54 protein-coding genes and 1 pseudogene (1 of these 55 running past the window's edge) are annotated in these 56,558 nt (G+C 59.9%); 29 read left to right on the top strand and 26 right to left on the bottom strand.

Features of this window, described 5'->3' with window-relative positions; translation table 11 throughout:
* The 4 genes and pseudogenes from ctaD to EJA72_RS03040 form a co-directional block, all read left to right on the top strand.
* Positions 1-342, top strand: the final stretch of a protein-coding gene (gene ctaD, locus EJA72_RS03050; RefSeq protein ID WP_027926130.1) for a cytochrome c oxidase subunit I. 1,245 nt of this gene lie to the left of the window's left edge; 342 of the gene's 1,587 nt are visible here — the last part of the coding sequence; the start codon falls outside the window, past its left edge; it ends in the stop codon at positions 340-342.
* A pseudogene (locus EJA72_RS29465) lies at positions 339-455 on the top strand (outer membrane lipoprotein carrier protein LolA); the annotation flags it as partial. The gene ctaD and the pseudogene EJA72_RS29465, both read left to right, overlap by 4 nt.
* Positions 456-468: 13 nt before the next feature.
* Positions 469-1,020 (top strand): cytochrome c oxidase assembly protein, encoded by a 552-nt coding sequence (locus tag EJA72_RS03045; RefSeq protein ID WP_157710063.1) that lies wholly within the window; start codon positions 469-471, stop codon positions 1,018-1,020.
* 25 nt (positions 1,021-1,045) lie between these two features.
* On the top strand, positions 1,046-1,933 hold the full coding sequence (locus tag EJA72_RS03040) for a cytochrome c oxidase subunit 3 (protein WP_157710062.1): 888 nt from the start codon (positions 1,046-1,048) through the stop codon (positions 1,931-1,933).
* Positions 1,934-1,953: 20 nt separating this feature from the next.
* Here the strand turns inward: EJA72_RS03040 and EJA72_RS03035 are convergent, their stop codons facing one another.
* Positions 1,954-2,157 (bottom strand): twin transmembrane helix small protein, encoded by a 204-nt coding sequence (locus EJA72_RS03035; protein ID WP_157710061.1) that lies wholly within the window; start codon positions 2,155-2,157, stop codon positions 1,954-1,956.
* A gap of 70 nt (positions 2,158-2,227) precedes the next feature.
* Here EJA72_RS03035 and EJA72_RS03030 point away from each other — a divergent pair, with 70 nt between their 5' ends.
* From EJA72_RS03030 to EJA72_RS03010, 5 genes are read left to right on the top strand one after another with little or no spacing between them, the layout of a single operon-like run.
* Positions 2,228-2,968, top strand: coding sequence for an SURF1 family protein (locus EJA72_RS03030; RefSeq protein ID WP_157710060.1), 741 nt, complete (start codon positions 2,228-2,230; stop codon positions 2,966-2,968).
* Entirely contained in the window at positions 2,934-3,527 is a 594-nt protein-coding gene (locus tag EJA72_RS03025; RefSeq protein WP_157710059.1) for a hypothetical protein, read from the top strand. The genes EJA72_RS03030 and EJA72_RS03025 overlap by 35 nt, the downstream gene beginning before the upstream one ends.
* Positions 3,528-3,537: 10 nt before the next feature.
* Complete coding sequence (locus EJA72_RS03020) at positions 3,538-4,611, top strand: heme A synthase (protein WP_157710058.1); 1,074 nt, start codon at positions 3,538-3,540, stop codon at positions 4,609-4,611.
* Positions 4,599-5,498, top strand: a complete 900-nt coding sequence (gene cyoE, locus EJA72_RS03015) for a heme o synthase (protein ID WP_157710057.1) — start codon at positions 4,599-4,601, stop codon at positions 5,496-5,498. Before EJA72_RS03020 ends, cyoE begins: the two co-directional genes overlap by 13 nt.
* Positions 5,495-6,130 (top strand): SCO family protein, encoded by a 636-nt coding sequence (locus EJA72_RS03010; protein WP_157710056.1) that lies wholly within the window; start codon positions 5,495-5,497, stop codon positions 6,128-6,130. The genes cyoE and EJA72_RS03010 overlap by 4 nt, the downstream gene beginning before the upstream one ends.
* 183 nt (positions 6,131-6,313) lie before the next feature.
* Here the strand turns inward: EJA72_RS03010 and EJA72_RS03005 are convergent, their stop codons facing one another.
* From EJA72_RS03005 to EJA72_RS02995, 3 genes are all read right to left on the bottom strand, one after another.
* Entirely contained in the window at positions 6,314-7,084 is a 771-nt protein-coding gene (locus EJA72_RS03005) for a MetQ/NlpA family ABC transporter substrate-binding protein (protein ID WP_157710055.1), read from the bottom strand.
* 73 nt (positions 7,085-7,157) lie between these two features.
* Positions 7,158-7,832, bottom strand: a complete 675-nt coding sequence (locus EJA72_RS03000; protein WP_157710054.1) for a methionine ABC transporter permease — start codon at positions 7,830-7,832, stop codon at positions 7,158-7,160.
* Positions 7,832-8,839, bottom strand: a complete 1,008-nt coding sequence (locus tag EJA72_RS02995) for a methionine ABC transporter ATP-binding protein (protein ID WP_178129004.1) — start codon at positions 8,837-8,839, stop codon at positions 7,832-7,834. Before EJA72_RS02995 ends, EJA72_RS03000 begins: the two co-directional genes overlap by 1 nt.
* Before the next feature lie 212 nt (positions 8,840-9,051).
* Between EJA72_RS02995 and katE the strand changes: the two genes are divergently transcribed.
* Positions 9,052-11,241, top strand: a complete 2,190-nt coding sequence (katE, locus tag EJA72_RS02990) for a catalase HPII (RefSeq protein WP_372240668.1) — start codon at positions 9,052-9,054, stop codon at positions 11,239-11,241.
* A gap of 123 nt (positions 11,242-11,364) precedes the next feature.
* Here katE and EJA72_RS02985 read toward each other — a convergent pair whose 3' ends face one another.
* Genes EJA72_RS02985 through zur form a run of 4 tightly spaced genes read right to left on the bottom strand, consistent with a single transcriptional unit; the run spans position 11,365 to position 14,167 of the window.
* Positions 11,365-12,081, bottom strand: coding sequence for a PA5502 family lipoprotein (locus tag EJA72_RS02985; RefSeq protein ID WP_157710052.1), 717 nt, complete (start codon positions 12,079-12,081; stop codon positions 11,365-11,367).
* A 37-nt stretch (positions 12,082-12,118) separates the two neighbouring features.
* Entirely contained in the window at positions 12,119-12,907 is a 789-nt protein-coding gene (gene znuB, locus EJA72_RS02980; protein ID WP_157710051.1) for a zinc ABC transporter permease subunit ZnuB, read from the bottom strand.
* Positions 12,900-13,685, bottom strand: coding sequence for a zinc ABC transporter ATP-binding protein ZnuC (gene znuC / locus EJA72_RS02975; protein ID WP_157710050.1), 786 nt, complete (start codon positions 13,683-13,685; stop codon positions 12,900-12,902). The genes znuB and znuC overlap by 8 nt, the downstream gene beginning before the upstream one ends.
* Positions 13,685-14,167, bottom strand: coding sequence for a zinc uptake transcriptional repressor Zur (gene zur, locus EJA72_RS02970; RefSeq protein ID WP_157710049.1), 483 nt, complete (start codon positions 14,165-14,167; stop codon positions 13,685-13,687). Before zur ends, znuC begins: the two co-directional genes overlap by 1 nt.
* Before the next feature lie 66 nt (positions 14,168-14,233).
* Between zur and EJA72_RS02965 the strand changes: the two genes are divergently transcribed.
* Entirely contained in the window at positions 14,234-15,154 is a 921-nt protein-coding gene (locus tag EJA72_RS02965; protein ID WP_178129002.1) for a metal ABC transporter solute-binding protein, Zn/Mn family, read from the top strand.
* Positions 15,155-15,269: 115 nt separating this feature from the next.
* Here EJA72_RS02965 and EJA72_RS02960 read toward each other — a convergent pair whose 3' ends face one another.
* Positions 15,270-16,220 carry a homoserine kinase gene (locus EJA72_RS02960; protein WP_157710048.1) on the bottom strand — a complete coding sequence of 317 codons (951 nt, stop codon included), beginning with the start codon at positions 16,218-16,220 and terminating at the stop codon, positions 15,270-15,272.
* A 57-nt stretch (positions 16,221-16,277) separates the two neighbouring features.
* On the bottom strand, positions 16,278-16,568 hold the full coding sequence (locus EJA72_RS02955; RefSeq protein WP_157710047.1) for a DUF2782 domain-containing protein: 291 nt from the start codon (positions 16,566-16,568) through the stop codon (positions 16,278-16,280).
* A 74-nt stretch (positions 16,569-16,642) separates the two neighbouring features.
* Between EJA72_RS02955 and polA the strand changes: the two genes are divergently transcribed.
* Positions 16,643-19,414 (top strand): DNA polymerase I, encoded by a 2,772-nt coding sequence (polA, locus tag EJA72_RS02950; protein WP_157710046.1) that lies wholly within the window; start codon positions 16,643-16,645, stop codon positions 19,412-19,414.
* Between the two features lie 287 nt (positions 19,415-19,701).
* Here polA and yihA read toward each other — a convergent pair whose 3' ends face one another.
* Positions 19,702-20,358: a ribosome biogenesis GTP-binding protein YihA/YsxC gene (gene yihA, locus EJA72_RS02945; protein WP_157710045.1), complete on the bottom strand. Its 657-nt coding sequence runs from the start codon at positions 20,356-20,358 to the stop codon at positions 19,702-19,704.
* Between the two features lie 191 nt (positions 20,359-20,549).
* On the opposite strand from yihA, the gene EJA72_RS02940 reads away from it, so the two are divergent.
* The 7 genes from EJA72_RS02940 to EJA72_RS02910 all read left to right on the top strand — a co-directional run bounded on the left by EJA72_RS02940 (position 20,550) and on the right by EJA72_RS02910 (position 27,846).
* Positions 20,550-20,840 carry a cytochrome c5 family protein gene (locus EJA72_RS02940; RefSeq protein ID WP_027926152.1) on the top strand — a complete coding sequence of 97 codons (291 nt, stop codon included), beginning with the start codon at positions 20,550-20,552 and terminating at the stop codon, positions 20,838-20,840.
* Between the two features lie 46 nt (positions 20,841-20,886).
* Positions 20,887-21,498 carry a cytochrome c4 gene (locus tag EJA72_RS02935; protein WP_054617181.1) on the top strand — a complete coding sequence of 204 codons (612 nt, stop codon included), beginning with the start codon at positions 20,887-20,889 and terminating at the stop codon, positions 21,496-21,498.
* Between the two features lie 200 nt (positions 21,499-21,698).
* The gene (locus EJA72_RS02930) at positions 21,699-22,340 is read left to right on the top strand and encodes a thiol:disulfide interchange protein DsbA/DsbL (RefSeq protein ID WP_157710044.1); all 642 of its coding nucleotides are present in this window, start codon (positions 21,699-21,701) and stop codon (positions 22,338-22,340) included.
* Positions 22,341-22,354: 14 nt separating this feature from the next.
* Complete coding sequence (locus tag EJA72_RS02925; protein ID WP_157710043.1) at positions 22,355-23,233, top strand: endonuclease/exonuclease/phosphatase family protein; 879 nt, start codon at positions 22,355-22,357, stop codon at positions 23,231-23,233.
* Complete coding sequence (locus EJA72_RS02920; RefSeq protein WP_157710042.1) at positions 23,230-25,275, top strand: GGDEF domain-containing protein; 2,046 nt, start codon at positions 23,230-23,232, stop codon at positions 25,273-25,275. The genes EJA72_RS02925 and EJA72_RS02920 overlap by 4 nt, the downstream gene beginning before the upstream one ends.
* A 102-nt stretch (positions 25,276-25,377) precedes the next feature.
* On the top strand, positions 25,378-26,157 hold the full coding sequence (locus EJA72_RS02915; RefSeq protein WP_157710041.1) for an N-acetylmuramoyl-L-alanine amidase: 780 nt from the start codon (positions 25,378-25,380) through the stop codon (positions 26,155-26,157).
* Between the two features lie 75 nt (positions 26,158-26,232).
* Entirely contained in the window at positions 26,233-27,846 is a 1,614-nt protein-coding gene (locus EJA72_RS02910; RefSeq protein ID WP_157710040.1) for an EAL domain-containing protein, read from the top strand.
* Positions 27,847-27,853: 7 nt separating this feature from the next.
* On the opposite strand, the gene EJA72_RS02905 is transcribed toward EJA72_RS02910, so the two are convergent.
* Entirely contained in the window at positions 27,854-29,644 is a 1,791-nt protein-coding gene (locus tag EJA72_RS02905; protein ID WP_157710039.1) for a KinB sensor domain-containing domain, read from the bottom strand.
* 10 nt (positions 29,645-29,654) lie between these two features.
* Positions 29,655-31,001: a sigma-54-dependent response regulator transcription factor AlgB gene (gene algB, locus EJA72_RS02900; protein WP_157710038.1), complete on the bottom strand. Its 1,347-nt coding sequence runs from the start codon at positions 30,999-31,001 to the stop codon at positions 29,655-29,657.
* A 436-nt stretch (positions 31,002-31,437) separates the two neighbouring features.
* On the opposite strand from algB, the gene EJA72_RS02895 reads away from it, so the two are divergent.
* From EJA72_RS02895 to EJA72_RS02880, 4 genes are all read left to right on the top strand, one after another.
* Positions 31,438-31,725, top strand: coding sequence for a hypothetical protein (locus tag EJA72_RS02895; protein ID WP_157710037.1), 288 nt, complete (start codon positions 31,438-31,440; stop codon positions 31,723-31,725).
* A gap of 81 nt (positions 31,726-31,806) precedes the next feature.
* Positions 31,807-31,971: a DUF1328 domain-containing protein gene (locus tag EJA72_RS02890; RefSeq protein ID WP_003170804.1), complete on the top strand. Its 165-nt coding sequence runs from the start codon at positions 31,807-31,809 to the stop codon at positions 31,969-31,971.
* 813 nt (positions 31,972-32,784) lie between these two features.
* Positions 32,785-34,116: a glutamate/aspartate:proton symporter GltP gene (gene gltP, locus EJA72_RS02885; protein WP_157710036.1), complete on the top strand. Its 1,332-nt coding sequence runs from the start codon at positions 32,785-32,787 to the stop codon at positions 34,114-34,116.
* 216 nt (positions 34,117-34,332) lie between these two features.
* The gene (locus tag EJA72_RS02880; RefSeq protein ID WP_157710035.1) at positions 34,333-35,562 is read left to right on the top strand and encodes a nucleoside recognition domain-containing protein; all 1,230 of its coding nucleotides are present in this window, start codon (positions 34,333-34,335) and stop codon (positions 35,560-35,562) included.
* A gap of 128 nt (positions 35,563-35,690) precedes the next feature.
* Here EJA72_RS02880 and EJA72_RS02875 read toward each other — a convergent pair whose 3' ends face one another.
* The 9 genes from EJA72_RS02875 to EJA72_RS02835 form a co-directional block, all read right to left on the bottom strand.
* Complete coding sequence (locus EJA72_RS02875; RefSeq protein WP_157710034.1) at positions 35,691-36,317, bottom strand: ABC-type transport auxiliary lipoprotein family protein; 627 nt, start codon at positions 36,315-36,317, stop codon at positions 35,691-35,693.
* The gene (locus tag EJA72_RS02870) at positions 36,314-37,252 is read right to left on the bottom strand and encodes an MlaD family protein (protein ID WP_157710033.1); all 939 of its coding nucleotides are present in this window, start codon (positions 37,250-37,252) and stop codon (positions 36,314-36,316) included. The genes EJA72_RS02875 and EJA72_RS02870 overlap by 4 nt, the downstream gene beginning before the upstream one ends.
* Before the next feature lies 1 nt (position 37,253).
* Positions 37,254-38,057, bottom strand: coding sequence for an ATP-binding cassette domain-containing protein (locus EJA72_RS02865; RefSeq protein ID WP_178129000.1), 804 nt, complete (start codon positions 38,055-38,057; stop codon positions 37,254-37,256).
* Positions 38,054-39,202: an ABC transporter permease gene (locus EJA72_RS02860; protein WP_157710032.1), complete on the bottom strand. Its 1,149-nt coding sequence runs from the start codon at positions 39,200-39,202 to the stop codon at positions 38,054-38,056. The genes EJA72_RS02865 and EJA72_RS02860 overlap by 4 nt, the downstream gene beginning before the upstream one ends.
* Before the next feature lie 54 nt (positions 39,203-39,256).
* Complete coding sequence (locus EJA72_RS02855) at positions 39,257-40,285, bottom strand: DUF5924 family protein (RefSeq protein WP_157710096.1); 1,029 nt, start codon at positions 40,283-40,285, stop codon at positions 39,257-39,259.
* 210 nt (positions 40,286-40,495) lie between these two features.
* Positions 40,496-41,884 (bottom strand): pitrilysin family protein, encoded by a 1,389-nt coding sequence (locus EJA72_RS02850; RefSeq protein WP_157710031.1) that lies wholly within the window; start codon positions 41,882-41,884, stop codon positions 40,496-40,498.
* A 193-nt stretch (positions 41,885-42,077) separates the two neighbouring features.
* Positions 42,078-43,736: a Na/Pi cotransporter family protein gene (locus EJA72_RS02845; RefSeq protein ID WP_157710030.1), complete on the bottom strand. Its 1,659-nt coding sequence runs from the start codon at positions 43,734-43,736 to the stop codon at positions 42,078-42,080.
* Positions 43,737-44,116: 380 nt separating this feature from the next.
* Positions 44,117-44,884 (bottom strand): TerC family protein, encoded by a 768-nt coding sequence (locus tag EJA72_RS02840; protein WP_157710029.1) that lies wholly within the window; start codon positions 44,882-44,884, stop codon positions 44,117-44,119.
* 85 nt (positions 44,885-44,969) lie between these two features.
* Complete coding sequence (locus EJA72_RS02835) at positions 44,970-46,277, bottom strand: CitMHS family transporter (protein WP_157710028.1); 1,308 nt, start codon at positions 46,275-46,277, stop codon at positions 44,970-44,972.
* A 409-nt stretch (positions 46,278-46,686) separates the two neighbouring features.
* Between EJA72_RS02835 and EJA72_RS02830 the strand changes: the two genes are divergently transcribed.
* The gene (locus EJA72_RS02830; RefSeq protein WP_157710027.1) at positions 46,687-47,088 is read left to right on the top strand and encodes a GFA family protein; all 402 of its coding nucleotides are present in this window, start codon (positions 46,687-46,689) and stop codon (positions 47,086-47,088) included.
* Here EJA72_RS02830 and EJA72_RS02825 read toward each other — a convergent pair whose 3' ends face one another.
* Positions 47,089-47,415 (bottom strand): DOPA 4,5-dioxygenase family protein, encoded by a 327-nt coding sequence (locus EJA72_RS02825; protein WP_157710026.1) that lies wholly within the window; start codon positions 47,413-47,415, stop codon positions 47,089-47,091.
* Between the two features lie 84 nt (positions 47,416-47,499).
* Here EJA72_RS02825 and EJA72_RS02820 point away from each other — a divergent pair, with 84 nt between their 5' ends.
* Positions 47,500-48,171, top strand: coding sequence for an NAD(P)-dependent oxidoreductase (locus EJA72_RS02820; protein WP_157710025.1), 672 nt, complete (start codon positions 47,500-47,502; stop codon positions 48,169-48,171).
* Here the strand turns inward: EJA72_RS02820 and EJA72_RS02815 are convergent.
* A complete protein-coding gene (locus EJA72_RS02815) occupies positions 48,158-49,108 on the bottom strand; it encodes a LysR family transcriptional regulator (RefSeq protein WP_157710024.1) in 951 nt (316 codons plus the stop codon). The genes EJA72_RS02820 and EJA72_RS02815 overlap by 14 nt on opposite strands.
* Positions 49,109-49,222: 114 nt before the next feature.
* Between EJA72_RS02815 and betC the strand changes: the two genes are divergently transcribed.
* From betC to EJA72_RS02800, 3 genes are all read left to right on the top strand, one after another.
* Entirely contained in the window at positions 49,223-50,737 is a 1,515-nt protein-coding gene (gene betC / locus EJA72_RS02810; RefSeq protein ID WP_157710023.1) for a choline-sulfatase, read from the top strand.
* Between the two features lie 16 nt (positions 50,738-50,753).
* Positions 50,754-51,674: a choline ABC transporter substrate-binding protein gene (choX, locus tag EJA72_RS02805; protein WP_157710022.1), complete on the top strand. Its 921-nt coding sequence runs from the start codon at positions 50,754-50,756 to the stop codon at positions 51,672-51,674.
* A 253-nt stretch (positions 51,675-51,927) separates the two neighbouring features.
* Positions 51,928-53,496 (top strand): SulP family inorganic anion transporter, encoded by a 1,569-nt coding sequence (locus EJA72_RS02800; RefSeq protein ID WP_157710021.1) that lies wholly within the window; start codon positions 51,928-51,930, stop codon positions 53,494-53,496.
* Positions 53,497-53,600: 104 nt separating this feature from the next.
* Here the strand turns inward: EJA72_RS02800 and aroE are convergent, their stop codons facing one another.
* Both aroE and hemF read right to left on the bottom strand, forming a co-directional pair.
* Complete coding sequence (gene aroE / locus EJA72_RS02795; protein ID WP_157710020.1) at positions 53,601-54,422, bottom strand: shikimate dehydrogenase; 822 nt, start codon at positions 54,420-54,422, stop codon at positions 53,601-53,603.
* Positions 54,423-54,435: 13 nt separating this feature from the next.
* Positions 54,436-55,350, bottom strand: coding sequence for an oxygen-dependent coproporphyrinogen oxidase (gene hemF, locus EJA72_RS02790; protein ID WP_157710019.1), 915 nt, complete (start codon positions 55,348-55,350; stop codon positions 54,436-54,438).
* 178 nt (positions 55,351-55,528) lie between these two features.
* Between hemF and EJA72_RS02785 the strand changes: the two genes are divergently transcribed.
* Entirely contained in the window at positions 55,529-56,506 is a 978-nt protein-coding gene (locus EJA72_RS02785) for an NADPH:quinone reductase (protein WP_157710018.1), read from the top strand.
* Positions 56,507-56,558 lie beyond the last annotated feature (52 nt).

Raw genomic sequence — 56,558 nt, 5'->3', positions numbered from 1 at the left:
ACCGGCCACATGTATGACGAAACCCTCGGCAAGCTGCACTTCTGGCTCTCGTTCATCGGCATGAACATGGCGTTCTTCCCGATGCACTTCGTAGGGCTGGCGGGCATGCCGCGGCGGATTCCGGACTACAACCTGCAATTCGCCGACTTCAACATGGTGTCGTCGATCGGCGCGTTCATGTTCGGCGCCACGCAGATCTTCTTCCTGTTCATCGTGATCAAAACCATCCGCGGCGGCCCGCCAGCACCGGCCAAACCGTGGGATGGGGCCGAAGGCCTGGAGTGGAGCATCCCGTCGCCGGCGCCGTATCACACGTTCACGACGCCTCCGGAAGTGAAATGAATACCCGGCCCCCTGTAGGAGCGAGCTCGCTCGCGATGGTCGTCAACGATAACGCTGGAAGCCTGGCACCCCGCGGTGGTCTCAGGTTTTTCGCGAGCGTGCTCGCTCCTACAGGGATTCGTAGCCATGGCTGACTCGATTTCGATGAAGAAGCTGGTCACGCGCCTGTTAATAGTGGTGGTGGCGATGTTTGTGTTCGGGTTTGCCCTGGTGCCGATCTACGACGTGATGTGCAAGGCCTTTGGCATCAATGGCAAAACCGCCGGGCAGTACGAAGGCGAGCAAACCGTCGACACGTCGCGACAAGTTCGCGTGCAATTCCTGTCAACGAACACTGCCGACATGCCTTGGGATTTCTACCCCAAGAGCGAAGAACTCACGGCCAACCCGGGGGCGGTCAACGAGATGATTTTCATCGCGCACAACCCGACCGATCGCCCGATGAGTGCGCAGGCCGTGCCGAGCATCGCACCGAGCACGGCCGCGGCGTATTTCCACAAGACCGAATGTTTCTGCTTTACCCAGCAAGTGCTGCAGCCCGGTCAACGGATCGAGATGCCGGTACGTTTCATCGTTGACCGTGACATGCCCAAGGATGTGAAGCACCTGACGCTGTCCTACACGCTGTTCGATATCACCGCCCGACATCCACCGGTTGCTGTAAACACTGGCGGCTGAGCGTGCCCGATAAGGAGAACAATAAATGGCAACTCATGAACATTATTACGTTCCGGCCCAGAGCAAATGGCCGATCATCGCCACGCTCGGCATGCTCACCACTGTGTTCGGCCTGGCCACCTGGTTCAACGACCTGAAGGCCGCGCGACCTGAATCCCACGGCCCGCTGATCTTTTTCGTCGGCGGCCTGTTGCTGGCGTACATGCTGTTCGGCTGGTTCGGTACGGTGGTCAAGGAAGGCCGCGCCGGGTTGTACAGCGCGCAGATGGATCGCTCGTTTCGCTGGGGCATGAGCTGGTTCATATTCTCAGAAGTGATGTTCTTCATCGCCTTCTTCGGCGCGCTGTTTTATGTGCGGCATATCTCGGGGCCGGCACTCGGTGGCGAAGGCCCGAAAGGCATCGCGCACATGCTCTGGCCGAACTTCCAGTTTGCCTGGCCATTGCTGCACACGCCGGACCCGAAACTGTTCCCGCCCCCTAAAGAAGTCATCAGCCCCTGGGGCCTGCCGCTGCTCAACACCGTGTTGCTGGTGAGCTCGAGCGTCACCGTGACCATCGCCCACCACGCCTTGAAAAAAGGCCATCGCGGCGCGCTGAAAATCTGGCTGGCCATCACGGTATTGCTGGGCTGCGGGTTTCTCGGCTTCCAGGCCGAAGAGTACATGCACGCCTATCACGAACTGGGCCTGACCCTGGGTTCGGGCATCTACGGCGCGACGTTCTTCATGCTCACCGGTTTCCACGGTGCCCACGTGACCATCGGCACCATCATTTTGTTTGTGATGCTGATGCGGATCATGCGCGGGCACTTCGACGCCGACCACCAGTTCGGTTTCGAGGCGGCGAGTTGGTATTGGCACTTCGTGGACGTGGTGTGGATCGGGTTGTTCGTTTTCGTCTACGTACTGTAGGAGCAAGCTCGCTCCTACAGTTACCAAGGCGCAGTAGAGACTAACTGGCCGCTGAAAAAACCCCAGGCGATCAAGCCGACGGTGATGGCGGCCAGGGCCACACGAACACTCAAGGCAATGACGAGGCGGTGCGAGCTGCTGTCGTCCTTGACCAGAAAAAACAGGCCGCTGAACAGGCTGACAACCGTGGCAATCAGCATCAGGACGATGGCTGCTTTGAGCATGGTGAAACTCCGGGGGTAAGGCGATGCACTTGAGTATAGCTATCGCGATGACCGACTTTCTGGCGATGCCATGAAGGGCTTCCGGCCGGGCATCGTGCCGACACTGGTGGTTGCACTCTTGCTGCCGCTGCTGGTGTCGCTAGGGTTCTGGCAACTGAGCCGGGGTGCCGAGAAAAGTGCCTTGCTGCACAGCTATGCCGAGCGCCGCGCCGCTGAACCGATGGCCAGCACTGAGTTGCAACACACCCAAGACCCTGCCTTCCGCCGCGTTCGCCTGCACGGCCAGTTCGATGCCGCCCATAGCCTGTTGCTGGACAACCGCCAGCGCGACGGCAAGGTTGGCGTCGAGCTGCTGCAACCGTTCCAGGATCAGGCGACCGGGCTCTGGCTGCTGGTCAATCGCGGCTGGCTGCCATGGCCAGACCGGCGCACCTCGCCGCAATTCACCACACCGACCCAGCCTTTGAGTCTCGATGCCTGGGTCTACGTGTCCCCCGGCGCGACCTTTCAATTGCACGCCGATCCTGCCGCCACGACCTGGCCTGAGTTAGTGACAGCGGTTGAGCCGGCCAAGCTGTGGACGGCGCTGGATCGCGAAGGGTTTGCCTACGAATTACGTGAAGAAGCCGGCCCCGCGTCCTACCAGGCCGACTGGCCGGTGGTGGCCATGGGACCGGAAAAACACATCGCTTATGCCGTGCAGTGGTTCGCCATGGCGATCGCCCTGCTCGGCCTTTTTATCTACCTCGGCTGGCACAACGCAAAGGAGAAACACCATGGGAGCGGCCATGAATCCACCCAGCATGTCTGAGGCGAAGACGCCGGCAAACCGGCGCAAGGGTCGCTTGCAGTTGCTGTTGATTTTGCTTGGGGTGATCGGTCCGATGATCCTCGCCACCGGCATGTACAAATTGCAGTTCTGGGTGCCGGAAGGTCGCAGCTATCACGGTGAACTGATCGGCAACGGCCAGACCCGCGCCGACCTTGGCGTGCAGGCGCAGGAGGACCGTTGGCAGATGCTGGTGACCGCGCCGAAGGATTGCTCGGTGGATTGTCAGCAACTGGTGTACCTGGCTCGGCAAATCCAGATCGGCCTCGGTCGCGATGCGTCTCGCGCCAGCCATGCGTTGGCCGCCGCGCAACCGCTATCAGCGGACTACGAAGCAAAACTGACCCGCGAATACCCGCAATTGCAACGCTATCCCATGGACCTGACGACCTTCAGCAAGACGACCGGCGACAAGACGGTGCCGCAGCTGTGGATCATCGATCCTCACGGCAATCTGGTGCTGCGCTACGACCCGACGGTGAAGGGTAAGGACCTGCTCAACGACCTGCGTCACCTGTTGAAACTGTCGAACATCGGATAAGGGCATCGTCATGGCCAAACCTGGATTTCGCCTCGCGCTGTTTGCCACCTTGCTGGCACTGATTGTGGTGTTGCTCGGCGCCTACACTCGCCTGACTCACGCCGGCCTCGGCTGTCCGGACTGGCCCGGCTGCTATGGCTTTATCAGCGTGCCGAAAAGCGAAGCCCAGCTGGCCCATGCCGAACTGCATTTTCCCGACGCCCCCGTCGAAGCCCACAAAGGCTGGAACGAGATGATCCACCGTTATTTCGCCGGCACGCTGGGGTTGTTGATTTCGGTGCTGGCCGGGCGCGCGTGGGTGAATCGTCGTCATCCCGGGCAACCGCTGAAGCTGCCGCTGTTCATGCTGGCCGTGGTGTTCGCCCAAGCAGCGTTCGGCATGTGGACGGTGACGCTCAAGCTCTGGCCGCAGGTGGTGACCGGACACTTGTTGGGCGGTTTTGCGACCTTGAGCCTGTTGTTTCTGCTGACGCTGCGCCTGTCTGGCGTGCTGCCCGCGCTGACCGTTCCAAAACGTTTGCAATACTGGGCGACGGCCGGGTTGCTGCTGGTGATCCTGCAAATCGCCCTCGGTGGCTGGGTCAGCTCCAACTACGCCGCCGTGGCGTGTATCGATTTCCCGACCTGCCACGGGCAATGGCTGCCAGCGGCTGATTTCGCCAACGGCTTTCACCTGACCCAACACATCGGTCCCAATTACCTCGGCGGGCAACTGGACAGCGATGCCCGCACCGCCATTCACCTGACTCACCGAATCGGTGCGCTGCTGGTGACGCTGGTGTTGCTCGGCCTGGCATGGCAACTGAAAGCGGTCGGCATGACGCGACTGGCCGGGCTGGTGCTCATCGCCCTCGGCGCACAAATCACCCTCGGTATCAGCAACGTGTTGTTCCACTTGCCGCTGCCGGTGGCCGTCGCCCACAACGCCGGCGGCGCGGCACTGCTGTTGACGATGGTGCTGGTCAATTACCACGCCCGGACGAGTCTGGTCCGGGTCAAGCAGCCGACACGCTGGCGTTTCAGCCCGCGTAAACACTCAGCCGGGCCTATAACAATAAAAGGAGAAATGCCATGGCGATTCTGATCGGCGAACGTCCCAGTCAGGCGATCTGGCGCGACTACCTCGAGCTGACCAAACCGAAAGTGGTGGTGCTGATGCTCATCACCTCGCTGGTGGGCATGTTCCTCGCGACCCGCGCGGGGGTGCCGTGGACGGTGCTGGTGTTCGGCAATCTGGGGATCGCCTTGTGTGCTGGCGGCGCGGCGGCGGTCAATCACGTGGTGGACCGGCGCATCGATGCGGTCATGGCTCGAACCCACAAACGGCCCTTGGCCGAAGGTCGGGTTTCACCGGCCGCCGCGCTGACGTTTGCCATGGTGCTGGCACTGCTGGGCCAGGCGCTGCTGCTGGCCTTCACCAACCCGCTGACGGCCTGGCTGACCCTCGCTTCGCTGCTTGGTTACGCGGTGGTCTACACCGGATTCCTGAAACGCGCGACGCCGCAAAACATCGTCATCGGCGGCCTGGCCGGTGCGGCTCCGCCACTGCTCGGTTGGGTCGCGGCCACCGGCCACGTCAGCGCCGAACCACTGCTGCTGGTGCTAATCATCTTCGCCTGGACCCCGCCACACTTCTGGGCACTGGCGATCCACCGTAAAGAGGAATACGCCAAGGCCGACATTCCGATGCTGCCGGTTACCCACGGCGAGCATTACACCAAGGTCCACATCCTGCTTTATACCTTCGCGCTGCTGGCCGTGAGCCTGATGCCCTACGTGATCCACATGAGCGGCATGCTCTACCTGATTTGCGCCCTCGGCCTGGGCGCGAGGTTTCTGCATTGGGCGGTGGTGCTGTACCGTGGCACTCGGCCGCACGCGGCGATCAACACGTTCAAGTACTCTATCTACTACTTGTTCCTGCTGTTTATCGCCCTGCTCGTAGACCACTACTTACTGTTGAACCTATGACTCGAACCCAGAAAACCGTCTTCATCCTCGTTGCCCTGATCGCACTGGTTCTGGGCCTGACCATCAACAAAGTGTTGTCCGGCAAAGGCCAGGGCGACCCGACCGCGTTGATCGACGCCGGGATCATCCTGCTGCCGCAAAGCCGTAACCTGCCGGACGTGACGATGACCGATCAGGACGGCAAGCCGGTGGCCGTCAACGAATTGAAGGACAAGTGGAGTTTGCTGTTCTTCGGCTACACCTTCTGCCCGGACATCTGCCCGACCACCCTCGCCCAACTGCGCCAGATCAAGAGTGAACTGCCGCCGGAGGCTGTGGATAAATTGCAGATCATCCTGGTCAGCGTCGACCCGAATCGCGATACGCCGAAACAGCTCAAACAGTACCTGGGCTATTTTGACCCGCAGTTCCGAGGCCTGACCGCATCCTCGGTGGACGACATTCAGAAGCTGGCGAATGCGGTGAGCATTCCGTTTATTCCGGCGGATACCAGCAAGCCGAATTACACGGTGGATCACAGCGGCAACCTGGCGGTGATCGGGCCGGACGGGACACAGCGCGGGTTTATTCGGGCGCCGTTGAACAACGTAAAGTTGGTGGCGCAGTTGCCGGTGATGCTGAAACGTAAATAAGCACCATCCTCCCTCCCTGTAGGAGCGAGCTTGCTCGCAATGGACGTCAACGATAACGCGTGTCGCCTGAATGAACGTGTTGTCCAGAGTTTTTCGCGAGCAAGCTCGCTCCTACAAGGGGCGGTGTTTCGGGCAAAAAAATGGGGCGCATTCAATGCGCCCCATTTTTGTTTCAGCTTCAGATCAGAACGCCGGCACGACCGCGCCTTTGTACTTCTCGAGGATGAAGGCTTTCACTTCCGGGCTGTGCAGCGCGGCGACCAGTTTCTTCATGTCTTCGCTGTCCTTGTTGTCCGGGCGGGCAACGAGGATGTTCACGTACGGCGAGTCGCTGCCTTCGATGACCAGTGCATCTTTGGCCGGGTCAAGCTTGGCTTCCAGCGCGTAGTTGGTGTTGATCAGCGCCAGGTCGACCTGGGTCAGCACGCGCGGGATGGTCGCGGCTTCCAGTTCGCGGATTTTCAGGTCCTTGGTGTTTTCGGTGATGTCCTTGACGGTCGACAGGATGTTGTTCGAATCCTTCAACTTGATCAGGCCGGCCTTGGCTAGCAGTAACAGTGCACGACCGCCGTTGGTGGCGTCGTTCGGGATCACCACGTTGGCGCCACCTGGCAGCTCGGCCAGGGTTTTGTACTTGCTGGAGTAAGCGCCCAGCGGCTCAAGGTGCACGCCGGCAACGGAAACCAGGTTAGTGCCCTTGGCCTTGTTGAACTCATCGAGGTACGGCTGGTGCTGGAAGAAGTTGGCGTCCAGGCGCTTTTCCGATACCTGCACGTTCGGCTGGATGTAGTCGGTGAAGACTTTGACCTTCAGGTCCACGCCTTCTTTGGCCAGGGCCGGTTTCACGAATTCGAGGATTTCTGCGTGCGGGACCGGGGTGGCCGCGACGGTCAGGGTGTCGGCGTGGGCGGAAAAGGCTGCAACGGCAGCGAACGCGACGAGTAGTTTTTTCATTCAGCTAACTCCTTGTGAATATCCGCCAGCGGCGCCTCTTTGCGGCGCCTGCCAGCGAATGACCTGCTCTAAATTATTTGCGCGAGAAGTGCACGACCAGCTTATCGCCAACGGTTTGCAACACTTGAACCAGGATCAGCAGCAACACCACGGTAACGATCATGACATCGGTCTGGAAACGCTGGTAACCGAAACGGATCGCCAGGTCGCCCAAACCACCGGCGCCCACCACACCAGCCATTGCCGTGTAGGAAACCAGTGTAATCGCTGTCACCGTAATCGCCGCGAAGATGCCCGGGCGGGCTTCCGGCAGCAAGGCGTTGGTGATGATCTGCCGGGTTGTCGCGCCCATGGCCTGGGTCGCTTCGATGATGCCGCGATCCACTTCACGCAGGGCCGTCTCCACCAGTCGCGCGAAGAACGGCGTCGCGCCCACTACCAGCGGTGGAATCGCGCCAGCGACACCGAGGGAAGTGCCGGTGATCAACACCGTGAACGGAATCATCACGATCAGCAAAATGATGAACGGCAGCGAACGCAAAATGTTCACCACCAGCGACAACATTGCATAAACGCCTTTGGCTTCCAGCAACTGGCGCGGGCTGCACAAAAACAACAGCACGCCCAGCGGCAAACCGAGCAGCACGGTGAACAACAGCGAACCGCCGAGCATCAGCATCGTGTCGCCGGTGGCCAGCCAGATTTCGAACCAGTCGATATTGGCGAAGAAACTCGTCAGGGCTTCCATCAGCGCAGCACCTCCATGTGGACGTCCGCTGCGGTGAAGCGGGCGAACGCTGCGTCCATGTCGCCACCGGTGACGGCCAGGGTCAGTTGCCCGTAGGGAATGTCTTTGATGCGATCAATACGACCGGCCAGGATGCTGTAGTCCACACCCGTTTCCCGAGCGACTGTACCCAGCAACGGCGCGTAGGTCGCTTCGCCCTGGAAGGTCAGACGCACGATACGCCCCGGCACGTGAGCAAAGTCGTCACGCTGTTCGCTTTCGTCGATCTGCTCGTCTTCCTGCACGAAACGCTTGGTGGTCGGGTGCTTGGGATGCAGGAACACCTGCGCCACCGAACCTTGCTCGACGATCACACCCGCGTCCATCACCGCCACCTGGTCGCAGACCCGACGGATCACGTCCATCTCGTGGGTGATCAGGACGATGGTCAGCTTCAGCTCGCGATTGATCTCGGCCAGCAGTTGCAGGACCGACGCGGTGGTCTGTGGGTCCAGGGCGCTGGTGGCTTCGTCGCACAGCAGGATTTTTGGCTTGGTCGCCAGGGCGCGGGCGATGCCGACACGCTGCTTCTGGCCACCGGACAACTGCGCCGGGTACTTTTTGGCGTGATCGGACAGGCCGACCCGCGCCAGCAGTTCCGCTACCCGCAGGTCGATTTCACTGGCAGACAATTCACCGGCCAGGGTCAACGGCAGCGCAACGTTGTCAGCCACAGTCTTGGAGGCCAGCAGGTTGAAGTGCTGGAAGATCATCCCGACCTGCTGACGGAAGCGTCGCAAGCTGTTGGCGTCGAGCGCGGTGACTTCCTCGCCGTCGACAAAGATCTTGCCGCCGCTGGAGTTCTCCAGGCGATTGATCAGACGCAGCAGGGTACTTTTTCCCGCACCGGAATGGCCGATCAGGCCGAAGACCTGACCGTTCTCAATCGTCAGACTGGTCGGGTGCAGGGCGGGAATGTCTTTACCGGCGACGCGGTAAGTTTTATGGACGTTTTGAAACTCGATCACGTAGCGAACCTTGTGGGGCGCGTTAGAAAGGGATCAGCGGTTAGCCGGGCGCGCATTTTAGCCTGTCCGTATAGAGGTTATTAGCATTTATTCCGCATTCAACCTTCGATTTGGCAATAACGCGATCAAAGGTAAGAAAAAAGGAACGGCTAAAAGTGTCATCAGTCACTAATTAGGCAACTCGATAACGTCCCAGGTGCCGTGCCAGGGACATTTCCAAGCGTCCTGGTTACCACGGGAATCGCAACGAGGAGTTTAGACTGATGAGCACCAAGAAGCCTGCCGCCCCTAAAAGCGCACTGGCCGGGACCGATAACCTGGACCGCAACAACACGAATACCAAGCTCGATAGCCTGGAAAAATTCCGCTCCGACGCCACCGAACAGGCCTTGCGCACCAATCAGGGCGTGAAGGTGTCGGACAACCAGAACACCTTGAAGGCCGGTGCCCGAGGGCCCTCGCTGCTGGAAGACTTCATCATGCGTGAAAAGATCACGCACTTTGACCATGAGCGAATTCCGGAGCGCATCGTGCACGCGCGCGGCACCGGCGCCCATGGTTACTTCCAGACTTATGAGAACCACTCTGTCCTGACAAAAGCCGGCTTCCTACAGGACCCGGGCAAGAAAACCCCGGTCTTTACGCGTTTTTCAACGGTGCAAGGCCCTCGCGGGTCAGGCGATACGGTGCGGGACGTACGAGGTTTCGCCGTGAAATTTTTCACCGACGAAGGCAACTTCGATCTGGTGGGCAACAACATGCCGGTGTTTTTCATTCAGGACGCGATCAAGTTTCCTGACTTCGTGCATGCGGTGAAACCCGAGCCCCACAACGAGATGCCTACCGGAGGCTCGGCGCACGACACCTTTTGGGATTTTGTCTCGCTGGTGCCGGAATCGGCGCACATGGTGATCTGGGCCATGTCCGACCGGGCGATCCCGAAAAGCCTGCGCAGCATGCAGGGCTTTGGCGTACATACCTTCCGGCTGATTAACGCCGAAGGTAAATCGCGCTTCGTCAAATTCCACTGGCGCCCCACCGCCGGCACCTGTTCGCTGGTCTGGGATGAAGCGCAAAAGCTCGCCGGTAAAGACGCTGACTTCCACCGACGCGATCTCTGGGAAGCCATCGAGATGGGCGACTATCCCGAGTGGGAACTGGGCGTTCAAGTCATCGAAGAGGAAAACGAGCACTCGTTTGACTTCGACATCCTCGACCCGACCAAACTGATTCCCGAAGAGCTGGTGCCGATTACGCCGCTGGGCAAAATGGTGCTCAACCGCAACCCGGACAACTTCTTCGCCGAAACCGAGCAGGTCGCTTTCTGCCCGGGGCATATCGTGCCGGGGATCGATTTTTCCAACGACCCGCTGCTGCAAGGCCGTTTGTTTTCCTACACCGATACGCAAATCAGCCGACTCGGTGGGCCGAACTTTCACGAGATCCCGATCAACCGTCCGGTGGCGCCGTTCCACAATGGCCAGCGGGATGCATTGCATCGCACCACCATCGACAAGGGTCGAGCATCTTACGAGCCAAACTCCATCGACGGTGGCTGGCCGAAGGAAACAGCGCCGGCGGCTCAGGATGGTGGCTTCGAGAGTTATCCGGAGCGCATTGACGCCAACAAGATTCGCCAGCGCAGCGAGTCGTTCAGCGATCACTTCTCCCAGGCGCGCCTGTTTTTCCACAGCATGAGCAAGCACGAGCAGGAGCACATCATCGCGGCCTATAGCTTTGAGCTGGGCAAGGTTGAACGGGACTTCATCCGCGCGCGCGAAGTGAATGAAATCCTCGCCAACATCGACCTGGAACTGGCCAAGCGTGTGGCCGCCAACCTCGGTTTGCCAGCGCCGAAAGCCGGGACTGTCGAGGTGCGGAAAACGTCCTTGGACCGCTCGCCAGCCCTGAGCCAGGCGAACTTGCTGCCCGGCGACATCAAAACCCGCAAGGTGGCGATTCTGGCAGCTAATGGTGTCGACGGCGCAGCAATTGATGCGATGAAGAAGGCATTGCAAGCGGAGGGTGCCCACGCCAAATTGCTGGGGCCGACGTCGGCGCCCGTGACAACGGCGGACGGCAAAACGCTGCCCGTGGATGCGTCGATGGAAGGCCTGCCTTCAGTCGCGTTCGACGCTGTGTTCGTGCCTGGTGGCGCGGCATCGATCAAGGCGTTGAGCGGTGATGGCGTGGCGTTGCATTACCTGCTGGAGGCGTACAAGCATTTGAAGGCGATTGCATTGCAGGGCGAGGCGAAGCAGTTGTTGGATGTGTTGAAGCTGGAGGCTGATGCGGGGTTGATCGTGGGGGCGGATGCGAAGGTGAGCAAAGCGTTTATTGCGGCGATCGGGCAGCATCGGGTTTGGGATCGGGAGCCGAAGGCCAAGGCGATTCCCGCTTAAGGATTTGTATCAATAGGTAGGACGCTATCGCGAGCAGGCTCGCTCCCACATTTGATCTCGGTCGATCACAGAATCTGTGTTCACTGGAGAGCCAATGTGGGAGCGAGCCTGCTCGCGATGCTTTTACGGTTTACGCGGACTCAACACCATCTGCGCCGGAATGTTGCGCAAGATCTGCTTTTCCAGTTTCAGGTCGAAATCCGAATCGAGTTTCTTCACCCGCTTGGTCAGCAATGTCGCCAACCAAGGGTAATCCTGGGTACGCGGCGCCTGAATGCTCACGTCACACTGATAATTCACCACATCGGCAGCGATCGCATCCAGCTGCCGGCGAAGTTTGCCCATATCGGTGAGGTTCAATGCCACGGTGGTGCTTTCAGCCGTCGGATCAATCACCTTCGCCTGTGGCTTGGCTTCAGCCGCCATCAAGGCCGCTTCGGCTTTATCCAGTTCAGCCTTGCGCGCATTGACGATGGCGTTGTTGACCCCACCCGTGAGCGCCGGCGCCTTGGGCATCAACGCACGGGCGCGGCTCAAGGCCGTTGCGGCGGCATTCACATCACCTTTCTGCAGCACGATCTGGCTGCGCAGCAGATAGGCTTCGGCCAATTGCCGCTGATATTGCAAAAGCGATTGATCGTTCGGCGACTCGGCTTGCAAGGCAGCCAATTGATCTTCCGCGGTGGCCAGCTCGTTGCTGGCCAGGCTTTGTTCCAGTTGCGTGATAGCCGCGGCCCGCGCATTGGAAGCCTCTCTGGCCGCCGGCGGCGTGCTTTGGCATGCGCCCAGTAGCAGCGAAAATGCGACAAGGAGCAGATAACGGGAGGCGAACAGCTTCATTCCTGCGACTCTCTATTTGCGCAAAAAACGAGCAAGTCTACACCCCTCGACGGGGCAGGACAAAACTCAGCAAAAACAGTGCGGCGGCCGTCACAACAATCGATGGGCCTGCCGGGGTGTCCTTGAACCAGGACAGCGCCAGTCCGCCACACACCGCGAGCATACCCAGCAGGCTTGCGCCCAGTGCCATCTGCTCCGGCGAACGGGCGTGACGTTGTGCCGCAGCCGCCGGAATGATCAACAACGAAGTAATCAGCAACACGCCGACGATTTTCATCGCCACAGCGATCACGATGGCAATCAGCAACATCAAGGTCAGGCGCAACGCCGGCACGGGCAAACCTTCTACCCTGGCCAGTTCTTCATGCACCGTGATCGCCAGCAATGGCCGCCACAACGTGACCAGCAAGGCCAGAACCGCCGCGCTGCCACCCAGTATCCAGGCCAGATCGGTCGGACTGATCGCCAGCAAATCGCCGAACAGGTACGCCATCAGGTCGATCCGCACTTCGTGCATGAAGCTTAGTACGACCAGGCCCAAAGAGAGCGTGCTCGGTGCGAGAATTCCCAAAAGCGTGTCGGACGCCAGCGGTTGACGCTGTTGCAAGGTCACCAGCAACACCGCCAGAAGCAAACAGCCTACGGTGACGGCCACGGTCGGGCTGACATCCAGCAAAAAGCCCAACGCCACGCCGAGCAAGGCCGCGTGTGACAGCGTGTCGCCAAAATACGCCATGCGCCGCCAGACGACGAAAGACCCCAATGGGCCCGCAACCAGCGCCAGGGCCAGGCCTGCAAGCAGGGCGTAAAGCAGAAAATCAGCCATGCTTGCAGCTATCTCCATGAACGTGAGGTTGGCCCGTCGGGGCCGCGGTGACCACCGAGCCATGCAGGTCATGGGCGTGATCATGATGGTGGTGATAAATCGCCAGGCTCTGTGCGTTCTTGCCAAACAGCTCAACGAAAGCCGGATCACCGCTGACTTGTTCCGGATGCCCGGAACAGCACACATGCCGATTCAGGCAAACGACCTGGTCGGTGGTGCTCATCACCAGGTGCAGGTCGTGGGAAACCATTAGCACGCCGCAACCGTGACGGTCGCGCAACCGCGTGATCAGGCTGTACAACTCGGCCTGACCCGCGACATCGACGCCTTGTACCGGCTCATCCAGTACCAGCAACTCCGGCTCGCGCAGCAATGCCCGGGCCAGCAGCACCCGCTGCATTTCACCGCCCGACACACTTTGCACCGGGCTGTCGATCACTTGCTCGGCCCCGACTTCCTTGAGTGCCGCCAAGGCGCGAGCACGGTCCACGCCGGGTACCAGGCGCAGGAAGCGCAGCACTGACAACGGCAGGGTCGGATCGACGTGAAGTTTTTGCGGCATGTAACCGACCCGCAGTTTCGGCTTGCGCCAGACGCTGCCGCTGTCCGGTTTCAACAGACCGAGCACGGCGCGCACCAGCGTGGTCTTGCCGGCACCGTTGGGGCCGATCAGAGTAACGATCTGCCCGGGCTCGACACTCAGCTCGATGTTATCCAGCACGTTTTGCCCGGCAAAGGTGACGGCAACCTGCTCAAGGCGGATCAGCGCATTACTCATCAAGCCCCCTGGCAACCCGAACAGAGACCGACCACTTCAACGGTCTGGCCCTCGACGATAAAGCCGACATCCTTGGCGCTGCCGACGATCGCGTCGCTGATGGATTTTTGTTCGAGCTCGATGGCTGCGTGGCATTCGCGGCAGATCAGGAACTGGCCCTGATGCGCGTGCCCTGGGTGATTGCAACCAACGAAGGCGTTGAGTGAGGAGATACGGTGCACGAAGCCGTTTTCCAACAGGAAATCCAGCGCCCGGTACACGGTCGGCGGCGCGGCGCGGCGGCCATCCTGTTCGCTGAGCACCGCCAGGATGTCGTAGGCCCCCAGCGGTTTGTGGCTCTGCCAGACCAATTCCAGCACCCGTCGGCGCAAGGCTGTCAGGCGCAAACCTTGACCGGCGCACAAGGCATCGGCCTCAGTCAAAGCGCTATGGACGCAATGAGAGTGGTCGTGGGGGCGGCTGGCAATCGGTGTTTTAGGCATGAGCGGCGACGAGTTTTGTGAGAGACGTTATTATGTTACCCGTTCTCGCCTCTTCGAGTGGTCATCGTGTCCCGACTTTTTTCTATTTTTATCGCATTTTTCACTGGTTTCCTGCTGATTGGCTCGGCGCAAGCCGAGGTCAAAGTCCTTACCAGCATCAAGCCGCTACAGTTGATTGCCGCTGCGGTGCAGGACGGCGTCGCGATTCCGGAAGTGTTGCTGCCGCCGGGTGCATCGCCGCATAACTATGCCTTGCGCCCATCCGACGTACGGAAGGTGCAGTCTGTGGATCTGGTCTACTGGATTGGCCCTGACATGGAAGGTTTCCTGCCTCGCGTGCTGAATGGTCGTACGCTGCCCAGCGTCGCCGTACAGGATTTGCCAGGCCTGAAATTGCGGCGTTTTGCCGAAGACAGCCACTCCCACGCAGAAGAAGCTGACGAGCATGACCACGATCACCGTCCCGGCAGCCTGGACGCGCATTTGTGGCTGTCGCCGGTCAACGCTCGGGTGATTGCCGAGAAAATGGCCGCCGACCTGAGCGCGGCCGATCCAGAGAATGCCGCGCGGTATCAAAGCAACCTGAAAGCATTCGATCAGCGTCTCGACGCGCTGGACCTGCGTTTGAAGGCCCGTCTGGCTGGCATTGCAGGCAAGCCGTACTTTGTTTTCCATGAAGCCTTCGACTATTTCGAAGATGCCTACGGCCTCAAGCACACCGGCGTGTTCAGTGTCGCTGCAGAAGTCCAGCCTGGTGCCCAGCACGTAGCGGCGATGCGAGCCCGCTTGCAGGAAGTCGGCAAGACTTGCGTCTTCAGCGAACCGCCGCTGCGGCCGCGCCTGGCAGAAACGTTAGTGGCGGGTTTGCCGGTGAAACTGGCCGAGCTGGATGCGCTGGGCGGGTACACGCCGGCGACTGCTCAGGGGTACGAGCAGGTACTGGAGAAGTTGGGGAATGATTTGGCCGGGTGTCTGGAGTCGCTCTAATTACCCTGTGGCGAGGGAGCTTGCTCCCGCTGGACTGCGCAGCAGTCCCCACTCTTTTTAGGCAGAGAGTGGGGCCGCTTCGCGACCCAACGGGAGCAAGCTCCCTCGCCACAATTCAGAGGGCAAACGGTAACGGTGTGTTGATCTTCTGCCGCTGCGCCAAGCGCAACTGAAACTCCATCGGATCGTGAATCAACACATCCTGCCCCGCGAACGATTCCGCCGCGATCAACCGCGACAGCCAGAAACGCACGCACGCTACCCGCAGCATCGTCGGCCACAACTCAGCCTCGGCCGCCGTGAACGGTCGTAGCGCCGCATAAGCCCCGAGCAATGCCCGCGCCCGGGGCCCATCGATCAGCCCCTCCTCGTCCGAGCACCAATCGTTCAAGGCAATCGCCACGTCGTAGAGCATCGGCCCCGAGCAGGCGTTGTAGAAGTCGATCAACCCGGTCAGGTGCGTGCCTTCGAACATCGCGTTATCGCGGAACAGATCGGCGTGGATGTTGGCACGCGGCAACGCCAGAATTTTCGTCTTCTGCTGTGTGATTTCGTCCAGGGCCCGCTTGAGCAGATCGCTTTGCTCGGCATTCAGGTGCGACAGAAACTGCGTGCCCTCTTCCAGCATCCAGTCCAGGCCGCGATCGGTTTTGCGCTTGATCATGTTGGCCTGGGTCGCCAGGTGCAGATGACCGAGCAGTTCGCCCACCTGGGCGCAATGCTGCGCGTTGGCTTCCTTGATGTGTTTGCCCGCCAGGCGTGGCTGCAACAGTGCCGGCTTGCCCGCCAGTTCGCGCAAGGCGACGCCATCGGTGGTGCGCAGCGCATAGGGTACTGGCAGATCGGCTTCATGCAGGACGTCGAGCAGTTCGATGAAGAAAGGCATTTCCTGCACCGGACCGCGCTCGACCAGGGTCAGGACAAATTCGCCCTGTTCCAGGCTGATAAAGAAATTGGTGTTTTCGCTACCGGCGGCAATTCCCTGGAAATCAAGCAGGCGGCCGAGCCCGTAAGGGGCGAGAAAGGTTTCCAGCTCGGGCCGAGCCAGCGGGGTGAACACAGACATGTTTTAACTGCCAGTACGGGCGCTGCTGCTGAGCCAGCGCCGATTTAAATTAAGAAACTACTTCCACTCAAATATTTTCCACGACGGAATCAGCATATCCGGCTGATCCGAGCGGATGAAGTTTGCATCGGTACCGTCCGCCCGCACCAGAAAATACGGGGGTGCGCCTTTTGGCGTGACCTTGATCGCATACAGGAACCCGTTTTGGCGGTACTCCTGAATGACCTTGTCGCCCTCCGTGCGGATCGTGACTTCCGGCTCGGGCGTCGGTGCATCGTCCGCCGCCATGACGGCCAGTGGAGTGATTGCAAACATGCCAGCCAGCAACAGGCGATTTAGTGTGCGCATGATAACCTTGTCCCTTTGTCGTCAACGGTCCCGCTATTCTAGCGCCGGACCCGCCGAAAAGGTTGATCCTGCTCATGAGCCAAGCCCCCCTCGTCCTGGTGGACGGTTCTTCTTATCTGTACCGCGCCTTTCACGCCCTGCCACCGCTGACCACTTCCAAAGGTCTGCCGACGGGTGCGGTCAAGGGCGTGCTGAACATGCTCAAGAGTCTGCGCAAGCAGTACCCGGACAGTCCGTTCGCCGTGGTGTTCGACGCCAAGGGTGGGACTTTTCGCGATGACATGTACGCCGAATACAAGGCCAACCGTCCGAGCATGCCCGACGACATGCGCGTGCAAATCGAGCCGCTGCACCAGAGCGTAAAAGCCCTGGGCTTCCCTCTGCTGTGCGTCGAAGGTGTCGAAGCCGACGACGTGATCGGTACCTTGGCCCGCAGCAGCGCCGCCGCAGATCGCCCGGTTATCATTTCCACCGGCGACAAGGACATGGCGCAGTTGGTCGACGGCCACATTACCTTGGTCAACACCATGACCGGTAGCAGCATGGACGTGGAGGGCGTGAAGGAGAAATTCGGTGTCGCTCCCGAGCAGATCATCGATTATCTGGCGCTGATGGGCGATTCGTCCGACAACATTCCGGGCGTTCCGGGCATCGGCCCGAAGACAGCGTCCGGCCTGCTGGTGGGCGTAAACGGCGGTTTGAAAGAGCTTTACGCGCAGCTCGACATCGTCCCGACCCTGCCGATTCGCGGCGCAAAAACCTTGCCGGCCAAGCTCGAAGAGCACAAGGAGATGGCCTTCCTCTCCTATCAGTTGGCGACCATCAAGATCGATGTGCCACTGGACATCGGCCTCGATGACCTGCAAATGGGCAAGCCCGATCACGACAAGCTGGCCGAGCTCTACACACTGCTCGAGTTCAAGAGCTGGTTCGACGAGAATCAGCGCGATGCCAAGCGCTCGGGTCAGGAAGTGGCGGCACCGGTGGCCGAAGAAGCTGTCGTCGACACCGAACTCAAATACACGACCATCCTCACCCAGCCCGATTTCGACCTGTGGCTGAAGAAGCTCAACGACGCCAAGCTCATCGCCTTCGATACCGAGACCACTGGCATCGATGCGCAGCAGGCGCAACTGGTCGGCTTGTCGTTCGCTGTACAAGCCAACGAAGCGGCCTACATCCCGCTGACCCATTCCTACATGGGCGTGCCGGATCAACTGGATCGCGACACGGTGTTGCGCGCGCTGAAACCGATTCTGGAAGACCCGAACAAACTCAAAGTCGGCCAGCACGCCAAGTTCGACATGAACATTTTGGCTAACTGCGCCATCGGCGGTGATCAGAGCTGCGGTATCACGGTGCAAGGCATCGCCTTCGACACCATGCTCGAGTCCTACGTGCTGGATTCCACCGCGACTCGCCACGACATGGACAGCCTGGCGCTCAAGTACCTGAATCACACCACTACCAGCTTCCAGGACATCGCCGGCAAGGGCGCCAAGCAGTTGACCTTCGATCAGATCTCGCTGGAGCTGGCCGGGCCTTATGCCGCCGAAGATGCCGACGTGACGCTGCGCCTGCATCAAACCTTGCAGGAAAAGCTCAACGCCATTCCAAGCCTGAGCCGGGTATTGAGCGAAATCGAAATGCCGCTGGTGCCGGTGCTGGCGCGGATCGAGCGCCAGGGCGCGCTGGTAGACGCCAACCTCCTGGGCATCCAGAGCGTTGAGCTGGGCGAAAAAATGGTCGCCCTCGAGCGTGAGGCGTTTGCCATCGCCGGGGAAGAGTTCAACTTGGGTTCGCCGAAGCAATTGGGTGTGATCCTGTACGAAAAACTCGGTTTGCCGATTCTCAGCAAAACCGCCAAGGGCCAGGCTTCGACCGCCGAAGCCGTGCTGGCGGAGCTGGCCGAACAGGATTTCCCGCTTCCCAAAGTGCTGATGCAGTACCGCTCGATGAGCAAGCTCAAGAGCACATACACCGACCGCTTGCCGGAGCAGATCAACCCGCGCACGGGGCGGATCCATACGTCCTACCATCAGGCTGTCGCGGCGACCGGGCGTTTGTCCTCCAGCGATCCAAACCTGCAGAACATTCCTATCCGCACCGCCGAAGGCCGTCGGATTCGTCAGGCGTTCGTTGCACCCAAAGGCTACAAGCTGTTGGCTGCGGACTACTCGCAGATCGAACTGCGGATCATGGCGCACCTGGCCAAGGACGAAGGCCTGCTGCACGCCTTCCGCAATGACCTGGACGTGCACAAAGCCACGGCCGCTGAAGTCTTCGGGGTTGAACTGGCGCAGGTCACCACTGACCAGCGGCGCAGCGCCAAGGCGATCAACTTCGGTTTGATCTACGGTATGAGCGCGTTTGGCCTGGCCAAACAGATTGGCGTTGATCGCAAGCAATCCCAGGCTTACATCGACCGTTATTTCGCCCGTTATCCTGGCGTGTTGGCGTACATGGAGCGCACCCGTGCGCAGGCTGCCGAGCAGGGTTTCGTCGAAACCATTTTTGGTCGTCGCCTGTACCTGCCGGAAATTAACGCGAAAAACCCGGCCTTGCGCAAAGGCGCTGAACGCACCGCGATCAACGCCCCGATGCAAGGCACCGCGGCAGACATCATCAAGAAAGCCATGGTGGCTGTGGACAACTGGCTGACCGCTTCTGGCCTGGATGCCAAAGTTATCCTGCAAGTGCACGATGAACTGGTGCTTGAGGTGCGCGAAGACCTGGTCGATCAGGTGCGGGAAGAAATTCGGGTGCACATGAGCGACGCCGTGAAACTGGACGTGCCGCTGCTGGTCGAAGTGGGAGTAGGCAATAACTGGGACGAGGCTCACTGAGCCGCCTGAAAGGACGCTTGCGCTGCGGCACAATGCCGCGGCGCTAACCGTTGAAGAGTGCTTAGTTCGGAAGGCGATTGGGGTTATTCCAAACGCATTCGAAAATAATCTGAACTAATTTTGCAATCGGCTACTCAGAGTTACTGAAAGGCTGGTGAAGCCCTTCGATGCTCCTAATGTTGTGTTAAGTGTTGGCAGATATCTGGACCCCGCCCTAGCGGTCTAGAACTTGAACCCCGGAACTTCCCCCTCCCCATAAGAAGTCCGGGGTTTTTTTTGCCCGGCGTTTAGCCTTCCACGCCAGGCTGAGCAATCTCTGCGCCTTTGTCCGCCAACGCCATCCAGCCCGCCAGAACAGTATAGGCCTCTTCCAGGCCCAGGCGTTTTGGCGCCGAAAACAGCTGAATGCTGATGGCATCGCCCCAACCTTTGCGGATATCCGACTGAACCTTGAGCAGGACGTTTTTCGCCGCGCCGTAGGTCAGCTTGTCCGCTTTGGTCAGCAGAATGTGCATCGGCATGCCGCTGGCGACAGCCCAATCCAGCATCAGCAGGTCGAAATCTGTCATTGGATGACGGATGTCCATCATCAAAATCAGACCTTTCAAACTCTCGCGACCACCCAGATAAGCTTCCAGGTGACGCTGCCAGTGCAGCTTCAACGGAATAGGTACTTTTGCGTAACCGTACCCCGGCAGGTCGACCAGACGACGATCATCGTCTAGCTTGAAGAAGTTCAAGAGTTGCGTGCGACCCGGAGTTTTCGAGGTCCGCGCCAGGCTGGCATGCGTCAGGGTGTTCAACGCGCTGGATTTACCGGCGTTGGAACGCCCGGCGAAGGCCACTTCGAAGCCTTCGTCGTCGGGGCATTGATCGACTTTGGCAGCGCTAAGCATGAAGGTGGACTGTTGGCACAGGCCGAGGATGGGATTCTTGAGTTGCATGGGATTTCCGATGTGGGCGGCGCCGGGAATGGACGCGGCAAGCGGTGTCGTTTCCGTTTCAGTGACGCCAGTATATAATGCCGCAGATTTTGTGTGCGCTTTGTCCCAGCGTAGGATGAAGTTCACGAGAGCGTTTGACCTTGATTGCGCATTAGAACGCAGAAAGCTCTCAACCCTGAAAAGGTCGTTTTATGACGAAATGGCTGCTAGCTGCCGGTGTCTTGATACCGCTTTACAGCGCTCAGGCTACACAGGATCCGGAAGCTGTGTACAACCGTGTTTGTGGTGCCTGTCATTCCGGCCAACTACCCATGGCGCCTCAAAAGGGCGATCAGGAAGCTTGGACGCCGAGGTTGGCGAAAGGTATGGAGACGCTGGTGCAACACGTGACCCAGGGTTTCAAGGCGATGCCGCCGCGTGGTTTGTGCATGGACTGCAGTGCCGAGGATTACCAGGCCATCATCCACTGGATGAGCGAGTGATCCCGGTCCATAACTCTTTAACCCTTAGCCGTAGTTGGATTAGCTGATGAACAAATTGATCGTGAGTCTGCTGTTAACCGTGGGGATCTCCGGCATTGCCCATGCTGCAGGTGATGCGACTGCTGGTCAGGCGAAAGCCGCAGTATGTGGCGCCTGTCATGGCCCGGATGGCAACAGCATGGCGCCAAACTTTCCGAAACTGGCAGGTCAGGGCGAGCGTTATCTGAACAAGCAGTTGCACGACATCAAGTCCGGCAAGCGCACGGTACTTGAAATGACCGGCCTGCTGACCAACCTGAGCGATCAGGACCTGGCCGATATCGCCGCCTACTTCGCCAGCCAGAAAGGCAGCGTTGGCGCCGCCGACCCGAAAGTCGTGGCTCGCGGTGAAGCCTTGTTCCGTGGCGGCGACCTGGCCAAGGGCCTGCCAGCCTGCACCGGTTGCCACTCACCAAATGGCGCAGGCAACGCGGCGGCCGGCTTCCCGCACCTCGGTGGCCAGCACGCTCAATACGTCGCCAAGCAACTGACCGATTTCCGCAAGGAAGAAGGCGGTCGCAACAACGATGGCGACACCAAAACCATGCAGACCATCGCCAAACGCCTGAGCGACGAAGACATCGCAGCGGTGTCCAGCTACATTCAGGGCCTGCACTAAGACCGGCGAATCGGGCGCCGCGCGGGACATACATCTCCTGCAACGTTAACGCTCTATTAATCCGTCGCAGCAAGTATAAAAAGGGTGGCTCAGGCCGCCCTTTTTTGTGGCCGCTGCCGTTACACTACAGAACTCAAGCCCGCCATGACCTGTCTGAAAACAGGTCGCGCGAGGCGACCAAAATTGTCCAGGAGTAAAGCATGCGTAATCTGATCATCAGCGCCGCACTCGTCGCTGCCAGCCTGTTCGGCATGACTGCCCAAGCCGCCGAAGCACCCGCCGCACCCTACGTCGAACTGAGCAATCCGGTCCCGGTCGCAGTGCCTGGCAAGATCGAAGTCGTGGAGCTGTTCTGGTACGGCTGCCCGCATTGCTACGCGTTCGAGCCGGTGATCAATCCGTGGGTTGAAAAACTGCCGTCCGACGTGAACTTCGTGCGCATTCCGGCCATGTTTGGCGGCCCATGGGACGCACACGGCCAGATGTTCCTGACCCTTGAAGCCATGGGCGTAGAAAGCAAAGTTCATGCGGCGGTGTTCAATGCGATCCAGAAGGAACACAAGAAGCTGGTCGACAAGAACGAAATGGCTGACTTCCTGGCCACCCAAGGCGTAGACAAGGACAAGTTCCTGGCCACCTTCGATTCCTTCGCCATCAAGGGCAAGATCGTTCAGGCCCGCGATCTGGCCAAGAAGTACGAAATTTCCGGCGTCCCAACCATGATTGTCAACGGCAAATATCGCTTTGACGTGGGCTCTGCCGGCGGTGCCGAACAAGCACTGCAACTGGCCGACAAACTGGTCGACAAAGAGCGAGCGGCTAACAAGGCTGCCGCCAACTAAGCGCGGGGCCCGCCATGCGCCGCTGGGGAACTGAACGCATCGTTGGACTGCATGATCCGCAGGTCAATGAACACCACCTGGAATCCACGGGGCTGCCCGCAGACAGTCGTCTGCGGCTACTCAGCTTCAATATCCAGGTCGGCATCAGCACCGAGCGGTATCGGCACTACCTGACCCGCGGCTGGCAGCACCTGCTGCCGCACACCGGGCGTGCCGACAATCTGCAAAAGATCGGCAATCTGCTCGGCGACTTCGACCTGGTCGCCTTGCAGGAAGCCGATGGCGGTAGCCTGCGATCAGGCTACATCAATCAAGTCGAACACCTGGCCCAGCTCGGCGCCTTCCCCTACTGGTATCAACAACTCAATCGCAACCTCGGTCGCCTCGGCCAGCACAGCAATGGCGTGCTCAGCCGCCTGCGCCCATGGGCGATTGAAGATCATCCGCTGCCGGGACCCAAGGGCCGCGGGGCGATCCTGGTACGCTTCGGCGAAGGTCCGGAGGCGCTGGTGGTGGTCATGATGCACTTGGCGCTGGGCGCGCGTACCCGCAGCATGCAACTGGCGTACATCCGCGAAATGATCGGCGGCTACAAACACCAGGTGTTGATGGGCGACATGAACACCCATGCCAGCGATCTGCTGCAAAACTCCCCGTTGCGTGACCTCGGCCTGCTCGCGCCGCAACTGGAAGCGACCTTCCCCAGCTGGCGCCCGCAACGCTGCCTGGACCATATTCTGCTCAGCCCGACCTTGACCCTTGAAAAGGTCCAGGTGCTGGCTCAACCCATTTCCGATCACCTGCCGGTCGCGGTTGAGATTCGTCTGCCGGGTTCGCTCACGGCTGATGCATTGCCCGCGTTGAGTCCTGCCCCTCGCGGATCCCATGAATGAGCGACGAAACACAGCGCTGGAAAGAGAAGTACCTCAAAAGCATCGAACAACAGGAAAAGCTCGAACGTCGCTGGGACGCCCGGCTCGACCTGCTGCGTCGCGGGCTGGTACGCAGCACCCTGGCGGCGGAAGGCACCGACCGCGCCGTTGACCAGTGCATGAAGGAAATGCGCGAGGTTGTGCGCACCGACGACATGGACGCCGGGCTGGCCGCGCTGATTCCACGGCTGGAAAAAGCCGTGCTCGACTCCGAACAGCGCCGGGAAACCCGGGTCAACCAGACCAGCGCCGCACTGACCGCGCTGGTCACTCAGCTGCAAACCCTGCCGCTGCCCCGGGAAGTGAGCCGGCCTCTCAAGAATTTCGCCAAAACCCTGGACGCTCGCGTCAGCCAGGTGCGCGAAATGCCATTGCTGCTGAGTGAGCTGAGCGGGCTGCAGGGCAAGGCCCTGAGCCAGCTGGAAACCCCTGCGGAGCCCGATCGCCCAGGCTTCCTGCAGCGGTTGTTCGGTCACCGCGAAGCCGATGAATTGGCCCCTCAATCTGATGCCATCGCGGTGCAGCCGCCCCCGCCCCAGCACGCGGCGGCAGCAACGACCCCGGAGGCAACCGTCGATCTCGCGCACACTGCTGACGATCCGCAACCTGTGGTGCCCGCTGAACACGTTGCCGAACCAGTAGCGCCAGCTCTCGAAATGCGATCCGAACCAGCAGCCTCCCCGACCGTCGTAGCCTTCGTCCCTCAGGTCATTGAGCCCGAGCACCGCGAAATACACGCCAAGGAGACACAGGCGCCGGTCGACGTAGAAATCTCTGAAGAGCCTGCAATCGCACCAGCGCCGCCTCATTTAGAAAGCAACCCAGACGAGCTGACCCCGACGACCCACCCTGATAGCCCACCACCCGCCGTCGCCCTGCCGGAAGCAACGGCGCCCCTCGATCCGGAACACACCGAAGACGATATTCACTACGCCCTCCCCGATTCGCCCGAGCCGTCCTACAGCTCGGTGGCCAAGCACATCGAAGACACGCTGTTGGGGCTGCTGGACGACCTGACGCTACCCGAACGTCATCGACCGCAAGCCGAAGCCATGCGCGATCGCCTGCAAAACGGTTTGAACTGGTACGAATTACTGCCCATTCTCGATGATCTCGCCACCTTGATGCTGGCAATCAACGACAGCGGTCAGCACGAGTTCGAAGCCTACCTGCAACAGCTCAACGAACGGTTGGAGTCTTTCCAGAACAACCTGCAAGCCGCCAGCGATGGCCATGCAGACAGTCGTTCGGCCGCGCGCGCCATGGACACGCAGATTCGTGAGCAGGTCGACGGCCTGCAAAGCAGCATGCACGACGCGGCCGATCTGGACGATCTCAAGCACGTCCTGGAAAACCATCTCGAAGGCCTGCTCGGCACGATGGATCACTACCAGAAGCAACGCGATGAGCGCGAACACGAAGTGGCGAACCGCTTACAAAGTCTGGCCGAACGGGTTGCCCACATGGAGCAGGAAGCCCTGGGTTACCGCGAGCATCTGGAAGAACAACGCCAGAAAGCCTTGATCGACCCACTGACCGGCCTCCCCAACCGAGCGGCCTGGAGCGAACGGCTGGAACAGGAAATCGGCGAGTGGCAGCGACACGGCAATACCCTGTTACTGGCAATGCTCGACCTCGACCATTTCAAACGCATCAACGACAACTATGGCCACCTGGCAGGCGATAAGGTGCTGAAAATAATCGCCACCGTACTACGCAAACGCCTGCGCGGGACCGACTTCATCGCCCGGTTTGGTGGTGAAGAGTTTGTCCTGCTAATGCCGGGGACGATTCCGGCGGCCGGCGTGAAACTGCTGGAAAACCTGCGCGCAGCGATCGAGGCGTGCCCTTTTCACTTCAAGGGTGAGCCCGTCACCATCACGATCTCCATGGGCCTGACCGCGTTCAAACCCGGCGAAAATAGCGATCTTGTGCTTAAAAGAGCCGATCAGGCGCTGTATCGCGCGAAACACGCCGGCCGTAACCGGGTGGAACTGGGCTGACGCTTAAGTGTTCCATTTTGTTTAAAGCATCGAGTTGGCCGTGCGAGTGCAAGGCAGTACGTTACACTGTTGCATTATTGTCTTGCGTGTATTGCCTCTGCCATGAAATTTCTTGCCATTATCGTGTCGCTGGTTTTGCTGGCGGGTTGCGCCACCGGCCCCCGGTACGACATAAGTCATCCTTCGGCCAACCACGACAGCAGAGTCCAGTTCGTGGTGGTCCACTACACCTCCGCGTCGATGGAGCGCTCGCTGCAATTGCTGACCCATGGCGAAGTCAGCAGCCACTACCTGATCGGCGACGACAAGAACGCCACGATCTTCAAACTGGTGGATGAAAACCTGCGGGCCTGGCATGCCGGCGAGAGCGAGTGGCAAGGCCGGACCTGGTTGAACTCCAGCTCCATCGGTATCGAAATCGTCAATCCGGGCTTCAAGGACACGCCGACCGGACGCCTTTGGTATCCGTACAGCGAAGCCCAGGTCCAGTCGTTGATCGTACTGCTCAAGGACATCAACAAGCGTTACGCGATCAACCCCAACAACATCATCGGCCACAGCGACATCGCACCGTTGCGCAAGCTTGATCCGGGCCCACTGTTCCCTTGGAAACGACTGGCTGCCGAAGGCATCGGGATCTGGCCGAACGAACAAGTCGTGGCGCGCCAGCAAGCTCAGTTCGAGACCCAACTACCCAGCATTAGCTGGTACCAGGCCCAGCTGGCGCACTTGGGTTATGCCACGCCGCAAACCGGCGAACTGGATGTCGCGACCCGCCATGTGATCGCCGCGTTTCAGATGCATTTCCGACCCTCACATTTCGATGGCACCCCGGACGCGCAAACGGCTGCGCTCCTTCAGGTACTTAATCAGACAAAATAATGACGACCGCCCGACGGTAAGGGCTTTTTCTCAAGTAACAGCTATAACTCATTGGTAATTCTTCGGATATTACGTATGACTGCTGCTCGAGAGACATTGCGAAGCTGGTTCTATCGTCCCTGGTTTTTGGCGATGATGGCGGCTGTCTTCAGCACGACGTTGTTGATGGCCGGCAGCTTTTTCATCGCAATGCATCAGGTCGAGCAAAACGAAAGCCAGGAAATGAACGCTCAAGGTGAGCGATTTCTTGCGCGCCTGGAGCAACTCTTCTGGCAACTGCGCGAAAGCCTCGACGACCTGGAAGCTCAGCCGCTCAGGGGCTGCGACGACGAAATGATCGCGACCTTGCAGCAGGTCAGTTTCAATTACCGTTTCGTCTACGAAGCCGCTTACATGGACGCTTCGCGAATCTGCTCCAACCGGCCACGCCAGGAAGGGCTGTCGCTGACACGCAAACCGGACATCAAAGGTCCGACCTACAGCTACTGGTTGAACACCACCACCGAACCGGATGAAAACCGTGCCGCGCTGATGCTCGGGCGCGGCAACTTTCGTGTCGCCACCTCTCGCGGGCATTTGACCGACATGGTCGACCTGTCACCGGGAAGCAGCCTGCTGGTGGTGCTCGACCGCGGTACTCGCGCGATTCCGGTACTCGGCGCGCCGCAAGTCTGGCCGCCGATCGAGCACTGGGAACCGAAAAGCCGCGATGCCCTGCAAGTCACTCAATCGCGCTTGATCTATCGCATGCCGACCAACAACCCGGAATATCAACTGGTGCTGATCAGCCCGCGCACCGGCATGCAAATTCCTGCCGTTTGGTGGTGGTTGCTTCCGGCCAGCCTGGCGTTGGGCACCTGTGTAGGTTTTGTGGTGTTTCTGCTGGCGCGTCAACGCCAGTCGTTGGACGCCGAACTCACTGGCGCCATCCGGCGAGGCGAATTGCAGGTGTTATATCAGCCGATCTTCGACCTCGACAGCCGCAACTGTGTCGGTGCAGAAGCGTTGCTGCGCTGGCGAAGGCCGGACGGCACCCTGACCAGTCCCGACCTGTTCATTCCGATGGCGGAGAACACCGGCCAGATCCGCCAGATGACCGACTTCGTCCTGCAACGATTGCTTGAGCAGTTGGGGCAGTTGCTGCGGGCCAATCCGCAGTTATACATCTCGGTCAACCTGGCGGCGTGCGATGTCATGGTGCCGCGCATCGGCCAAGTGATGGCACGCCTGCTGATCCTGCACCGGGTGGCGGCCAGGCAAATTGCCTTTGAGGTGACCGAGCGGGGATTGATTGATGTGGAAATCGCCCGGGAAAACCTGCAAGCCTTGCGCGATGTCGGACATCAAGTGCTGATCGATGATTTCGGCACCGGCTATTGCAGCCTCGCCTACCTGCAAACCCTGCCAGTGGATTGCCTGAAAATCGACAAGGCCTTTATCGACGCGCTGGGGCATGACGCCGCGAGCAGCGGTGTGGCGCCGCATATCATCCACATGGCCCAGTCAATGCACCTTAAAGTGATTGCCGAGGGCATCGAACATGAAGCCCAAGTGGCGTTTCTCAGCAGCGAAGGCGTGAAGTTCGGTCAGGGCTGGTTGTTTGCTCGTGCGCTGAGCGCGGTACAATTTATCGAACTGATTACCCGTGGCCGCCGATTGGCTGCCCGTCGCCTGGACGATGAAGCGTGAGCGCGCCTTAAACCGCCAGTGCCATGTAAAACTGAGTGCCCTGCCCCGGTCGCGAATAAACGCCCATCCGGCCGCCATGCAACTGCACGATTTCCTTGCACAGCGCCAAACCAAGCCCAGCGCCACCCTTCTTACGGCCAACCTGTACAAAGGGCTCGAATATCCGTCCCTGCTGACCGTAGGCAATACCTTCGCCATTGTCCTCGACGCTGATGATCACCCGCTCGCCATGGCGCCGCGCCTGCAGGCGTATCTGCCCTTCGGAAGCGGTATGACGCAGCGCGTTATCGATCAGGTTATCGAGCACCCTGTCCAACTGCGCTTTGTCCGCCTGCAACCACGGTAGTGGCCCTTGCACTTCTACCAGCAACTCGATGCCCTTCTGCGCGGCGGAGTCGGCGAAACGCGCCTGAGCCTGCTCCAACAACTCATCAATCGCACAGGGTGCCAGCGTGAGTTTCTGCAAACCGTTCTGGTAACGCGAGAAGTTCAGCAAGTCGTTGATCAACTGCATCAGGCGCTGCATTTCTTCATTAACGGTATCCAGCAGGTCGGCTTCACGCGAGTCCGCGGCAAAATGTGCACGCTCGCGGAACAGACCGAACGCCATGTGCATGCCCGTAACCGGCGTTCGCAGCTCATGCGAAGCGCGCAGTACAAATTCACTGCGAACCCGCTCAAAGGCTCGTTGTTCGGTAACGTCATGAAGCACCATCACGGCGCCGAGAATATGGCCCTGCGTATGGCTGACGGGCGTAAGGCTGTAGGTCAGCAAACGCGACTCACCATCAACCTCAATGCTCAAGTCCTCCGGCGCACGTTCCAGGGTGCCGCCGCGCAATACCAGTTGCAGCTGCGCATCGAGTTCAGGGCGCTCGAGGGCGCTGCCCAAGCCCTGCCCCAGGCGATCGTCGTCCCAACCCAACTGTCGCTGCGCAACCGGGTTGAGGTGCTCCAGGTTGCCTTCACGGTCGATCATCAGCAAACCGTCGTCGATGCTGTCGAGCACCGCCTGCAATCGCTGCTGGCCGGCCAGGAGCTCATCGATATTGGTCGCCTGATGCTCACGCAACGCTTCGGCCATGATGCCGAAACGTTTGGTGAGCTGGTTCATTTCAACCGCCGAGGAAATCGGCAAGGTCACTTCGAAATTGCCCTGACCGATGTTGTCCGCAGCCTGCGCCAAGGCTTCGATCGGTGCGCCGAAGCGTCGAGCGATCGCATGGGCGGTGACGAAGCCGATGATCAGCACGGCCAGCCCGACCAACCCCAGCAACCCGGCAATCAGCAGTGCCCGATCCCGTGCCTGGCGTTGCGTTTCATTGATGCTGTCCAGCGCTCGCTTGTGCTCGGCAATCAAGCCGCTGCGCAGCGCGTTGAATTTCTCGGTCAGCGCCTCGTTGCCCGTGAGCACGTGGGTGGTGTCGGCCGACTGGTCCAGCGCCTGCAGAAAAACCTGGTAATCATCCTTGGCGCGGGAAAACCCGTACGCGCCGCCCTCACCGCCCCGTTCATGGGCGATCCCTTCATCGAGCAACTGGAAATAATGCTGCTTCGACGCTTCGAACGCCTCCGAGTCAGGTTTGTTATTGAGCATCAGGATCAACTGATCGCCCAATGTCTGACGCAGCTTGAGCCCCAGGTCCAGGGTGACGAAGTTATTGCGGACCAGTGCCTCCTGACTCCCCGCCATCTGCATCACGCTGACCAACCCGAGCAACAGCCCGAGCAGCGCCACGGTGATCAGTGCGGAAATACTCAGAAAAAGCCGGGTCCGCAACTTCATCGCCAGTTTCATCGCAAGCAACTCACAAATTGTACTGCTTGCGTTTGCGGTAGAGCGTCGAGGCGTCGATGCCCAGCGTTTTGGCCGCCTGGTCGAGGGTATCGGCGGTGGCGAGCACAGCGCCGATGTGGGCCTTTTCCAACTCATCCAGACTCAGCGCCGCGCCGATGCGGGGCGCGTTATTGATCGGGGTTTCGGCCATGCCGAGGTGGCTGATCTCTACCCGTTCCTGCGGGCAGATAATGCTCGCCCGTTCCACCACGTTGCGCAGTTCACGAATGTTCCCGGGCCAGCGGTAACCCAGCAGGGCTTCCCGCGCCTCATCGCTGAATCCCCGCGCCGGACGCGCATATTCCTTGACGAAGCGGGCCAGGAAGCGATCCGCCAGGTTCAGGATGTCTTCCCGGCGCTCACGCAACGGTGGCAAGTGCAAGGTGATGACGTTCAGTCGATAAAGCAGGTCTTCACGGAAACGACCATCGCGCACCATGTCTTCCAGATTGAGGTTGGTGGCCGCGAGGATTCGTACGTCGGCGCGGCGGGTGACCGGGTCTCCGACTCGCTCGTATTCTTTGTCCTGGATGAAACGCAGCAACTTTGGCTGCAACGTCAACGGAAAATCGCCGATCTCGTCGAGAAACAGCGTGCCGCCATCCGCCTGATTGACTCGCCCGAGCGTGCTTTCGCTGGCGCCGGTAAACGCGCCACGGCTGTGGCCGAAGAGCTCGCTTTCCATCAGCTCGGCGGTCAGGGACGGGCAGTTGATGGTGACGCAGGATTTTTTCGCACGCTTGCTCCAGCCGTGAATGGCTTGGGACAGTTCACCTTTACCAGTGCCGGACTCACCAAGAATCAAAATGTTGGCATCAGTGCTGGCGACCTGGCGCGCGGTTTCAAGGACCACTTTCATCGCCGGGCTGTGGGAATCCAGCCCGTCCTTCGGCTTGCGGACTTCGCCTTCCAGGGCTTCCAGACGGGCCGACAGTTGGCGTACTTCCAGCTGCTTGGCGGTGGCGAGGCGCAGTTGATCGGGGCTGCAAGGTTTGACCAGATAGTCGGCAGCGCCGGCCTGTATCGCATCCACCGCAGTGTCGACGGCCGAGTGAGCGGTGACGATCACCACCCGCATCCAAGGCGCTTGAATGCGCATTTGCGCCAGGACATCGAGACCATTGTCTTCGCCCAGGCGTAAATCAAGGAAGCACAAGTCGAACACCTGGCGTTGCAATAAGGCGTCAGCCTGGGCCGCGCTGTTGGCGGTGGCGACGCTGTAGCCTTCGTCTTCGAGGCAATAACGAAAAGTTCGCAGGATGGCGGATTCGTCGTCCACCAGCAGAATGCGGCCTTGATGCTCAGTGGCTGATTCCATTTTCCTACGCTCCTTAAAGAATGATCTTGGGTTAGTCCCGGAAAAATCGGGCAAGTTGCATGGTTGATTCTGGTCGATTCTGGCCGTGGCAGGGTAGCCTTCTCTGCACCCTACGGCTAATGGACTGATTTTGTTGGTTTTTCATCAAAAAACCATTTTTCAGGCCATTGCCTACGTCCCTGTGTGACATCTGCGCCCTCCTCTCAATTCAAAATTATTCAAACCCTCCTACGAACTTATCGTGCATTTCGCACGACCTCAGACAGGTCATCGTGCAGGATGCGTCCGAGGCAATTTGGACATCATGCGTAACTTGTTGATTTGCATAGATATTTTTCCACCAAAAAACTGGCATGCGGGCTGCAATGATCTGAATAACCCAGGGCAATAAACAACGCCCTAAACCAGATCACCCCAGTGTGGGAGGAGCTTCAGGATGAGTCGCCAACGTGCCGCCCAGTTGCGTATCTCGCCACTGCATATCCAGCAGGGCCTGTTTGCCGTTCTGGCGCTTTTGATCACTCTGATTGGCGGCCAGCAGTTTCAGCGCTGGGAGCAGAGTCAGCAGCAAGACGCGGTTCGAGTATCGATTCAACACCCGACCCAAACTCATTTCAGCGCCGCCAGCGCAAATCCGGCTGACAGCGCCCCGATGCGAATGATGGACGTCGACCAGGCACAGCCTGTGGATGACATGCCGCGTCAGGAACGTTGGATCTTTTAAGCAACTGAACTTGGCGCGTCCCTTGCGCCGGGAAAAGCACCATAAGTACGACCTCTAAATAGAAGCGTAAGGAGAATCACCATGTTGAGCTGGGCAATTACATTCTTGATCATTGCCATCGTCGCGGCCGTTCTAGGCTTCGGTGGTATCGCGGGCACCGCCACGGGTATCGCCAAGATTCTCTTTGTCGTGTTCCTGGTGATGTTTATCGCTTCGTTCTTCTTTGGCCGCCGCGGCCGAGGCTGAATATGAGCCCCTTCGCTACAGACACTGGCAGCCGCCCTGCTCTTGGGCGGAAGTGCCAGGGCGAATGGAGCGACTTATAAATTTTCGGTGCGGTACTGAATTCGTCACATGAAAGAAGCAGCATGGCTTCTTTCCATTGCGCTACCCGAGGACGGTAGACGCATGACCAAGGGGTCGGGATGTTCTGCCTGTGTCAGGGGCGGAGTGACCTACGGGTACAGGGAGTACCTGCGAAAGGGCCGGGTCAGGTAAAAGCTGCGACGCAGGTTCGCCGATCATCTATGACTCGACGAACTTGCGGAGAGCTTCTTCGCGCAATGCGTTGAAACACAGCGATCCACTCGGATTCGCTGCTTCTTTTTTCAATTCCCTTTGATTTCCTTGAGAAATGTTTTTCTTTGCGCGTCACTCGCAACCGTACATCGAGAAAAACAGCAAAACGTTTGCTTCTATTTTTCGTCATTCCTCGCCGATTTTTCCTGAAAAAAACCCTTCTGACGCCTGATCAAAAAACACTCAACCCACCCTGTGATGGCCGGTTCACGGCACTTATGCCTGCCGATATGTCGTATCCGAACCGGTTGGGACGGACGTTTCAACAAAAAAAGCTCATGCCGATTCGGCATAGGGTAGGCGTTTACGGCATTAGACGTTGCTTCCTTGCATCGGAATAGTTGCGCCTTTTTTCGCCTGCCAGAGAGCCGCAAACACGCGCTCCAGGGCACCTTATACGGGGCAGGTGCACAAGACTTTTCGCCACAAGCGATTCAGTTCTTGCATCTGCCTGAGTCAAACGCAAGTAAGGGTAAAGATATGAAGAAGGCAAAGCTTAGCCTCGCCTGGCAGATCCTCATCGGTCTGGTATTGGGGATTGCAATCGGTGCGCTGCTCAACCATTTCAGTGCCGAAAAAGCCTGGTGGATCAGTAACGTCCTGCAACCGGCAGGCGATATCTTTATCCGTCTGATCAAGATGATCGTGATCCCGATCGTGATCTCCTCACTGATCGTCGGCATTGCCGGCGTCGGCGATGCGAAGAAACTCGGGCGTATCGGCCTGAAGACCATCATTTACTTCGAGATCGTCACTACCATTGCCATCGTGGTCGGCCTGTTGCTGGCCAACGTGTTCCACCCGGGCACCGGCATCGACATGAGCACCCTGGGTACCGTGGATATTTCCAAGTACCAGGCCACGGCCGCCGAGGTTCAGCATGAACACGCGTTCATCGAAACCATCCTCAACCTGATCCCGTCGAACATCTTTGCCGCCATGGCGCGCGGCGAAATGCTGCCGATCATCTTCTTCTCCGTATTGTTCGGTCTCGGTCTGTCGAGCCTGCAAGCGGACCTGCGTGAGCCGCTGGTGAAGATGTTCCAGGGCGTGTCGGAAAGCATGTTCAAGGTCACCCACATGATCATGAACTACGCCCCGATTGGCGTGTTTGCCTTGATCGCGGTCACCGTGGCCAACTTCGGTTTCGCCTCCCTGATCCCGCTGGCCAAACTGGTCATCCTGGTTTACGTCGCCATCGCCTTCTTCGCTTTCGTGGTGCTGGGTCTGATCGCTCGCCTGTTCGGCTTCTCGGTGCTCAAGCTGATGCGCATCTTCAAGGATGAGCTGGTGCTGGCCTACTCCACCGCCAGCTCCGAAACCGTGTTGCCACGCGTCATCGAGAAGATGGAAGCCTACGGCGCGCCGAAGGCCATCTGCAGCTTCGTGGTGCCGACCGGTTACTCGTTCAACCTCGACGGTTCGACCCTGTACCAGAGCATCGCGGCGATCTTCATTGCCCAGCTGTACGGCATCGACCTGTCCATCAGCCAGCAATTGCTGCTAGTGCTGACCTTGATGGTCACCTCCAAAGGCATCGCCGGCGTACCGGGCGTGTCGTTCGTGGTGCTGCTGGCGACGCTGGGCAGCGTGGGAATTCCTCTGGAAGGCCTGGCGTTCATCGCCGGTGTCGACCGCATCATGGACATGGCGCGTACCGCACTGAACGTGATCGGCAACGCCCTGGCTGTACTGGTTATCGCTCGTTGGGAAGGCATGTACGACGATGCCAAAGGCCAGCGCTACTGGAACTCCCTGCCGCACTGGCGCAGCAAGGAAAAGCTGCCGGCTGGCGAGATTTCCCGTAACTGATGGCTGATCCCTTGGTGGCTGTTCTGTAGGAGCCAGCCTGCTGGCGATAGCGGCATACCCAACAACAGAGATGTTGAATGTGTCGGCCTCATCGCCAGCAGGCTGGCTCCCACAGTGATCAGCGTCAGCCTAGCTAATGAACCCCGGAGAAATCCGGGGTTTGTCGTTTCTGGCTACCCCGCTATCATTCGCCGCATCTTCCGGGGGATTTGACTGATGCTTAATGGCCTGTGGCTTGGCTTCTTCATCGTGGCTGCCGTTTCGGCACTGGCGCAATGGCTGATCGGCGGCAACGCCGGGATCTTCGCGGCGATGGTGGAAAGCATTTTCGCCATGGCTAAATTGTCAGTCGAAGTGATGGTCCTGCTGTTCGGCACCCTCACCCTCTGGCTGGGCTTTCTGCGGATCGCCGAAAAGGCCGGGATCGTCGATTGGCTGGCCAAAGCGCTGGGGCCGCTGTTTCTGCGCCTGATGCCGGAGGTCCCGGCCGGCCACCCGGCCATCGGCCTGATCACCCTCAACTTCTCGGCCAACGCCCTCGGCCTGGACAATGCGGCCACGCCTATCGGCCTCAAAGCCATGAAGGCGCTGCAAGAGCTCAATCCCAGTGCCACAATCGCCAGTAACGCTCAAATCCTTTTCCTTGTGCTTAACGCGTCGTCGTTGACGCTGCTGCCGGTGACCATCTTCATGTACCGCGCCCAGCAAGGTGCGCCCGATCCGACCCTGGTGTTCCTGCCGATTCTGCTGGCCACCAGTTGCTCGACCATCGTCGGCTTCCTGTCGGTCGCGTTCATGCAACGCCTGCGCGTCTGGGACCCCGTGGTGCTGGCCTACCTGATTCCCGGTGCCCTGATCCTCGGTGGCTTCATGGCACTGCTGGCGACGCTCTCGGCGACCGCGCTGGCAGGTCTGTCCTCGATCCTCGGCAACCTGACGCTGTTCGGGCTGATCATGCTGTTCCTGGTGATCGGCGCGCTGCGAAAAGTGAAAGTCTACGAAGCGTTTGTCGAAGGCGCCAAAGAAGGCTTCGACGTGGCCAAGAACCTGCTGCCGTACCTGGTGGCGATGCTGTGCGCGGTCGGCGTGCTGCGTGCGTCCGGTGCATTGGACTTTGGTCTGGACGGGATTCGGCACCTGGTGGCATGGGCCGGTTGGGACACGCGCTTCGTCGATGCGTTGCCGACGGCGATGGTCAAGCCGTTCTCCGGCAGCGCCGCTCGGGCGATGCTGATCGAAACCATGAAGACGTCCGGCGTAGACAGCTTCCCGGCCCTGGTGGCGGCGACGATCCAGGGCAGTACGGAAACGACGTTCTACGTGCTGGCCGTGTATTTCGGCGCGGTGGGGATCCAGCGGGCACGGCATGCGGTGGGGTGTGCGTTGTTGGCGGAACTGGCCGGCGTGCTGGGCGCCATTGGCGTTTGCTACTGGTTCTTCGGCTAACCACAAAGCCCCTGTAGGAGCGAGCCTGCTCGCGATGGACGTCAACGATGACGCGTACATTCTGTATGTATGCGGTGAGCCTGCCACCATCGCGGGCAAGCCCGCTCCCACAGGGATCTTCGTTGGATTTAAGGGCGAGGAGGCGGCGCGACTTTTTGCCCTTGCTCAACCGCCCAATTCACCACCTGCGCCGTCAACTGATCGCTCACCTGCCCAAACCCGGCGACCACCGAAGGCACCTGCACATCGCTGAGCGGCTGGCGGACTTCAAAGCGCCGACTGGCGAGGATTCGCTGGTCATAACCGCGCACCAACAAGGCATCCAGCCGCACGACCACGCTCGCATTCGTGCCTTGGTATTCGGTCTGGAACGCTTGCAGACTCCCACCCAGCTCCAGATCCGCCTGGAAATTGCTGTCGTCGGTGCTCAACAGCGGCACTCGACCGTCACGCTGGAAACCATCGAGCAGACGATTGCGCAGCAGCACCGGCGCCGGGTCGCTCCAGCGCGAGGCCTTGTAGCTGCTGATCAAATCTCCCTGAGGGATGACCGCGATTTTCGGGCTGTTCAACGCCTCGCTGGCCTGCGGCTTGGACAGTCGCAACGACCAGCGCTGCGGCGATGCGTGGCTGGCGGGGCTGCTGTTCTGGGCCGATGGCAGTCGGTAGACATCAGACGGCTCGGCCTTGGGCAGGATCGAGCACGCGCTGAGCCACGTGAAGCTGGCGATAAGGGCGAGGTGCGCAAGCTTCATGGCGTGAACTCCTTGTTCTTGTCATTGCCCAGCAAGTAGCCGCTGGGGTTGGCTTCCAGGCGTTGGGATATCGCGCGCAACGAGGTCAGGGTGTCGCGCAGTTCACGCACCGCCGGCGCCAGGCCATTGAGGCCTTGCATGCCGCTGTTGAGCGAATCCTGATTGCTGCTGAGCAATTTGTTGATGGTCGCACTGCTTTGTTCCAGTGACTTCATCGCCTGCTCGGCACTGCCGAACATCTGCTTGCCGTTATCGTTGAGCAAGCCATTGGCGTTGCGCATCAGCGCAGACGTCTGCTCGAGCATGGTGCCGGCCTGTTTGCCGACTGATGCCAGTTGCTGCATGGCCTGGCGGATGTCGCCGCGCTGGTCGGCAATGGTCCCGGTGGTTAGCTCAAGGTGTTCCAGGGTTTTGCTGATGCGCTCGACGTTCTCCGTGGAAAACATCAGGTTGGCGTTTTGCATCAGCGTATTCACGCCGGCCATCAGGTCGTTACTGTCGTTCAGCAAACGGGCAATGGGCGAGGGCGACGCCACAATGGTCGGCAGATTGCCGTCCTTGCCTCTGAGTTTCGGGCTCTGGGGTGTGCCGCCGCTGAGCTGGATGATCGAGGTGCCGGTGATCCCGGTCAGCGCCAGCTTGGCCTGGGTGTCTTCCTTGATCGGCGTGTCGCCGCCCAGACGAATCCGCGCCAGTACCCGGCGCGGGTCATTCGGGTCCAGGCGCAATGTCACCACGTCACCGACCTTGATCCCGCTGTACTGCACGGCGCTGCCCTTGGACAAGCCGCTGACCGCCTCGTTGAAGACAATCTCGTAATCCTTGAACTCGGTATCGACGCTGGACTTGGCCAGCCACAAGCCGAAGAGCAGGGCGGCCGCCACCACAATGACGGTGAACAGGCCAATCAGCACATGATGGGCTCGGGTTTCCATGTCAGACCTCGTTCAACTGTTGAGCGGCGGTCAGCGCCGCGCGGCCGCGAGGGCCATGGAAGTATTCGTGAATCCACGCATCGTTGGTTTCCGAGACTTTGTCGATGGCGTCTGCCACCAGTACTTTTTTCTGCGCCAGCACCGCCACCCGGTCGGTGATGGTGTAGAGCGTGTCGAGATCGTGAGTGACCAGAAAAACACTCAGACCCAAGGCGTCGCGCAGGGTCAGGATCAATTGGTCGAAGGCTGCCGCGCCAATCGGGTCGAGCCCGGCCGTGGGCTCGTCGAGAAACAGGATGTCCGGGTCCAGCGCCAAGGCCCGGGCCAGTGCCGCGCGCTTGATCATGCCGCCGGACAGCGAAGCGGGGTACTTGTCCGCCGCCGACAGCGGCAGCCCGGCCAGGGCCAGTTTCACCGCTGCCAGGTGCTCGGCATCGTTGCGGCTCAAGCCGGTGTGCTCGATGAGGGGCAGGGCGACGTTCTCGGTCACGGTCAGCGAAGAGAACAGGGCGCCTTTCTGGAACAGCACGCCAAAGCGGCGTTCAACCATTGAGCGCTCATGCTCAGGCAGCGTCGGCAGGTTCTGGCCAAACACCTTCACCACCCCTTCGCTGGGCTGGCGCAAACCGACGATGCTGCGCAACAGCACCGATTTGCCGCTGCCGGATCCACCGACCACGGCCAGAATTTCACCCTTGTACAAATCCAGATCGAGGTTTTCATGCACGCTCTGGCTGCCAAAGCGATTGCACAGGCCACGGACTTCGATCACCGCCTCGGAGGGCGCGCGGGGTAGACGTTTCACCAGCCCATCTCCATGAAAAACAGCGCGGCCACGGCATCGAGCACGATCACCACGAAAATGGACTGCACCACACTCGATGTGGTGTGGGCGCCCACAGACTCGGCGCTGCCACTGACCTTGAAGCCTTCAAGGCAGCCGATCGAGGCGATCAGGAACGCGAAGACCGGCGCTTTGACGATCCCCACCAGAAAATGCTGAACGCCAATGTCGGTTTGCAGCAGCGACAGGAACATCGCCGGCGAAATATCCAGCGACACCGCGCACACCACGCCACCGCCGATGATCCCCGACAGCATCGCCAAAAACGTCAGCATCGGCAGCGCGACCAGCAGGGCCAGCACTCGCGGTACCACCAGCAATTCCACCGGGTCGAGGCCCAGGGTGCGGATGGCGTCGATTTCTTCGTTGGCCTTCATCGAGCCGATCTGCGCGGTGAACGCACTCGCGGTGCGCCCGGCCATCAGGATTGCGGTCAGCAACACGCCGAATTCACGCAGAAAGGAAAACGCCACGAGGTCCACGGTGAAAATACTCGCCCCGAAACTCGCCAACACCGTCGCCCCTAGAAACGCCACCACCGCGCCCACCAGAAAGGTCAGCAGGGCCACGATGGGTGCGGCATCGAGGCCGGTCTGTTCGATGTGCGCGACCATCGGCGTGAGGCGCCAGCGCTTGGGTCGGAACAAACCCCGGGCGATGGTTTCCAGGATCAGGCCAACGAAGCCGAGCAGTTGCAGGGTGTCCTGCCAGACGGTGTCGACGGCGCGGCCGATGCGGGTCAGCAGTTGAATGCCGACGCTGATTTCCGGCTCCTTGATCGGCACGCAGAAGTCCGTCATCGACTGGTAGACCGTCTGCAACAAGGCGCGGTCGGCAGTGGACAGGGTGCAATCAGGATGCTCGGCGGATCGGCCCAGGCGTTCGGAACCCAGCAATTCAACCAGCAGCGACGCGCCGGCGGTGTCGAGCGCGCCGAGGCCGTTGAGGTCGATGTGGGTAGTGTCGTTGTATTGACCGCGAAGCTTTTCGCTCAGCTGCTTGAGATCAGCGTAATGGGCAAGCGTCCAGTCACCCGTGACCCGCAGTTGCGCGGGGGAGTGAGAAGCGTCCAATTGGGCATTGCCGGCCATTGTGCTGCTGGTCATAAGCTCCGTGCTTGTTCGGCTGTTAGGCAGAGCTACGTAATAGCACGAACCGGATCACTTTTCTTTGATCGGTGTGCTGTCCGTGATTTTGAAACGCAATACGCCAATGACCTGGCCGTCTTCCGTCAGCACCCGAACCTGCCAGTTGCCCGCCGGATTGCCGGGGAAATTCTGCTTGTGGGTCCAGGCCCGGTAGCCTTCCTTGCGCCCGCCGTGGATGTCCAGCGGGATGCGGTCGACTTCCTTACCGTTGAACTGCCACACGTGATAAATCCGCTCGTCCAGGCCGCGCGGAGCGTTGATGGCCGTGTAGGCATAAAGCCCGCCGCCACGGATTTGCTCGGCGCTGACTTCATCGAGGCTGTCACCGGGGCTGCGGTCCTGCATTTGCGTGCTGATTGCCACGTCAGTCATCCACAGCGTCGCCGGCGGCACCCACGAACGCAGCACCCAGCCAACGCCGCCAATGCCCACCGTAATGCTGAGGATCGCCAAGGCGTTGCGCACGGTCCGGATCGGGAAGATCGATGCGAGGCTCGGGAACGACAGGACGACGGCCGTGCCAAGCGCGAGTTTGAAACTCTGGGAGGTGGTCAGGTGCAGGATGACGGGCAGGGCGGTCAGCAGGGCCGCGAACAGCGTCAGCGTGTGCAGCGCCAGAAACGCCCAGCGCCGGGGCGCCAGCCATTTGTAGTAGAGCGGGTCGGTGATGGAAATCAGCGCGGCGATGCCCAACAATCCGGTGAAGAACAACTGGCCGCTGTTCCAGGTCGTGGTGATGAAGAAGAAAGGGAGGACGAAGAACAGGCTTTCCTGGTGAATCATTTGCGTCGCGTAACGCAGCAGCGGCTGGGGAATTTCGCGCTTGAAGACCCGGGCGAACAGCTTTGTGAGGCTGTTTTCCAGCATCAGCCAGATCCAGCTGAGCACCATGATGATGGTGATCCAGGTCGCCAGCCCTTGTTGGCGATCCACCAGAATGAAGCTGCCGACCCCGGAGACAAAACCACCGAGCGCAATGACCCCGGGATAGCGCTTCATCAATTCGAGGATGCGCTGTACGAAAAGGGTCAGAGTCGGCATTCGGCGGTTCGCAATAGTCATAGGAAAAATCCTCGACAGGTTACCGCTGGCGGGGCTGCGTGGCGAGCGATCCCCGACAACCTTGTAGCAGCTGGCGCAGCCTGCGTTCGGCTGCGCAGCAGTCGTAAACCATCCAACGCGGTCCGCCAGATGTTTACGGCATAGCGAATTGGCGACGGCTACGCCGCCGAACGCAGGCTGCGCCAGCTGCTACTTGGTTCGCGGCGTTCTGTGGTGCAGGTGCCAGCCCAACAGCACCAATACGAGGATCCCCAGCACCCCACCGACACACCACAACAACTGGTCATAACTCATCAGGGGCTTCTCGATCCGCAGGTATCCCGGTTGCAGGAGCAACTCGCGTACGGCCTTGTTCGCTTCCTCCAGCGTCACGCCTTGCAGCTCCTTGGTCGGGTTGGCGAAGCGGCCGTCTTCGTAGTCCCCGAGGGCGCTCCAGTAGTAATCGGCGAGCGCGCTGTTGCCCTGCACGGCCCACGCCTGACGGGAAATGGCAGCCTGTTTGAGGCGGTTGAACGTTTCGGCATGCAAGCCGTTCTTGAGCAGGTCAGCCTTCAACTCATCCAGCACCCGCTCAGCCTCAGGCACGTCATCGCGCTCAAGGTCGGCGTTCAGGCTCATGAAGCCCACACCACCAAAGACCTCGCGCTCCGCCCACGGGCCGTAGGACAAACCGTGCGCCAACCGCAACTGGCGATAGAGCGCCCAGTCCAGATAATCCTTGAGCAGGTCGTAGGTTTCGTCATGCTGGTCTTCAACGACCGGCTCCGGGACCAGCCAGTGCAACTTGGCACCCGCGCCGACAAAACCGTGAATCAGGCTTCGTTCATGGGCAGCGGTGGCCTTGATCTCCGGAAGAGGCGGGTGATCGGTCGGGTCGATCGCGACCAGCGCGCCATAGGTCCGTTCCAGATAGGCCGGCAGCAGTCGCTCAAGATCGCCGACCACGATCAGCGTCATGTTGTTGGGGGCGTACCAGTCTTTGCGCACCTTCTCCAATTGCTCGCGAGTCAGGTAATCGACTTCCGCGCGCTCGGGGCATTTGAGGCCCAGCTCCACCGCCAGTTGATTACTGGCCGTGTGCCCCAGGTCCTGGCGATCCAGCCAGCGTTGCAGGTGCGAATAATGACCGCCGTCCTCACGCTCGACCACTTGCTTGGCGGCGTTGATTGCGTTGTCGTCGATTCGGGTCTGGGTCAACAGTGCCAGCAGCAGATCAAGCACCTGCCGCTGGTTTTTGGCCGGCGCTTCGATGACGAACGTGGTGTCGGCGTTGCTGGTGTAAGCGTTCCACTCACCGCCCAGGGCCTGCATCCGTTCTTCCAGGCCGCCTTCACCGCTCGCGTCGATGCCACTGAAGAGCAAGTGTTCGAGCAGATGTGGCAGTTCCTTGTCGGGACAGCTGAAATCGTCCAGGCCGACGCCCACCACCAGTCGAATCGCCACGTGCCCACGCTCGGTGCCGGGCTTGAGCAGCAATTGCAGGCCATTGGGCAGCGTGTAGCCTTCGACCTGGAAGCGATCCAGGGCAAACGAGGGGAGCGAACCGAGCAGCAGACAAGCGAACAACAGACAACGCATAACGAGCTTCCAGGCAATCAATCGGAGATCCGTGTCGTCAGTCAGGCCGCTATCGCGGGCAAGCCCGCTCCCACAGTGATCTTTGGTGAAGTTGCAATTGTGTACGACCCAGATCACCTGTGGGAGCGGGCTTGCCCGCGATAGCGGTCTTGAGGCTGAACCATTGTTACTGACTGACCACTCTGCCAGACGTTCAAGGCGAATGCGTGATGTCAGCCAAATCGTCGGCAGCCAGCGCACCGGTGTCGGACGTTTCCAGCACCACATAGGCACTGCTGCAGAACAGCGAATTCAGACGCTTCATGTCGGCAATCAATTCCAGGTGCAGCGAACTGGTCTCGATGCTCTGCACAATCTTACGTTGCAATCGGCTGACATGGGCATGGGCCAGGCGGCGCTCCTGTGCGCGAAAGCGACGTTTCTCCCGCAGCAATTGGCGGGCGCTTTCCTTGTCGGCACTGAGGAACACCGACAACCCGAGGCGCAGGTTGGAAATCAGCTGGCTATGCAGCCCCGCCAACTCTTCAAGCCCGACCTCGGAGAAAGACCGGCGCTGCGACGTTTTCTGCTGCTGAACCTTGCGCAGCATCCGTTCGATCAAGTCGCTGGCGAGTTTGAGATTGATCGACAGCTCGATGATTTCCGCCCAGCGCCGGCTGTCCTGATCGCTGAGGTCTTCCCGGGGCATTTGCGCCAGATACAGTTTGATCGCGCTGTAGAGCGCCTCGACATCATCGGTCAGGCGGCGCATCTCCTGGGTGACGGCCGTCTGCTTGCCGTGCAGCACGTCGAGCATGGCTTCGAGCATGTTGTCGATCAGGTCGCCCATGCGCAGGGTTTCTCGTGCGGCATTGGCCAGCGCCAGGCTGGGCGTGACCAGTGCAGTCGGATCAAGATGCCGGGGCTTGGCCATCCCATTGATTTCCGGGCGCTGCGGCAGCAACCAGGCACACAGCCTGGCCATCAGCCCGACACTTGGCAGCAGGATCAGGCAGCGCGCCGTGTTGTAGAGCAGATGGAAGCCGATGACCATTTCCTGAGGGCTGAAGTCGAGGCTGTCGATCCAGTGCACTAACGGGTCGAGCACCGGAATGATCAGCAGCAGGCCGATCAGCTTGTACAGCAGGCTGCCGAGCGCCACCTGCCGGCCGGCCGCGTTCTGCATGCTGGTGCTGAGGAAGGCCAGGACCCCGCTGCCGATATTGGCGCCGATCACCAGGCCGATGGCTACGGGCAGGCTGATTACACCGGCACCGGCCAAAGTCGCAGTCAGCAGGACAGCGGCCAGGCTGGAATAGGAAATCATCGCGAACAGCGCACCGACCAGAGCATCGAGCAGGATGTCGCCGGTCAGCGAGGCGAAAATCACTTTCACGCCCTGGGCATGGGTAATGGGCGCGGCGGACTCGACGATCAATTGCAGCGCCAGAATGATCAGCCCCAGGCCGATGCTCACCCGGCCCATCTGGCCCAGCCGCGTCTGCTTGCGGGACAGGAAAAAAATCACTCCGAGAAAAATCAGCAACGGCGATAGCCACGACAGGTCGAAGGTCAGCACCCGCGCCATCAGTGCGGTACCGACATCCGCGCCAAGCATGGTCGCCAGGGCCGGCATCAATGCCATCAAGCCCTGACCGACAAACGACGTCACGAGCATGGCGGTGGCGTTACTGCTCTGGACCATTGCGGTCACGACGATCCCCGCGACAAATGCCAGCCAGCGCTTGGACATGTTCTGGCCGATCACATGGCGCAGGTTGGAGCCGAAGACCCGCAGGATGCCGGTTCGGACGATGTGCGTGCCCCAGATCAGCAAGGCCACGGCAGATAATAAATTGAGCAGGGTGAGCATACAGGCCCCCTGTGGTGGTAGCGCCCCAAAGGAGCAAGTTGACGGTGCCGCGCTTTTTCTACGTTCTGTACTTAAGCTGTAGTTGGCTAACGGTCTGCGCGCCAGCATCGCACAGCTAAAGTAGCGATTGAAACAAAACTGTCATGAAAACAGCTTGATGCAGATGTGAAAAAGGGGCCCTAAGGCCCCTTGATCATGAATGTGCATACCGGGATTCACGTGGCGAGGGAGCTTGCTCCCGCTGGGGCGCGAAGTGGCCCTAAAAGCGGCGATGCGGTTTATCAGATAAGCCGCATTCACCGGTGTTACGACTGCTGCGCAGCCGAGCGGGAGCAAGCTCCCTCGCCACAAAAAGCTCATTTGCCATAGAGCTTTCGCGGTTACTGGCCAGGAATGTCCTTGCGCAGTTTCACCGGGTCCTGCTGTTTCTTTCTTTTCGCTATCGCGGTGCGCATCTTGATGTTGATCGCTTCAACCGCCAGCGAGAACGCCATGGCGAAGTAGACGTAGCCTTTTGGCACGTGCACGTCGAAGGATTCGGCAATCAGCACGGTACCGACGATCAACAGGAACGCCAGCGCCAGCATTTTCAGCGACGGGTGCTTGTCGATGAACTCGCTGATGGTGCCGGACGCCCACATCATCACCAGCACCGCAACGACGATTGCCGCGACCATGACCGGCACGTGGGACACCATGCCGACGGCGGTAATGACCGAGTCCAGCGAGAACACGATGTCGATGATCGCGATCTGAATGATGGTGTAGAGGAAGTTGCCGCCCTTGCCACCCGGCTCTTCATTGGACTCGTCTTCGCCTTCCAGCGCGTGGTACATCTCTTGCGAGCTTTTCCACAGCAGGAACAGGCCACCGAAGAACAGGATCAGGTCGCGCCCGGAAATACCCTGGCCGAACACCACGAACAGGTCGGCCGTGAGGCGCATGACCCAGGTGATCGACAGCAGCAACAGAATCCGCGTGACCATCGCCAGCGCCAACCCGAAAATCCGGGTGCGCGCCTGCATGTGCTTGGGCATGCGGCTGACCAGGATCGAAATCATGATGATGTTATCGATACCCAGGACGATTTCCAGGGCGGTCAGGGTAAAGAAGGCAACCCAGATTTCAGGGTTGGTCAGCCATTCCATGTGTATTCCTTTGAGCGAGTGTTAAACCACAAAAGGTCCGGGCTTCAAACAGCAAAGCCTGGACCCTCGGTGGTGAGTCTTGGGCTTATAGCGTGCTGAACAGCGGGAAAATCCCCATCAGCAACGCTGCAACCAGTATGCACATACACACCAGCACTGCCCATTTCAGGGTAAAGCGCTGATGGTCACCAAAATCGATACCGGCCAGGGCCACCAACAAATAAGTCGATGGTACCAGCGGGCTCAGCAAGTGGACGGGCTGACCGACGATCGAGGCACGTGCCATTTCAACCGCGGTTATACCGTAGTGACTGGCGGCGTCGGCAAGTACTGGTAACACGCCGTAATAAAATGCGTCGTTCGACATGAAAAACGTGAACGGCATGCTTACCAGCGCGGTGATCACGGCCAGGTACGGGCCGAGGAAATCCGGGATGACCGCCAGCAGGCTTTTCGACATCGCGTCGACCATGCCAGTGCCCGACAGAATACCGGTGAAGATACCCGCCGCAAAAATCAGACCGACCACCGCCAGCACGCTACCGGCGTGAGCCGCCACGCGATCCTTCTGCTGTTGCAGGCAAGGATAGTTGACGATCATCGCGATACTGAACGCCACCATGAACAGCACCGGCAGCGGCAACAGGCCCGCGATCAGGGTGCACATCAGCGCCAGGGTCAGCGCGCCGTTGAACCAGATCAGCTTCGGACGGCGGGCATCCGGGAACTGCGAAACGCTGATTTCGCTGTGGTCGATTTCGTCGCCCACCAGGTGCAATTCCCCCAGACGCGCCCGCTCGCGCTTACCGTAGAAGTAGGCAATCGCCAGGATTGCCACGACACCGGCCAGCATCGCCGGAATCATCGGTACGAAAATGGCCGATGGGTCCACATGCAGGGCACTGGCCGCACGCGCGGTCGGGCCGCCCCATGGGGTCATATTCATCACGCCACCGGCGAGGATGATCAGGCCGGCCATGATCCGCGGGCTCATGCCAATGCGGCTGTACAGCGGCAGCATGGCAGCCACGCAGATCATATAAGTGGTCGCGCCGTCACCATCGAGGGAGACGACGAGCGCCAGTACGGCGGTGCCGACCGAAACTTTCAGCGGGTCGCCCTTGACCAGTTTGAGGATCTTGCGCACGGCCGGGTCAAACAGGCCGGAGTCGATCATCAGGGCGAAATACAGAATGGCGAACATCAGCATCACGCCGGTCGGCGCAAGCTTGGTGATGCCTTCGAGCATCATCGGACCGATCTTCGGTGCAAAACCACCGAACAGGGCGAAAATGATTGGAATGATGATCAGGGCGATCAGCGCGGACAGGCGCTTGGTCATGATCAGGAACATGAACGTGATGACCATGGCAAAGCCAAGGAAAGTCAGCATGGGAATACTCCAGGCATAGCGCGGCTAGGGAATGGGCGAACCGGGTGGGGTCAGCGCAGAACGGGAAGCGCGAGGCGTACGGGCGGAGTTACAGCGAAGCGGCGGGTAGCAAAGGACATCAGGGTCACCATTGTTGTTGTTAAATGGGCTGTGCGAGCCATCAAACACTCGCTTTAGCCAACCGGTCTGTTGCCGGCAGTGGGGCGATCCTAATCGGGGAAGCTTTCAGCCAGCTTTCGCCGATGAAAGCATTGACCGGATGTGCGACCGGTCGTCGGGCCGGGGCAGGGCGACAGACCGCGTTGAGCCATTCGCGAGCAGGCTCGCGCCTACAGGGATTACGCACAACCAATGTGGGAGCGAGCCTGCTCGCGATGGCGCCGGCACATACACAGCAGGAGGTCATGTCATGAACAGCATTCACACCGGCGGTTGCCACTGCGGAAATTTGCGCTATCAATTCAGCGGGCCGCTGCGCGACATCGCCCACTGCCATTGCTCGATTTGCCGCCGAGTCAGCGGCGGAACAGTGACCACCTGGATCACCCTTCCCGCATCCGCCTTCGAATGGGTCAAAGGCAAACCTGCCGAATACGAATCCTCATCCAGCTGCGTGCGATATTTCTGCCCGACCTGTGGGGCGCAACTGGCGCTGATCACACGCCTCAGCCCCGAGAGCATCGACGTCACTGTCGCAACCCTCGACCACCCGGAGCTGGCGCCAGCCGAGCGACACATCTGGATGGACAACCGTTTGCCCTGGCTGCATCTGGACGAGCATTTGCCCGGCGAAGCGGAAGAAAGCCTTTGATCAAAAAATAGATAAATCCAGCGGCCGGATCGCGCCCATCCAGATCGCATGCTCGGTGTGGTCGAGCAGGTCGTCACCCGTGTCCGGGTGCAGGAACACCACCAATCCCTTGCGGTTGAGCGCCAGCCACGGCAGCACCTGACCAATCTGATCCGGCTCGAAAGCCAGTTGGCAGCTCCAGTCGGGGTGCGGGCCGACCGGGCGTTCGTGGACGCGGCCCATCTTCAACGCAAACAACTGCGCAGCCTGCTCACACAAGGCTCGCGCCTGGGGAAGAGTGTCGGCGTCAAAATAAACATGGGCGTGATACCCCTTGATCTGCTGCATCTGAATCCCTCTAAAACCCGGTCGAACCCTCACCGTTTCCCACAGGTCACACGCCATATACGTAGGAAACAAGGAATCTCAGCCATGAAAAATGCCGAAACCCCCGCAGTAAAAGTGGTGCTTTATGGTGCCATGAGTAGCCTGGGCAGTGCGCTGATGGCTGAAATGCTGCGTCGCCAGCATGAAGTAATCGCCATTCTTGACGATTTGACCGCGCTGGCGCCACGCCCCGGCCTGCGGACCAAGCCGGGCGACCTGTTTGATGCCGAACGCGTGAAGCAAAGCGTGGCGGGTTGTTCCGCCGTCATCTGTCTATTAGACGCACCTGGTTTGCCGTTCAACAGTGAATATGTGGAAAAAACCATCGTGCCAGGCCCGGTGGAACAGGTGCTGGCGGTGGACGCGTTGATCGACGGCATGCAGGCAGCGGGTATCGCCCGGCTTTTTTTGGTGGGCGATTTTGAGGTGCTGGACGATCCGGAAATAGAGGATCAACTGCAACGCCATGCCGCCGAGGAAATTCGCGAAGCATTGCAAAGCAGCCCCTTGCACTGGACGTTGGTGAATGCGCCACGCGGGGTGCCTGGGCTGACGATTGAGCATTTTAGCCACATCAGCAACAGCCTTGAACCGGGGCTGGCCGAACCGCTCGAACGGTTGCATCGCGTGGCAATAGGGATCGCCGATGAACTGCACCTGAATTTGCACGTGGGCCAGCACGTGAATTTTGTCGCGGCGGGCACTAAACAGCGATAGAGGGCAACGGCAGTCCGTTCAACGATTGCGCGCTACTGGCCTGTTCCTCCATCAACCAGTCCACAAACTGTTGAATCAAGGCTCCGCGCCGTTTGCGCTGGGGCAGCACCACGTAATACCCGAGCCGGGACATCACCGTCTCGGCAATCGGCCGATACAACAAACCTTGCGCCAGCAAGTTATCCACAAGGTGCCGCCAACCGATCGCCACACCCTGGCCGCCAATCGCCGCTTGGATCAACAAGGTGTAATTGTCGAAGCGCAATTGCCCCGGCACGGGCGCGGACGTAATGCCCAATTCGCGAAATACACCGCTCCAATCGAACCAGTTGCTGCTGTTCTCACCCCGCAGGTGCAGCAACGGGAACTCCAGCAGCGACTGAGCCGGCAAGGGTAGGGGGCGGTCCTTCAACAACAATGGACTGCATACCGGAAACACTTCCTCGCTGAACAGCCAATGGCTTTCCCCTTGTTTAAACCGCCCATCACCGAACAGCACGGCCACATCGATATCGGTACGCAGCATGTTGAGACTGCGTTCGCTGGTGACCAGGCTGACGTCGACGTGCGGATTGGCCGCATGGAAGCGATGCAAACGCGGCATCAGCCAATACGCCGCGAAAGCGAAATCGGTCGCGACCTGCAAAACCTCATGCTGGTGCTGTGCGCTGATTGCGCTTAATCCTGCGTCGATATTCTGCAAGCCGAGCTGAACCTGCTCAAACAGAATATTTCCGGCCTCGGTCAATTCGATACCGCGATAGATGCGGTCGAACAGGCGCGTGGCGAGTTGTTCCTCCAAGCGCTTGATCTGTTGGCTGATCGCCGGTTGCGTGGTGCCGAGCTCCACCGCAGCGGCGGTGAAGCTGCGCTGGCGGGCGGCCGCTTCGAACGCTCGAAGCAGGTCCAAAGACAAGTCACCAAGGGCGTCATACATAAGCTGTGCTTATCCTAGTCATTGCCTGAGGCGGGCTTTACCAGAGAGAACAGGGAATCCATGCTCAATCGAAGCACTTTCGCATAAATATCCACTATGGAATGCCGCGATCACATGAAGCGCAAGAATATTCTTTTCATCATGGCCGATCAGATGGCCGCGCCAATGTTGCCGTTCTACGGCCCTTCGCCGATCAAATTACCCCATCTCAGCCGCCTCGCCGCCCAAGGCGTGGTGTTCGACGCCGCTTATTGCAACAGCCCGCTCTGCGCACCGTCGCGTTTTACCTTGGTCAGCGGTCAATTGCCGAGCAAGATCGGCGCCTATGACAACGCGGCCGATTTCCCGGCCGATGTGCCGACTTATGCCCATTACCTGCGTCGCCTCGGTTATCGCACCGCGCTGTCCGGGAAAATGCATTTCTGCGGCCCGGATCAGCTGCACGGTTATGAAGAACGCCTGACCAGCGACATTTACCCGGCCGATTACGGTTGGGCGGTGAACTGGGACGAACCGGACGTGCGCCCGAGCTGGTATCACAACATGTCGTCGGTGTTGCAGGCCGGGCCGTGCGTGCGCACCAATCAGCTGGATTTCGATGAAGAGGTGGTATTCAAGGCTCAGCAGTATCTGTTCGATCACATCCGTGAGGACGGCGATCAGCCGTTCTGCCTGACCGTCTCAATGACCCACCCACACGACCCGTACACCATTCCCAAGGCCTTTTGGGACATGTATGAGGATGCCGACATCCCGTTACCCGAAACGCCGGCACAGAACGAACTCGATCCACACGCCCAGCGGTTGTTGAAGGTCTACGACCTGTGGGAGAAGCCGTTGCCTGTGGATAAGATTCGCGATGCGCGCCGTGCGTATTTCGGCGCTTGTAGCTATATCGACAGTAACGTCGGCAAACTCCTGCAAACACTCGAAGAAACCGGGATCATCGATGACACCATCATTGTGTTCTCCGGCGACCACGGCGACATGCTCGGCGAGCGTGGTCTCTGGTACAAAATGCACTGGTATGAAATGGCCGCGCGCGTTCCCCTGTTGATAAGTGCGCCGGGGCAGTTTGGGGCAGGCCGCGTGAGTGCCGCGGTATCCACTGCCGACCTCCTGCCAACCTTTGTCGAACTGGCCGGCGGTTCGCTGGAGCCGGGTCTGCCGCTGGACGGTCGTTCGCTGGTTTCGCACCTGCAAGGGCAGGGCGGTCACGACGAAGTCTTTGGTGAATACATGGCCGAAGGCACCATCAGCCCGCTGATGATGATTCGCCGGGGCGCCTATAAATTTATCTACAGCGAAGACGACCCTTGCCTACTCTTCGACGTACACAACGACCCGCGTGAACAGGAAGAACTCAGCCAATCGCCGCAACATCGCGCGCTATTCGAGGAGTTTCTCGCCGAAGCACGGGCCAAATGGGACATTCCGGCGATTCACCAGCAGGTGCTCGCGAGTCAACGCCGCCGGCGCTTCGTCGCCGACGCACTGACCATCGGCAAGCTGAAGAGCTGGGATCACCAGCCGCTGGTGGACGCCAGTCAGCAATACATGCGCAATCACATCGACCTCGACGATCTGGAGCGTAAAGCACGTTATCCACAACCCTGCCAAAACCAATAATGTTAAGGGGAAGTCCATGCAAAAGTTATCCACAGTACTGACAGTCGGCCTGCTGGCTCTGGGCAGTGTGTCGGCCTATGCCGACCAGAGCTGCGAGACGGTGAAAATGGCCGACCCTGGCTGGAGCGACATCGCCGCGACTAATGCCATCACCGGATTTCTGTTGGACGGCATGGGCTACAAGGCCAAAGTCGATACCCTCGCGGTGCCGATTACCTTTGGTGGGTTGAAGGATGGCCAGGTCGACGTGTTCCTGGGCAACTGGATGCCGGCGCAGCAGGGTTTCTACGACAAGTTCGTGGCCACCGGCGACGTCACGCAACTGGCGAAGAACCTCGACGGCACTGAATTTACCTTGGCCGTCCCGGATTACGTGTGGGACGCGGGTGTGCATAACTTTGCCGACCTGAACAAATACGCGGACAAGTTCGACAAGAAAATTTACGGCATCGGCTCCGGTGCGCCGGCAAACATCTCCCTGCAAGAGATCATCAAGAAGAACGACTTCGACATGGGTCAGTGGAAACTGGTCGAATCCAGCGAGCAGGCGATGCTGGCCGAAGTGTCCCGCGCCGTGAAAAAGCAGAAATTCGTGACCTTCCTCGGCTGGACCCCGCACCCAATGAACGTGCAGCTGAAAATGCATTACCTCAAGGGCGGCGAGAAATACTTCGGTGACACTGGCAGCGTCCACACACTGACCCGCAAAGGTTACGCCGAAGCCTGCCCGAACGTCGGCAAACTGCTCACCAACCTGAGTTTCACCCAGGAGATGGAGAACAGCATCATGGCCGAAGTGGTGAACAAAAAGGTCAGCAATGCGGACGCGGCCAAGGCGTGGATCAAGGCCAACCCGGCGGTGCTGGATAAGTGGCTGGATGGCGTGAAGACTGCGGACGGCAAGGACGCGTTGCCCGCCGTAAAAGCCAAGTTGTAAGTAACCACTGTGGCGAGGGAAATCTGTGGCGAGGGAGCTTGCTCCCGCTGGAGTGCGCAGCGCTCCCAATACGTCAATTCGGCTTGCGAGTCTCACCGATTTGTACGAATAAGCGGCCGCTACGCGGCCGAGCGGGAGCAAGCTCCCTCGCCACAATGATCAAGCGGGACGGTGCGGCGTTCCGACAAGCTCCCTCACCACAATGATCGTGTTGTCCTGCTACCCTTGCGCAAAACCCCACTCCAGAGGACCCATGGCCTTCCCCAGCCGCTACTCTCTCTTTCCCTTTCTCAGTTGGTTGCCCCGGCAGACCCGCGCCAGCGTTGGGCGAGACCTGATTGTCGGCCTCAGCGGCGCGATTCTCGCGTTGCCGCAATCCATTGCCTACGCCTTGATCGCCGGTCTCCCACCGGAATACGGCTTGTACGCTGCCATTATCCCGGTGCTGATCGCTTGCCTGTGGGGTTCGTCGTGGCATCTGATCTGCGGTCCTACGGCGGCGATCTCCATTGTCCTGTTCGCCAGCGTCAGTCCTCTGGCCGTTCCCGCGTCACAGGACTACATCACGTTGATCCTGTTGCTGACACTCCTCGCCGGCATTTTCCAATGGCTGCTCGGGATGCTGCGTTTCGGTGCCTTGGTCAATTTCGTTTCGCATTCGGTGGTGCTGGGTTTCACCCTGGGCGCAGCGGTGGTGATCGCCATCGGACAGCTGCCCAACCTGCTGGGCCTGGACTTGCCCAGCCAGGCCACGGCATTGAACAGCCTGATCAAGCTTTTCAGTCACCTCGGCGAGGTGGATAAACCTTCACTGGCGCTGGGCCTGGTGACGGTGGTCGTGGGCATCGTGTTGAAACTGCTGTTGCGACGCTGGCCGACGCTGTTGATCACTTTGGTGCTGAGCGGGCTGCTGGTCTGGTTGTGGCCATCGATGTTTGGCCATGTGAAGTTGGTCAGCGCATTTGTCGGGCAACTGCCACCCTTCAGCCCGCTGCCGCTGGACCTGGAGCTGATCCTGCGCCTGCTGCCCAGCGCTGTCGCGGTGGGGATGCTGGGTCTGGTGACCAGCCTGTCGATTGCTCGCTCGCTGTCCGCCCGTTCGCAACAGTTGCTCGATGCGAATCAGGAGGTCCGCGCCCAGGGCTTGTCGAACATGGTCGGTGCGTTTTTTTCCGGCTCGTTGTCAGCCGGTTCCTTCACTCGCTCGGGTTTGAGCTACGAAGCGGGCGCGTGCTCGCCCATGGCCGGCGTGTTTTCAGCTTTGTGGGTAGCACTGTTTGCGATTTTCGGCGCGGGGTTGATCGCGCACATTCCGATTCCGGCCATGGCCGGCAGCATCCTGTTGATCGCCTGGGGCTTGATCGACCATCGCGGCATCCGTGCGTTATTGCGGGTGAGTCGGGCCGAGTTCGTGGTCATGGCGCTGACCTGCGTCGCCACGCTGCTGCTGGAATTGCAGACGGCGATCTATGCCGGCGTGCTCGCGTCGTTGTTTTTTTACCTCAAGCGCACCTCACAGCCGCGTGTTCAGCATTGGCGCGAAGGCAATGAGGACATTCTGCGAGTGGGCGGTTCGATCTTCTTCGGCGCCAGTCATTACCTGCAAGTGCGCTTGCAACGCATGCACGGGGCTCGGGTGGTGATCGAGGCGCAGCAGATCAACTTCATCGATTATTCGGGTGTGGAAATGCTGCACCAGGAAGCGCGGCGACTGCTCAAGCAGGACCGCAGCCTGACGTTGCGCGGGGCGAGGCCGCCGGTGGTGGAGGAGTTGCGCAAGCTCGAAGGCGCGGAGAAATGCCCGATCCGCTTTGAAGACTGACCCTGTAGGAGCGAGCTTGCTCGCGAAAAACGCATAGGCCCCGCTGGGTGTCAGGCTTCAAGCGTTACCGTTCACGACTTTCGCGAGCAAGCTCGCTCCTACCATTACAACGCGAGTTGGCGGCGAAGCTCGGCCAGCACCGGCGCCGTATCCGGACGCACTCCGCGCCACAGGAAGAAGGCTTCCGCCGCTTGCTCCGCGAGCATCCCCAACCCGTCCATCGACACGGCGGCGCCATGTTCCGTGGCCCAGCGGCAGAACGACGTCGGTTCCTTGCCGTACATCATGTCGTAGCACACCGTCTTGCCCGGCTCGATCAGGCTGCTGGCAATCGGCGGGACGTCGCCGGACAAACTCGCCGACGTCGCATTGATGATCAGGTCGACCGGCTCCTGCAACCAGTCAAAACCGCTGGCCGACACCGGCCCCAGGTCCGAGAACAATTCCGCCAGCAGCTCGGCTTTTTCCACGGTGCGATTGGCGATGATCACCGAGGACGGTTGCTCGGCCAGCAACGGTTCCAACGCGCCACGCACCGCGCCGCCCGCGCCCAGCAGCAAGATACGTTTACCGGTGAGGCTGAACCCGGCGTTGACCGTCAGGTCCCGCACCAGCCCGGCGCCATCGGTGTTGTCGCCCAGCAAGGTGCCATCGGCGAGCTTGCTCAGGGTGTTGACCGCGCCAGCGCGCTGCGCCCGTTCCGTCAGGCTGTCGGCCAGGCGATAGGCGTCTTCCTTGAAGGGCACGGTCACATTCGCGCCGCGACCTTCGAGGAAAAACATCCGGGCAAAGTCGGAAAAGTCGTCGAGCGGCGCCAGCGAAGTGCTGTAGTCCAGTTGCTGGGCGGTTTGCTCGGCGAACAAACGATGGATCAGCGGTGACTTGCTGTGGCCAATCGGGTTACCGAATACGACGTAACGATCCATCAACATCCCTCACTCAGGCCTCGGCCAGCCAATCACGGTCTTGCAGGAAGTATTCGGTCAGGCGCGCTTCTTCGCTCCCGGGCTCGGCTTTCCAGTCGTAGCCCCAGCGGACTTGCGGCGGCAGCGACATCAGGATCGACTCGGTGCGTCCGCCCGATTGCAGGCCGAACAGGGTGCCACGGTCGTAAACCAGGTTGAATTCGACGTAGCGGCCACGGCGGAACTCCTGGAATTCACGCTGTTTGGCTGTGAACGCATCATTTTTGCGGCGTTGCACAATCGGCAGGTAGGCGTCGATGTACGCGTCGCCAATGGCGCGCATGAAAGCGAAACTGGTGTCGAAGTCCCATTCGTTCAAGTCATCGAAGAACAATCCACCGATGCCGCGCGGTTCGTGGCGATGCTTGATGTGGAAATAACTGTCGCACCACGATTTGTAGCGGGAATAAACGTCCGGCCCAAACGGCGCACAGGCCTGTTCGGCGACACGGTGCCAGTGGATGCAGTCTTCTTCGTTGCCGTAATACGGGGTCAAGTCAAAACCGCCGCCGAACCACCAGACCGGTTCTTCACCTTCTTTTTCAGCGATGAAAAAGCGCACGTTGGCGTGGGAAGTCGGCACATGCGGGTTGTGCGGGTGGATCACCAGCGATACGCCGAGGGCTTCGAAGCCACGGCCCGCCAGTTCCGGCCGATGCGCGCTGGCGGACGGTGGGAGACCGCTACCGAAGACGTGGGAAAAGTTGACGCCGCCCTTTTCGATGAGCGCACCGTTTTCGATCACGCGCGTACGACCGCCACCGCCGGCAGGCCGGGTCCAGGCGTCTTCGACAAAGTGCGTGCCGCCGTCTTCAGCTTCCAGGGCAGCGCAGATGCGATCTTGCAGGTCGAGCAGGTAGGCTTTTACGGCCTCGGTGCGGGTCGTCATGTCATCACCTTGAATCGGGCAAAGCTACGCGGCGCGCCCTGAGAGCGAGGCCGGCGCAAATGGGCGCGTAGCATAACATCGCCGATGCACCCGTCGCAGTTGACGAAGATCAAGGTTGGGAGTTCGATAGGGGGCTTCGCGCTACAACCCCAGTAGCCAAGACCCAAGGAGTAGGCAAATGGCAAAGCGAATCCAGTTCCGCGCCCATGGCGGCCCCGAAGTGCTCGAGTATGTGGATTTCCAACCCGCCGAGCCCGGCCCGCAACAGGTTCGCGTCACCAACAAGGCCATCGGCCTGAACTTCATCGATACCTATTACCGTAGCGGTCTCTATCCTCCGCCAGCCTTGCCGTCGGGTCTCGGCTCGGAAGGCGCGGGCGTGGTCGAGGCGGTGGGCAGTGAAGTCACCCGCTTCAAGATCGGCGATCGCGTGGCGTATGGCAGCGGCCCGTTGGGCGCCTACAGCGAAGTGCATGTGTTGCCGGAAGCGAATCTGGTGCACCTGCCCGACGCGATCAGCTTCGAACAGGCCGCCGGCGTGATGCTCAAGGGCCTGACCGTGCAATACCTGTTGCGTCAGACCTATGAACTGAAGGGCGGCGAAACCGTTCTGTTTCATGCCGCTGCTGGCGGCGTCGGCTCGCTGGCCTGCCAATGGGCCAAGGCGTTGGGCGTGAAGTTGATCGGCACCGTCAGCTCGCCGGAAAAAGCCGCACTGGCCAAGGCCAATGGCGCTTGGGCGACCATCGACTACAGCCATGAAAACGTCGCACAACGCGTACTGGAATTGACTGACGGTAAAAAGGTCCCGGTGGTGTACGACGGCGTAGGCAAGGACACCTGGCTGACCTCGCTGGACAGCACAGCGCCGCGAGGCCTGGTGGTGAGTTTTGGCAACGCGTCCGGCGCGGTGGATGGGGTGAACCTGGGGATTTTGTCGGCGAAGGGATCGTTGTACGTGACCCGGCCGACACTGGCGACCTACGCCAATAACGCTGAAAACCTGCAGCGGATGGCGGATGAGTTGTTTGAGATGATCATCAGCGGGAAGTTGAAGGTGGAGATCAGCCAGAAGTATTCACTGGCTGACGCGGCGAAGGCGCAGACCGAGTTGTCAGCGCGGCGTACGACCGGCTCGACTGTTCTGTTGCCTTGAGGACCTCATCGCCGGCAGGCCAGCTCCCACAAGACCTGTGGGAGCTGGCCTG

The sequence above is a fragment of the Pseudomonas sp. PB120 genome (assembly GCF_009761815.1).
Classification (GTDB): domain Bacteria; phylum Pseudomonadota; class Gammaproteobacteria; order Pseudomonadales; family Pseudomonadaceae; genus Aquipseudomonas.
The sequence above is the reverse complement of the archived record's forward strand: the minus strand, read 5'-3'. Positions and strand labels throughout refer to the sequence as shown.

Excerpts from the sequence above, each read along its gene's own strand:
- EJA72_RS03045 (WP_157710063.1), top strand. The coding sequence starts at position 469 with ATGGCTGACTCGATTTCGATGAAGAAGCTGGTCACGCGCCTGTTAATA.
- EJA72_RS03040 (WP_157710062.1), top strand. The coding sequence starts at position 1,046 with ATGGCAACTCATGAACATTATTACGTTCCGGCCCAGAGCAAATGGCCG.
- EJA72_RS03035 (WP_157710061.1), bottom strand. The coding sequence starts at position 2,157 with ATGCTCAAAGCAGCCATCGTCCTGATGCTGATTGCCACGGTTGTCAGC.
- EJA72_RS03030 (WP_157710060.1), top strand. The coding sequence starts at position 2,228 with ATGAAGGGCTTCCGGCCGGGCATCGTGCCGACACTGGTGGTTGCACTC.
- EJA72_RS03025 (WP_157710059.1), top strand. The coding sequence starts at position 2,934 with ATGGGAGCGGCCATGAATCCACCCAGCATGTCTGAGGCGAAGACGCCG.
- EJA72_RS03020 (WP_157710058.1), top strand. The coding sequence starts at position 3,538 with ATGGCCAAACCTGGATTTCGCCTCGCGCTGTTTGCCACCTTGCTGGCA.
- cyoE (WP_157710057.1), top strand. The coding sequence starts at position 4,599 with ATGGCGATTCTGATCGGCGAACGTCCCAGTCAGGCGATCTGGCGCGAC.
- EJA72_RS03010 (WP_157710056.1), top strand. The coding sequence starts at position 5,495 with ATGACTCGAACCCAGAAAACCGTCTTCATCCTCGTTGCCCTGATCGCA.
- EJA72_RS03005 (WP_157710055.1), bottom strand. The coding sequence starts at position 7,084 with ATGAAAAAACTACTCGTCGCGTTCGCTGCCGTTGCAGCCTTTTCCGCC.
- EJA72_RS03000 (WP_157710054.1), bottom strand. The coding sequence starts at position 7,832 with ATGGAAGCCCTGACGAGTTTCTTCGCCAATATCGACTGGTTCGAAATC.
- EJA72_RS02985 (WP_157710052.1), bottom strand. The coding sequence starts at position 12,081 with ATGAAGCTGTTCGCCTCCCGTTATCTGCTCCTTGTCGCATTTTCGCTG.
- znuB (WP_157710051.1), bottom strand. The coding sequence starts at position 12,907 with ATGGCTGATTTTCTGCTTTACGCCCTGCTTGCAGGCCTGGCCCTGGCG.
- znuC (WP_157710050.1), bottom strand. The coding sequence starts at position 13,685 with ATGAGTAATGCGCTGATCCGCCTTGAGCAGGTTGCCGTCACCTTTGCC.
- zur (WP_157710049.1), bottom strand. The coding sequence starts at position 14,167 with ATGCCTAAAACACCGATTGCCAGCCGCCCCCACGACCACTCTCATTGC.
- EJA72_RS02960 (WP_157710048.1), bottom strand. The coding sequence starts at position 16,220 with ATGTCTGTGTTCACCCCGCTGGCTCGGCCCGAGCTGGAAACCTTTCTC.
- EJA72_RS02955 (WP_157710047.1), bottom strand. The coding sequence starts at position 16,568 with ATGCGCACACTAAATCGCCTGTTGCTGGCTGGCATGTTTGCAATCACT.
- polA (WP_157710046.1), top strand. The coding sequence starts at position 16,643 with ATGAGCCAAGCCCCCCTCGTCCTGGTGGACGGTTCTTCTTATCTGTAC.
- yihA (WP_157710045.1), bottom strand. The coding sequence starts at position 20,358 with ATGCAACTCAAGAATCCCATCCTCGGCCTGTGCCAACAGTCCACCTTC.
- EJA72_RS02940 (WP_027926152.1), top strand. The coding sequence starts at position 20,550 with ATGACGAAATGGCTGCTAGCTGCCGGTGTCTTGATACCGCTTTACAGC.
- EJA72_RS02935 (WP_054617181.1), top strand. The coding sequence starts at position 20,887 with ATGAACAAATTGATCGTGAGTCTGCTGTTAACCGTGGGGATCTCCGGC.
- EJA72_RS02930 (WP_157710044.1), top strand. The coding sequence starts at position 21,699 with ATGCGTAATCTGATCATCAGCGCCGCACTCGTCGCTGCCAGCCTGTTC.
- EJA72_RS02925 (WP_157710043.1), top strand. The coding sequence starts at position 22,355 with ATGCGCCGCTGGGGAACTGAACGCATCGTTGGACTGCATGATCCGCAG.
- EJA72_RS02920 (WP_157710042.1), top strand. The coding sequence starts at position 23,230 with ATGAGCGACGAAACACAGCGCTGGAAAGAGAAGTACCTCAAAAGCATC.
- EJA72_RS02915 (WP_157710041.1), top strand. The coding sequence starts at position 25,378 with ATGAAATTTCTTGCCATTATCGTGTCGCTGGTTTTGCTGGCGGGTTGC.
- EJA72_RS02910 (WP_157710040.1), top strand. The coding sequence starts at position 26,233 with ATGACTGCTGCTCGAGAGACATTGCGAAGCTGGTTCTATCGTCCCTGG.
- EJA72_RS02905 (WP_157710039.1), bottom strand. The coding sequence starts at position 29,644 with ATGAAACTGGCGATGAAGTTGCGGACCCGGCTTTTTCTGAGTATTTCC.
- algB (WP_157710038.1), bottom strand. The coding sequence starts at position 31,001 with ATGGAATCAGCCACTGAGCATCAAGGCCGCATTCTGCTGGTGGACGAC.
- EJA72_RS02895 (WP_157710037.1), top strand. The coding sequence starts at position 31,438 with ATGAGTCGCCAACGTGCCGCCCAGTTGCGTATCTCGCCACTGCATATC.
- EJA72_RS02890 (WP_003170804.1), top strand. The coding sequence starts at position 31,807 with ATGTTGAGCTGGGCAATTACATTCTTGATCATTGCCATCGTCGCGGCC.
- gltP (WP_157710036.1), top strand. The coding sequence starts at position 32,785 with ATGAAGAAGGCAAAGCTTAGCCTCGCCTGGCAGATCCTCATCGGTCTG.
- EJA72_RS02880 (WP_157710035.1), top strand. The coding sequence starts at position 34,333 with ATGCTTAATGGCCTGTGGCTTGGCTTCTTCATCGTGGCTGCCGTTTCG.
- EJA72_RS02875 (WP_157710034.1), bottom strand. The coding sequence starts at position 36,317 with ATGAAGCTTGCGCACCTCGCCCTTATCGCCAGCTTCACGTGGCTCAGC.
- EJA72_RS02870 (WP_157710033.1), bottom strand. The coding sequence starts at position 37,252 with ATGGAAACCCGAGCCCATCATGTGCTGATTGGCCTGTTCACCGTCATT.
- EJA72_RS02860 (WP_157710032.1), bottom strand. The coding sequence starts at position 39,202 with ATGACCAGCAGCACAATGGCCGGCAATGCCCAATTGGACGCTTCTCAC.
- EJA72_RS02855 (WP_157710096.1), bottom strand. The coding sequence starts at position 40,285 with ATGCCGACTCTGACCCTTTTCGTACAGCGCATCCTCGAATTGATGAAG.
- EJA72_RS02850 (WP_157710031.1), bottom strand. The coding sequence starts at position 41,884 with ATGCGTTGTCTGTTGTTCGCTTGTCTGCTGCTCGGTTCGCTCCCCTCG.
- EJA72_RS02845 (WP_157710030.1), bottom strand. The coding sequence starts at position 43,736 with ATGCTCACCCTGCTCAATTTATTATCTGCCGTGGCCTTGCTGATCTGG.
- EJA72_RS02840 (WP_157710029.1), bottom strand. The coding sequence starts at position 44,884 with ATGGAATGGCTGACCAACCCTGAAATCTGGGTTGCCTTCTTTACCCTG.
- EJA72_RS02835 (WP_157710028.1), bottom strand. The coding sequence starts at position 46,277 with ATGCTGACTTTCCTTGGCTTTGCCATGGTCATCACGTTCATGTTCCTG.
- EJA72_RS02830 (WP_157710027.1), top strand. The coding sequence starts at position 46,687 with ATGAACAGCATTCACACCGGCGGTTGCCACTGCGGAAATTTGCGCTAT.
- EJA72_RS02825 (WP_157710026.1), bottom strand. The coding sequence starts at position 47,415 with ATGCAGCAGATCAAGGGGTATCACGCCCATGTTTATTTTGACGCCGAC.
- EJA72_RS02820 (WP_157710025.1), top strand. The coding sequence starts at position 47,500 with ATGAAAAATGCCGAAACCCCCGCAGTAAAAGTGGTGCTTTATGGTGCC.
- EJA72_RS02815 (WP_157710024.1), bottom strand. The coding sequence starts at position 49,108 with ATGTATGACGCCCTTGGTGACTTGTCTTTGGACCTGCTTCGAGCGTTC.
- betC (WP_157710023.1), top strand. The coding sequence starts at position 49,223 with ATGAAGCGCAAGAATATTCTTTTCATCATGGCCGATCAGATGGCCGCG.
- choX (WP_157710022.1), top strand. The coding sequence starts at position 50,754 with ATGCAAAAGTTATCCACAGTACTGACAGTCGGCCTGCTGGCTCTGGGC.
- EJA72_RS02800 (WP_157710021.1), top strand. The coding sequence starts at position 51,928 with ATGGCCTTCCCCAGCCGCTACTCTCTCTTTCCCTTTCTCAGTTGGTTG.
- aroE (WP_157710020.1), bottom strand. The coding sequence starts at position 54,422 with ATGGATCGTTACGTCGTATTCGGTAACCCGATTGGCCACAGCAAGTCA.
- hemF (WP_157710019.1), bottom strand. The coding sequence starts at position 55,350 with ATGACGACCCGCACCGAGGCCGTAAAAGCCTACCTGCTCGACCTGCAA.
- EJA72_RS02785 (WP_157710018.1), top strand. The coding sequence starts at position 55,529 with ATGGCAAAGCGAATCCAGTTCCGCGCCCATGGCGGCCCCGAAGTGCTC.